General features: G+C 64.4%; 47 protein-coding genes, 1 tRNA gene and 1 pseudogene. 27 read left to right on the top strand and 22 right to left on the bottom strand.

The window, feature by feature from the left end:
- From HMPREF2581_RS10655 to HMPREF2581_RS10635, 5 genes are all read left to right on the top strand, one after another.
- Positions 1-224 (top strand): OprD family outer membrane porin (locus tag HMPREF2581_RS10655; protein ID WP_049262889.1); only part of this gene is annotated, 224 nt, incomplete at its 5' end.
- A gap of 29 nt (positions 225-253) precedes the next feature.
- Positions 254-1,237 carry a tripartite tricarboxylate transporter substrate binding protein gene (locus HMPREF2581_RS10650; RefSeq protein ID WP_083329333.1) on the top strand — a complete coding sequence of 328 codons (984 nt, stop codon included), beginning with the start codon at positions 254-256 and terminating at the stop codon, positions 1,235-1,237.
- Positions 1,238-1,285: 48 nt separating this feature from the next.
- Positions 1,286-1,756, top strand: coding sequence for a tripartite tricarboxylate transporter TctB family protein (locus HMPREF2581_RS10645; protein ID WP_003085516.1), 471 nt, complete (start codon positions 1,286-1,288; stop codon positions 1,754-1,756).
- A gap of 10 nt (positions 1,757-1,766) precedes the next feature.
- A complete protein-coding gene (locus tag HMPREF2581_RS10640; RefSeq protein ID WP_003110251.1) occupies positions 1,767-3,284 on the top strand; it encodes a tripartite tricarboxylate transporter permease in 1,518 nt (505 codons plus the stop codon).
- A complete protein-coding gene (locus HMPREF2581_RS10635) occupies positions 3,277-4,314 on the top strand; it encodes an AbrB family transcriptional regulator (RefSeq protein WP_003140945.1) in 1,038 nt (345 codons plus the stop codon). Before HMPREF2581_RS10640 ends, HMPREF2581_RS10635 begins: the two co-directional genes overlap by 8 nt.
- Before the next feature lie 125 nt (positions 4,315-4,439).
- Here HMPREF2581_RS10635 and ung read toward each other — a convergent pair whose 3' ends face one another.
- The 3 genes from ung to HMPREF2581_RS10620 form a co-directional block, all read right to left on the bottom strand.
- Positions 4,440-5,135, bottom strand: coding sequence for a uracil-DNA glycosylase (gene ung / locus HMPREF2581_RS10630; protein ID WP_003085510.1), 696 nt, complete (start codon positions 5,133-5,135; stop codon positions 4,440-4,442).
- Positions 5,136-5,234: 99 nt separating this feature from the next.
- Entirely contained in the window at positions 5,235-6,056 is an 822-nt protein-coding gene (locus HMPREF2581_RS10625; protein ID WP_003085508.1) for a VanW family protein, read from the bottom strand.
- 56 nt (positions 6,057-6,112) lie between these two features.
- Complete coding sequence (locus HMPREF2581_RS10620) at positions 6,113-6,994, bottom strand: AraC family transcriptional regulator (protein ID WP_010793852.1); 882 nt, start codon at positions 6,992-6,994, stop codon at positions 6,113-6,115.
- 132 nt (positions 6,995-7,126) lie between these two features.
- Between HMPREF2581_RS10620 and HMPREF2581_RS10615 the strand changes: the two genes are divergently transcribed.
- From HMPREF2581_RS10615 to HMPREF2581_RS10585, 7 genes are all read left to right on the top strand, one after another.
- On the top strand, positions 7,127-8,635 hold the full coding sequence (locus HMPREF2581_RS10615; protein ID WP_003085501.1) for a CoA-acylating methylmalonate-semialdehyde dehydrogenase: 1,509 nt from the start codon (positions 7,127-7,129) through the stop codon (positions 8,633-8,635).
- An 11-nt stretch (positions 8,636-8,646) separates the two neighbouring features.
- Positions 8,647-9,810 carry an isobutyryl-CoA dehydrogenase gene (locus tag HMPREF2581_RS10610; protein WP_003140948.1) on the top strand — a complete coding sequence of 388 codons (1,164 nt, stop codon included), beginning with the start codon at positions 8,647-8,649 and terminating at the stop codon, positions 9,808-9,810.
- A gap of 65 nt (positions 9,811-9,875) precedes the next feature.
- A complete protein-coding gene (locus HMPREF2581_RS10605) occupies positions 9,876-10,694 on the top strand; it encodes an enoyl-CoA hydratase (RefSeq protein ID WP_003085498.1) in 819 nt (272 codons plus the stop codon).
- Between the two features lie 58 nt (positions 10,695-10,752).
- Positions 10,753-11,856 (top strand): enoyl-CoA hydratase/isomerase family protein, encoded by a 1,104-nt coding sequence (locus tag HMPREF2581_RS10600; RefSeq protein WP_003140951.1) that lies wholly within the window; start codon positions 10,753-10,755, stop codon positions 11,854-11,856.
- Positions 11,857-11,967: 111 nt separating this feature from the next.
- Positions 11,968-12,864 (top strand): 3-hydroxyisobutyrate dehydrogenase, encoded by an 897-nt coding sequence (gene mmsB / locus HMPREF2581_RS10595; protein ID WP_003140952.1) that lies wholly within the window; start codon positions 11,968-11,970, stop codon positions 12,862-12,864.
- A gap of 56 nt (positions 12,865-12,920) precedes the next feature.
- Positions 12,921-13,565, top strand: a complete 645-nt coding sequence (locus HMPREF2581_RS10590) for a potassium channel family protein (protein WP_003085490.1) — start codon at positions 12,921-12,923, stop codon at positions 13,563-13,565.
- A 115-nt stretch (positions 13,566-13,680) separates the two neighbouring features.
- Positions 13,681-14,322 (top strand): NAD(P)-dependent oxidoreductase, encoded by a 642-nt coding sequence (locus tag HMPREF2581_RS10585; RefSeq protein ID WP_003098346.1) that lies wholly within the window; start codon positions 13,681-13,683, stop codon positions 14,320-14,322.
- Positions 14,323-14,356: 34 nt separating this feature from the next.
- On the opposite strand, the gene HMPREF2581_RS10580 is transcribed toward HMPREF2581_RS10585, so the two are convergent.
- A complete protein-coding gene (locus tag HMPREF2581_RS10580) occupies positions 14,357-16,333 on the bottom strand; it encodes an alkyl/aryl-sulfatase (protein WP_003140954.1) in 1,977 nt (658 codons plus the stop codon).
- 102 nt (positions 16,334-16,435) lie between these two features.
- Here HMPREF2581_RS10580 and HMPREF2581_RS10575 point away from each other — a divergent pair, with 102 nt between their 5' ends.
- On the top strand, positions 16,436-17,350 hold the full coding sequence (locus HMPREF2581_RS10575; protein ID WP_003140956.1) for a LysR family transcriptional regulator: 915 nt from the start codon (positions 16,436-16,438) through the stop codon (positions 17,348-17,350).
- A 3-nt stretch (positions 17,351-17,353) separates the two neighbouring features.
- On the opposite strand, the gene HMPREF2581_RS10570 is transcribed toward HMPREF2581_RS10575, so the two are convergent.
- From HMPREF2581_RS10570 to HMPREF2581_RS10555, 4 genes are all read right to left on the bottom strand, one after another.
- Positions 17,354-17,542, bottom strand: coding sequence for a hypothetical protein (locus HMPREF2581_RS10570; protein WP_009315243.1), 189 nt, complete (start codon positions 17,540-17,542; stop codon positions 17,354-17,356).
- Positions 17,543-17,664: 122 nt separating this feature from the next.
- Positions 17,665-17,910, bottom strand: coding sequence for a DUF1145 domain-containing protein (locus tag HMPREF2581_RS10565; protein WP_003085479.1), 246 nt, complete (start codon positions 17,908-17,910; stop codon positions 17,665-17,667).
- A 116-nt stretch (positions 17,911-18,026) separates the two neighbouring features.
- The gene (locus HMPREF2581_RS10560; RefSeq protein WP_003085474.1) at positions 18,027-18,476 is read right to left on the bottom strand and encodes a hypothetical protein; all 450 of its coding nucleotides are present in this window, start codon (positions 18,474-18,476) and stop codon (positions 18,027-18,029) included.
- A gap of 91 nt (positions 18,477-18,567) precedes the next feature.
- Complete coding sequence (locus HMPREF2581_RS10555; RefSeq protein WP_009878032.1) at positions 18,568-18,741, bottom strand: hypothetical protein; 174 nt, start codon at positions 18,739-18,741, stop codon at positions 18,568-18,570.
- A gap of 232 nt (positions 18,742-18,973) precedes the next feature.
- Here HMPREF2581_RS10555 and HMPREF2581_RS10550 point away from each other — a divergent pair, with 232 nt between their 5' ends.
- The 9 genes and pseudogenes from HMPREF2581_RS10550 to HMPREF2581_RS31885 form a co-directional block, all read left to right on the top strand.
- Positions 18,974-20,050 (top strand): DUF2157 domain-containing protein, encoded by a 1,077-nt coding sequence (locus HMPREF2581_RS10550; protein ID WP_003140959.1) that lies wholly within the window; start codon positions 18,974-18,976, stop codon positions 20,048-20,050.
- Positions 20,047-20,862: a DUF4824 family protein gene (locus tag HMPREF2581_RS10545; protein ID WP_003140961.1), complete on the top strand. Its 816-nt coding sequence runs from the start codon at positions 20,047-20,049 to the stop codon at positions 20,860-20,862. The genes HMPREF2581_RS10550 and HMPREF2581_RS10545 overlap by 4 nt, the downstream gene beginning before the upstream one ends.
- A gap of 80 nt (positions 20,863-20,942) precedes the next feature.
- Positions 20,943-21,155, top strand: a complete 213-nt coding sequence (locus HMPREF2581_RS10540; protein WP_003085460.1) for a cysteine-rich CWC family protein — start codon at positions 20,943-20,945, stop codon at positions 21,153-21,155.
- Entirely contained in the window at positions 21,155-21,847 is a 693-nt protein-coding gene (locus HMPREF2581_RS10535) for a pseudouridine synthase (RefSeq protein WP_003140963.1), read from the top strand. Before HMPREF2581_RS10540 ends, HMPREF2581_RS10535 begins: the two co-directional genes overlap by 1 nt.
- 135 nt (positions 21,848-21,982) lie before the next feature.
- Entirely contained in the window at positions 21,983-23,026 is a 1,044-nt protein-coding gene (locus HMPREF2581_RS10530; protein WP_003134392.1) for a L,D-transpeptidase, read from the top strand.
- Positions 23,027-23,105: 79 nt separating this feature from the next.
- The gene (locus HMPREF2581_RS10525; RefSeq protein WP_003140965.1) at positions 23,106-23,843 is read left to right on the top strand and encodes a murein L,D-transpeptidase catalytic domain family protein; all 738 of its coding nucleotides are present in this window, start codon (positions 23,106-23,108) and stop codon (positions 23,841-23,843) included.
- Positions 23,844-24,294: 451 nt separating this feature from the next.
- Positions 24,295-25,197 (top strand): (R)-3-hydroxydecanoyl-ACP:CoA transacylase, encoded by a 903-nt coding sequence (phaG, locus tag HMPREF2581_RS10520; protein WP_003085447.1) that lies wholly within the window; start codon positions 24,295-24,297, stop codon positions 25,195-25,197.
- 130 nt (positions 25,198-25,327) lie between these two features.
- Positions 25,328-25,401 (top strand) — tRNA-Gly (locus HMPREF2581_RS10515).
- Positions 25,402-25,588: 187 nt separating this feature from the next.
- Positions 25,589-25,941, top strand: a pseudogene (locus HMPREF2581_RS31885) (tyrosine-type recombinase/integrase); the annotation flags it as partial.
- An 80-nt stretch (positions 25,942-26,021) separates the two neighbouring features.
- On the opposite strand, the gene HMPREF2581_RS10505 reads toward HMPREF2581_RS31885, so the two are convergent.
- The 13 genes from HMPREF2581_RS10505 to HMPREF2581_RS10445 all read right to left on the bottom strand — a co-directional run bounded on the left by HMPREF2581_RS10505 (position 26,022) and on the right by HMPREF2581_RS10445 (position 49,934).
- Positions 26,022-26,492: a JAB domain-containing protein gene (locus tag HMPREF2581_RS10505; protein WP_016254106.1), complete on the bottom strand. Its 471-nt coding sequence runs from the start codon at positions 26,490-26,492 to the stop codon at positions 26,022-26,024.
- A gap of 300 nt (positions 26,493-26,792) precedes the next feature.
- Positions 26,793-27,701: a helix-turn-helix domain-containing protein gene (locus HMPREF2581_RS10500; RefSeq protein WP_003141088.1), complete on the bottom strand. Its 909-nt coding sequence runs from the start codon at positions 27,699-27,701 to the stop codon at positions 26,793-26,795.
- Between the two features lie 118 nt (positions 27,702-27,819).
- Positions 27,820-28,578 carry a serine O-acetyltransferase gene (gene cysE, locus HMPREF2581_RS10495; RefSeq protein ID WP_324186530.1) on the bottom strand — a complete coding sequence of 253 codons (759 nt, stop codon included), beginning with the start codon at positions 28,576-28,578 and terminating at the stop codon, positions 27,820-27,822.
- 20 nt (positions 28,579-28,598) lie between these two features.
- The gene (locus HMPREF2581_RS10490) at positions 28,599-30,503 is read right to left on the bottom strand and encodes a saccharopine dehydrogenase family protein (RefSeq protein ID WP_003141090.1); all 1,905 of its coding nucleotides are present in this window, start codon (positions 30,501-30,503) and stop codon (positions 28,599-28,601) included.
- Positions 30,500-31,654 carry a saccharopine dehydrogenase NADP-binding domain-containing protein gene (locus HMPREF2581_RS10485; protein WP_003141091.1) on the bottom strand — a complete coding sequence of 385 codons (1,155 nt, stop codon included), beginning with the start codon at positions 31,652-31,654 and terminating at the stop codon, positions 30,500-30,502. Before HMPREF2581_RS10485 ends, HMPREF2581_RS10490 begins: the two co-directional genes overlap by 4 nt.
- A 222-nt stretch (positions 31,655-31,876) precedes the next feature.
- Positions 31,877-32,704, bottom strand: coding sequence for a thioesterase II family protein (locus tag HMPREF2581_RS10480; RefSeq protein ID WP_016254104.1), 828 nt, complete (start codon positions 32,702-32,704; stop codon positions 31,877-31,879).
- On the bottom strand, positions 32,689-37,284 hold the full coding sequence (locus tag HMPREF2581_RS10475) for a non-ribosomal peptide synthetase (protein WP_016254103.1): 4,596 nt from the start codon (positions 37,282-37,284) through the stop codon (positions 32,689-32,691). The genes HMPREF2581_RS10480 and HMPREF2581_RS10475 overlap by 16 nt, the downstream gene beginning before the upstream one ends.
- Positions 37,281-40,739: a non-ribosomal peptide synthetase gene (locus tag HMPREF2581_RS10470; protein ID WP_016254102.1), complete on the bottom strand. Its 3,459-nt coding sequence runs from the start codon at positions 40,737-40,739 to the stop codon at positions 37,281-37,283. Before HMPREF2581_RS10470 ends, HMPREF2581_RS10475 begins: the two co-directional genes overlap by 4 nt.
- Positions 40,736-43,720, bottom strand: a complete 2,985-nt coding sequence (locus HMPREF2581_RS33735; protein WP_003141095.1) for a salicylate synthase — start codon at positions 43,718-43,720, stop codon at positions 40,736-40,738. The genes HMPREF2581_RS10470 and HMPREF2581_RS33735 overlap by 4 nt, the downstream gene beginning before the upstream one ends.
- A gap of 253 nt (positions 43,721-43,973) precedes the next feature.
- Positions 43,974-45,320, bottom strand: coding sequence for a TonB-dependent receptor (locus HMPREF2581_RS10460; protein WP_003141098.1), 1,347 nt, complete (start codon positions 45,318-45,320; stop codon positions 43,974-43,976).
- The gene (locus HMPREF2581_RS10455; protein WP_016254101.1) at positions 45,275-46,174 is read right to left on the bottom strand and encodes a TonB-dependent receptor; all 900 of its coding nucleotides are present in this window, start codon (positions 46,172-46,174) and stop codon (positions 45,275-45,277) included. Before HMPREF2581_RS10455 ends, HMPREF2581_RS10460 begins: the two co-directional genes overlap by 46 nt.
- A 172-nt stretch (positions 46,175-46,346) precedes the next feature.
- Entirely contained in the window at positions 46,347-48,104 is a 1,758-nt protein-coding gene (locus HMPREF2581_RS10450) for an ABC transporter ATP-binding protein (RefSeq protein ID WP_003141102.1), read from the bottom strand.
- Between the two features lie 3 nt (positions 48,105-48,107).
- A complete protein-coding gene (locus tag HMPREF2581_RS10445) occupies positions 48,108-49,934 on the bottom strand; it encodes an ABC transporter ATP-binding protein (RefSeq protein WP_016254100.1) in 1,827 nt (608 codons plus the stop codon).
- Between the two features lie 170 nt (positions 49,935-50,104).
- On the opposite strand from HMPREF2581_RS10445, the gene HMPREF2581_RS10440 reads away from it, so the two are divergent.
- From HMPREF2581_RS10440 to HMPREF2581_RS10420, 5 genes are read left to right on the top strand one after another with little or no spacing between them, the layout of a single operon-like run.
- Positions 50,105-51,055 (top strand): ABC transporter substrate-binding protein, encoded by a 951-nt coding sequence (locus tag HMPREF2581_RS10440; protein ID WP_003141107.1) that lies wholly within the window; start codon positions 50,105-50,107, stop codon positions 51,053-51,055.
- Positions 51,056-51,061: 6 nt separating this feature from the next.
- Entirely contained in the window at positions 51,062-52,084 is a 1,023-nt protein-coding gene (locus tag HMPREF2581_RS10435; RefSeq protein ID WP_003141108.1) for a FecCD family ABC transporter permease, read from the top strand.
- Positions 52,077-53,141 carry a FecCD family ABC transporter permease gene (locus HMPREF2581_RS10430; RefSeq protein ID WP_003141110.1) on the top strand — a complete coding sequence of 355 codons (1,065 nt, stop codon included), beginning with the start codon at positions 52,077-52,079 and terminating at the stop codon, positions 53,139-53,141. The genes HMPREF2581_RS10435 and HMPREF2581_RS10430 overlap by 8 nt, the downstream gene beginning before the upstream one ends.
- Complete coding sequence (locus tag HMPREF2581_RS10425) at positions 53,138-53,995, top strand: ABC transporter ATP-binding protein (protein WP_003141111.1); 858 nt, start codon at positions 53,138-53,140, stop codon at positions 53,993-53,995. Before HMPREF2581_RS10430 ends, HMPREF2581_RS10425 begins: the two co-directional genes overlap by 4 nt.
- Before the next feature lie 14 nt (positions 53,996-54,009).
- Positions 54,010-56,196 carry a TonB-dependent receptor gene (locus tag HMPREF2581_RS10420; RefSeq protein ID WP_016254099.1) on the top strand — a complete coding sequence of 729 codons (2,187 nt, stop codon included), beginning with the start codon at positions 54,010-54,012 and terminating at the stop codon, positions 56,194-56,196.
- A gap of 249 nt (positions 56,197-56,445) precedes the next feature.
- Here HMPREF2581_RS10420 and HMPREF2581_RS10415 read toward each other — a convergent pair.
- Positions 56,446-57,014: IS3 family transposase (locus HMPREF2581_RS10415; protein WP_049267015.1), on the bottom strand; the 569-nt coding region annotated here is incomplete at its 5' end.

The raw sequence follows: 57,014 nt of genomic DNA, 5'->3' as shown, positions 1-57,014 counted from the left end.
TGACCTTCATGACCCGCTACGTCAAGGGCGACAATGTCGAACTCGCCGGGCAGAGCGGCGAAGGCCGCGAATGGGAACGCAACACCGAACTGCAGTACGTGTTCCAGAGCGGCGCGCTGAAGAACCTCGGAATCCGCTGGCGCAACGCGACCTTCCGTTCCAATTTCACCCGCGACATCGATGAGAACCGCCTGATCGTCAGCTATACCCTGCCGATCTGGTAAGCCAGAACAAGAACTCCACAGGAGCACCGATGATGATGAAACTGTCTTTTCGTCCCCTCGCCTTGGTTGCCGCCGGCCTGCTGCTGGCCGGCGCCGCCGTGGCCGAACCCAAGCGTCCCGAATGCATCGCCCCGGCGTCCCCCGGCGGCGGTTTCGACCTCACCTGCAAGCTGGCGCAGAGCGCCCTGGTCGAGGCCAAGCTGCTGAGCAAGCCGATGCGTGTCACCTACATGCCCGGCGGCGTCGGCGCGGTCGCCTATAACGCGGTGGTCGCCCAACGCCCGGGCGACGCCGGCACCATCACCGCCTTCTCCAGCGGCTCGCTGCTGAACCTGGCCCAGGGCAAGTTCGGCCGCTTCGACGAGAACGCGGTGAAATGGCTGGCCGCCATCGGCACCAGCTACGGCGCCATCGCGGTGCGCACCGATTCGCCCTACAAGAACCTCGACGACCTGGTGAAGGCGCTCAAGGCCGACCCGAGCAAGGTGGTGATCGGCTCCGGCGGCACCGTCGGCAGCCAGGACTGGATGCAGACCGCGCTGATCGCCAAGGCCGCCGGGATCAATCCGCGCGACCTGCGCTACGTGGCCCTGGAAGGCGGCGGCGAGATCGCCACCGCGCTGCTCGGCGGGCACATCCAGGTCGGCAGCACCGACATTTCCGACTCCATGCCGCACATCCTCAGCGGCGACATGCGCCTGCTCGCGGTGTTCTCCGAAGAACGCCTGCCGGAGGCGGCGATGGCCAACATCCCCACCGCCAAGGAACAGGGCTACGACATCGTCTGGCCGGTAGTTCGCGGGTTCTACCTCGGGCCGAAGGTCAGCGACGAAGACTACGCCTGGTGGAAGAACGCCTTCGACCAACTGCTGGCCTCCGAGGACTTCGCCAAGCTGCGCGACCAGCGCGAGCTGTTCCCCTTAGCCATGACCGGCGAGGAACTCGACGGCTACGTGAAGCAGCAGGTCCAGCAGTACAAGCAACTGGCCAAGGACTTCGGCCTGATCCAGTAAGCCAGCCCGCGCGCGGCCGGGCCCCGGCCGCGCCACGAGGATAGTCCCATGACCCGTTCCAACCTGTACCAGCGCCTGTTCGCCGGGCTCTGGCTGCTCGCCTGCGTCGGCCTGGCGGTCGCCGGCTGGCGTTACCAGGCGCCGTTTTCCTACGAACCGGTCGGCCCGCGCGCCTACCCGCTGCTCTGCCTGGCGCTGATGGGCGCCGGCCTGGCCTGGTTGATCGTGCGGCCGACGCCGATTCGCCACGCCGAGGACGAACAGCCGCTGAGCGGCGCCGTGCTGCTCAAGGTGCTCGCCTGCATCGCCCTGCTGCTGGTGTTCGCCGGTCTGTTCGAAGCGCTCGGTTTCATCCTCAGCGCCGCCCTGGTCGGCTCCTGCATGGCCATTCTCTACGGCGCCCGGCCACTGCCCGCGGTGATCACCGCGAGCCTGCTCGGGATCGGCCTCTACTGGCTGTTCGACCGCGCCCTGGACGTCCCGCTGCCGCTGGGCGTTCTCGACTTCCTGCCGCTGTGAGGACTTCGCGATGGAAACCTTGAACTACCTCGGCCAGGGCTTCGGCGTCGCGATGACCCCGACCAACCTGATCACCGCGCTGATCGGCACCCTGATCGGCACTATCGTCGGCCTGCTGCCGGGCCTCGGCCCGATCAACGGCGTCGCGCTGCTGATCCCGGTGGCCTTCGCCCTGGGCCTGCCGCCGGAAACCGCGCTGATCCTGCTCGCCGCCGTGTACCTGGGCTGCGAGTACGGCGGGCGGATCAGCTCGATCCTGCTCAACATCCCCGGCGAAGCCTCGACCGTGATGACCACCCTCGACGGCTACCCGATGGCACGCAAGGGCCTGGCCGGCGTGGCCCTGTCGCTGTCGGCCTGGAGTTCCTTCATCGGCGCCTTCATCGCCACCTGCGGGATGGTCCTGTTCGCCCCGCTGCTGGCCAAGTGGGCGATCGCCTTCGGTCCGGCGGAATACTTCGTACTGATGGTCTTCGCCATCGTCTGCCTCGGCGGCATGGCCGGCGACAAGCCACTGAAGACGCTGCTGGCGGCGTTGCTCGGGCTGTTCCTGTCCTGCGTCGGGATCGACGCCAACAGCGGCGTGTACCGCTTCACCGGGGACAGCATCCACCTCGCCGACGGCATCCAGTTCGTGGTCCTGGTACTGGGTCTGTTCTCGGTCAGCGAGATTCTCCTGTTGCTGGAAAAGACCCACCACGGCCAGGAAGCGGTCAAGGCCACCGGGCGGATGATGTTCAACTTCAAGGAAGCCGCCAGCGTATTCCTGGTCAACCTGCGCTGCGGCGTGCTCGGCTTCGTCATGGGCGTGCTGCCCGGCGCCGGCGCGACCCTGGCCAGCGCCGTGGCCTACATGACCGAGAAGAAGCTGGCCGGCGCCAAGGGCGAGTTCGGCAAGGGCGACATGCGTGGCCTCGCCGCCCCGGAGACCGCCATTGGCGGCGCGGCCTGCGGCGCCATGGTGCCGATGCTGACCCTCGGCGTGCCCGGCTCGGGCACCACCGCGGTGATGATCGGCGCCCTGACCCTGTACAACATCACTCCCGGCCCGCTGCTGTTCCAGCAGCAACCGGACATCGTCTGGGGCCTGATCGCCTCGCTGTTCATCGCCAACGTCATGCTGATCATCCTCAACGTGCCGATGGTCCGTGTGTTCACCCGCATCCTCGCGGTGCCGAACTGGGCCCTGGTGCCGGCCATCGCGATCATCACCGGGATCGGCGTGTACGGCGTGCACGCGACTACCTTCGACCTGTTCCTGATGGTCGGCATCGGCGTGCTCGGCTACATCCTGCGCAAGCTCGACTTCCCGCTCTCGCCGCTGCTGCTGGGCTTCATCCTCGGCGGGCTGATGGAACAGAACCTGCGCCGCGCGCTGTCGATCTCCAACGGCGAACTGGGCATCCTCTGGTCGAGCCCGATCAGCCTGGTGACCTGGGCCCTGGTGGTGGTGATGCTGCTGTTGCCGCTGGTCCGCGCCTGGCGCCGCCGCGCGGCCCGTCGCACGACAGGGCTGGCCGATGCCTGAGCGCGTCACCTGGAGGCTGTACTGGGCGACGCCGTTGGTCGGCGCCCTTGGCGGCTGGCTGGCAAGCCTGGTCGGCTGGCCGCTGCCATGGATGATCGGCTCGCTGCTGGCGGTGATGCTGGTGCGCTGCCTGGCCGACCTGCCGCTGGCCGAAGTGCCGGGGGCACGCAAGTGCGGGCAATGGATCGTCGGCATCGGCATCGGCCTGCACTTCACTCCGGCAGTGATCGAGCAAGTGCTGGCGCACAGCGCGATCATCGTTTTCGGCGCCGTGGTCACCACGCTTTCCAGCGTACTGGCGATCGCCTTCATGCGCCGCAGCGGCGAGGACCGCGCCACCGCGTTCTTCGCCAGCATGCCCGGCGGCGCCAGCGAGATGGTCAACCTCGGGCAGCGCCACGGCGCGGTGCTCAGCCGCGTCGCCGCAGCGCAGAGCCTGCGCCTGTTGCTGGTGGTGCTGCTGGTGCCGGCGGCGTTCCAGTACCTGCTCGGCGGCGGCCAGCCGGGCCCGCACCAGGCCGCGCCGGTGGACTGGCGCTGGCTGGCCCTGCTGTTCCCGGCCGGGGCGCTGGTCGCGCTGGGCTGGCAGAAGTTGCGCCAACCCAATCCCTGGCTGCTCGGCCCGCTGCTGCTGGCGGCCAGCGTCAGCCTCGGCTTCGACCTGCATATCGGCCTGCCGACCGGTTCCAGCGGCGTTGGCCAATGGCTGATCGGCAGCGCCCTGGGTTGCCATTTCAACCGCAGTTTCTTCCGCAGCGCTCCGGCCTTCGTCAGTCGCACCCTGGTCTGCACGCTATGGATGATGTTCGCCGCGGCGCTCGCCGCCGAGTTGCTCGGCTGGCTGACCACCCTCGACCACCAGTCGCTGATGCTCGGCATGATGCCCGGCGGCATCGCCGAGCTGAGCCTGACCGCCGAAGCCTTGCAGCTCTCGGTGCCGCTGGTCACCGCCCTGCAGGTGCTGCGGCTATTGCTGGTGCTGTTCCTCGCCGAGCCGTGCTTCCGCTACTGGAGGAAGCGCGCCGGCTGATCGAGCCACGCCGCCACACTGGATGTGTGGCGTTTTCCAGCCCGCCTCGTGCGGGCTTTTTTATTCCGCGCGCGGCCAGAGGGCACACAGCGGCGCCCGCCATGTGAAGAGCTGGGCGACAGTGGTCAGAGGTCCGGCAGCGACCAGTCGATAGGCGTCTTGCCGTTCTGCTCGAGGAACTTGTTGGTGCGGCTGAAGTGACCGTTGCCGAGGAAACCGCGGTAGGCCGACAACGGCGACGGGTGCGCCGACTTGAGGATCAGGTGGCGCTGCGGGTCGATCAGCTTCTGCTTGCTCTGCGCGTGGCTGCCCCAGAGCAGGAACACCAGGCGCTCGCAACGCTCGTTGACCACCTCGATGACGCGGTCGGTGAACGGCTGCCAGCCGGCATTGGCGTGGGAGCCGGCCTTGGCCTGCTCGACGGTCAGCGAGGTGTTGAGCAACAGCACGCCCTGCTCCGCCCAGCGCTGCAGGTAGCCGTTGTTGGGAATCGGGATGTTCAGGTCGCGGTTGAGTTCCTTGTAGATGTTCTGCAAGGACGGCGGCGTCGGCACGCCGGGCTGCACCGAGAAGCACAGGCCGTGGGCCTGGCCCGGCCCGTGGTAGGGATCCTGGCCGATGATCACCACCTTGACGTTCTCCAGCGGCGTGGTGTTCAGCGCGTTGAAGATCAACGGCCCGGGCGGGAAGATCGCCTTGCCGGCGGCTTTCTCCTGGCGCAGGAACTCGCCCAGTTGCTTCATGTAGGGCTTGTCGAATTCCTCGCGCAGCGCTTCCTTCCAGCTCGCCTCGAGCTTGATGCGGTCGTCGTTATCGGTCATGGAACCCCCTGTCTCGGTACTGAAAAAGTCGTCCGGCCTTTTTCAGAAGGTCGCCGACAGCCTGTGGCCGCGGAACCGTAGAAAAGCGCGCCGCGCTTGTCAATCTCGGGACAGGCGGGCCTCTTCCAGCGGATACTTCACGCGCACCCGGTTGCGGTACAGGCACTCGCTGGCCAGCAGGGTGCCGGCCTGGCCCTTTTCCCGGATGTCGCGCCAGATCTCGTTGAGCCTCAGCACTGCCTCGCCGTCGCGGACAAAACGCTGGGCCCTCTCGTAGACGTGGTAGCGCACAGGGCGCGGCGCGCTGCACAGCAGTTCGCCTTCCAGTTGGTGGGCGGCGATATGGAAGCGCAACTGGAAGGTATCCGCCGTCGGATTGTGCAGCACCAGGTCGATGAAGTTGTAGAAGATCGCCGCGCCCGAGCCGAACGGCAGGATCCGTCCCTCGTCGGGAAACGGGTCGAAGCTGTGGTTGGCCCGCTCCACCACGCGCAGCGGCGAATGCAGGGCCATCCAGTGGATCAGGTTGCTCAGTTGGCAGATGCCGCCGCCGATTCCGCTGCGCGCCTCGCCGAAGGACAACTCCATACCTTCGACGAAGCCACGCCGGGCGCTGGGCCGACCGACCAGCCGGCAGAACGAGAAGTACTCGCCGGGGCCGATGCGCACGCCGTTCATGCAGTCCACCGCCAGGCGCAGGTTGACCACCTTGTTGCGTTGCAGGGCGAGGTCGCTGTCGCCGAGGCGGCGGATCAACTTCGAGGTGTGCTTGATGTAGCGGTACGGCAGGCGCTCGTCGACCGATGGCAGCCGCACGTAGCGACGGCCGCCAAGACGCCAGCGGCAGTGCCGCCAGAGACGTCGTTGCCAGACCCGCAGCCAGTAGAGCCAGGGGTGGTAGAGCGATAGGGGTTTGCGCATCGACGATCCTTGTCGGTCTCGGCCTACGGGCCGGAGGCAGCATTATGCCCGGAGCACTAGCCCTGGTGCAGCGCCCGGTAGTGACTGGGCGCCATGCCCACCACCTTGCGGAACAGCCGCGAGAAGTAATAGGGATCGGCGTAGCCGAGCTGCTCGGCGATCTGCCGTACCTCCAGCGCGCCCTCGTCGAGCAGGCGGCAGGCGTGGGCCATCTTCATCTGGATGAAGTCCTGGATCGGCGCCTGGCCGGTCAGGGCGCGGTAGGTCTTGGCGAAATGGAAGCGCGACAGCTTGAACTGCGCCGCCAGCTCGTCGAGGTTGAGGCTGTCGTGCAGGTGCGCGCGCATCAGCGCCTGCACCGCGTCGATGTCCAGCACCCGCCCGGATTTCAGGCTGGCCCGCGCCGGACGCACCGCCAGCGAGGTGAGCAGGCCCTGCAACAGGTGCGCGGCATGGATGAAGTGCGGCAGGCTGAGGCCCTGGCGGCGCAGCGCCAGCAGCGCGTCGAACTCCGCCAGCAGGCGCGGCTGCATGCCCAGGCGCAGGCGCGGAGCGCTGCCCAGCGGGCGCAGGAAGTCCTCCGCCAGGAGGCCTTCGAAATGTACCCAGTAGATGCTCCAGGGCCGCTGCGGGTCGGCGCCGTAGGCGTGTTCCAGGCCCTTGGGCAGGACCAGCAGGTCGCCGCCGCCGACCTCGACGCGCTCGTCGGCGCACTCCAGCCAGCCGCGTCCGGCACGGCAGTAGATCAACAGATGGTCGTCCGGCGCGCGCCGCTGCATGTGGTGGCCATGCGCCTCCGGGTAGTAACCGAGGGCCAGTGGGTAGCAGGCCTGGCCGAGCGGATGGCGGGCCAGGGCGCGACGCAGGCGGGGCGGCGTGATGAAACGCACCCCCTGGTTGGGCAGGGGCCAGGCGGAGGTCTGTACGGAACGCTTCACGGCGACGCGACTCGGCAGTCTGAATCCCAAGATCGTCCATCCCTTGCGCAAGATCGTCAATCCACAGGCGGCTTGCGGCCGGCTATAACGACTCAAAACAACATCCCGGTCCACCGGGAAGCGGAGGCGACCATGGCCAAGGCAATCCCCCAGCTGATCGACGGCGAATGGCGCGGCAGCCGTTCCCGCGAACTGATCGAAGTCACCGATCCGGCGACCCAGGACGTCCTCGCGCTGGCGCCGAAGGCCACCGCCGACGAGATCGAGCAGGCCATCGCCAGCGCCCAGCGCGCCTTCGAGACCTGGCGCGAAGTCCCGGCTCCCGAGCGAGCGCGGTTGATGCTGCGCTACCAGCACCTGCTCAAGGAACACCACGACGAACTCGGCGAACTGCTGGCCCGGGAGACTGGCAAGAACCTCGCCGATGCCAAGGGCGACGTGTGGCGCGGCATCGAGGTGGTCGAACACGCCGCCAACGTGGCCAGCCTGATGATGGGCGAGACGGTGGAAAACGTCGCCCGCGAGATCGACACCGCCAGTTGGATCCAGCCCCTCGGCGTGTGCGCCGGGATCACCCCGTTCAATTTCCCGGCGATGATCCCGCTGTGGATGTTCCCGCTGGCCATCGCCTGCGGCAACACCTTCGTCCTCAAGCCCTCCGAACAGGATCCGCTGACACCCAATCGCCTCGCCGAGCTGTTCCTCGAGGCCGGCGCGCCGAAGGGCGTGCTGCAGGTGATCCATGGCGGCCGCGAGCAGGTCGATGCCCTCCTCACCCACCCGGACATCCGGGCGATTTCCTTCGTCGGCTCGGTCGCCGTCGGCCAGCACGTGTACCGCACCGGCACCGCGCACCTGAAGCGGGTGCAGGCCTTCGCCGGGGCGAAGAACCACATGGTGATCCTCCCCGACGCGAACAAGGCCCAGGTTCTCGGCAACCTGGTCGGTGCCAGTTGCGGCGCCGCCGGCCAGCGCTGCATGGCGATCAGCGCGGCGGTGTTCGTCGGCGCGGCGCGCGAGTGGATTCCCGAACTGGCCGAGCGGATGGCCGCCCTGCGCCCCGGCCACTGGCAGGACCCGGACGCCGCCTATGGTCCGCTGATCAGTCCGCAGGCGCGCCAGCGCGTGCTGCGCCTGATCGCCGAAGGCAAGGCGGAAGGCGCCGAGTGCCTGCTCGACGGCTCGCAGTGCCAGGTCGAAGGCTATCCCAACGGCAACTGGCTCGGTCCCACCCTGTTCCGCGCAGTGACGCCGAAGATGGGCCTGTACCGCGAGGAGATCTTCGGCCCGGTGCTGGCTTGCCTGGAGGTCGATACCCTGGAAGAGGCGATTGCCCTGGTCAACGCCAATCCCTATGGCAACGGCACCAGCCTGTTCACCCGCTCCGGCGGCGCCGCTCGGCGCTACCAGCACGCGGTGCAGGTCGGCCAGGTGGGGATCAACGTGCCGATCCCGGTACCGCTGCCGTTCTTCTCCTTCACCGGCTGGAAAGGCTCCTTCTACGGCGACCTGCACGCCTACGGCAAGCAGGCGGTGCGCTTCTATACCGAGACCAAGACCGTCACCAGCCGCTGGTTCGACGATGAACCGACGACCGACGAATCGTCGGCCGGCCCGAACATGACCATCCATCTCAAGTGACCCGAGGACCTATGGATTTCGACCTCACCGAAGAACAACGCCTGCTGGTGGAGAGCGCCCGCGCCTTCGCCCGCCACGAACTGGCGCCGAAGGCGGCCGACTGGGACCGCGACCATCACTTCCCGGTGGAAGTCCTCCGCGCCGCCGCCGAACAGGGCTACCTCGGCCTGTACATCGCCGAGGAAGACGGCGGCCTGGGCCTGTCGCGGCTGTCCACTTCGCTGATCTTCGAGCAACTGGCCGCCGGCTGCGTGGCCACTACCGCCTACATCAGCATCCACAACATGGCCGCCTGGATGCTCGCCTCGTTCGGCGACGCGGCGCTGAAGGAGGCCTGGCTGCCCGGCCTGATCGGCGGCGAGTCGCTCGCCTCCTATTGCCTGACCGAGCCCGATGCCGGCTCCGACGCCGCGCGCCTGCGCACCCGCGCCCGCCGCGAGGGCGACGAATACGTGCTGGACGGCAGCAAGTGCTTCATTTCCGGCGCCGGCAGCACCCAGGTGCTGATCGTCATGGCGCGCACCGGCGAGGACGGCGCCAGGGGCATCTCCTGCTTCCTGGTGCCGGCCGACGCGCCCGGCATCCGCTACGGCCGCAACGAGGACAAGATGGGCTGGCGCGCGCAGCCGACCCGCACCATCACCTTCGAAGGCGTGCGCATCCCCGCCGGCAACCGCATCGGCCCGGAGGGCCAGGGCTTCGTCTATGCCATGAAAGGCCTCGACGGCGGCCGCCTGAACATCGCCAGTTGTTCCCTGGGCGCCGCCCAGGCGGCGCTGGAGCAGTCGATGCGCTACGTCGAGGAGCGCGAGCAGTTCGGCAAGCCGCTGGCGACCTTCCAGGCCTTGCAGTTCAAGCTCGCCGACATGCTCACCGAACTCACCGCCAGCCGCCAGATGGTCCGCCTCGGCGCCCATCGGCTGGACCGCGGCGACGCCGAGGCGACCCTGTACTGCGCAATGGCCAAGCGCTTCGCCACCGACCGCTGCTTCGATGTCTGCAACGAGGCCTTGCAACTGCACGGCGGCTACGGCTATCTCAACGATTATCCGCTGGAGCGCTGGGTACGCGACACCCGCGTGCACCAGATCCTCGAAGGCACCAACGAAATCATGCGGGTGATCGTCGCCCGCCGCCTGCTGGAGCAGGGCGGCATGCTCGATCGCCTGCTGTGAACGCCGCGAACCATCGCATCCGATAGTGCCGGGACGTCCCGGCCCATGATCCAGTGAGGGACTTCATGAACACTGCCGTCGAACCCTACAAGGCTTCCTCCTTCGACCTGACCCACAAGCTCACCGTGGAAAAGCACGGGCACACCGCGCTGATCACCATCAACCACCCGCCGGCCAACACCTGGGACCGCGACTCGCTGATCGGCCTGCGCCAACTGATCGAGCACCTCAACCGCGACGACGATATCTACGCCCTGGTAGTGACCGGCCAGGGGCCGAAGTTCTTCTCCGCCGGCGCCGACCTGAACATGTTCGCCGACGGCGACAAGGCCCGCGCTCGCGAGATGGCCCGCCGCTTCGGCGAGGCCTTCGAGGCGCTGCGCGATTTCCGTGGGGTGTCGATCGCGGCGATCAACGGCTACGCCATGGGCGGCGGCCTGGAGTGCGCCCTCGCCTGCGACATCCGCATCGCCGAGCGCCAGGCGCAGATGGCCCTCCCGGAGGCCGCGGTGGGCCTGCTGCCCTGCGCCGGCGGGACCCAGGCGCTGCCCTGGCTGGTGGGCGAAGGCTGGGCCAAGCGGATGATCCTCTGCAACGAGCGGGTGGATGCGGAAACCGCCCTGCGCATCGGCCTGGTCGAACAGGTGGTGGACAGCGGCGAGGCGCGCGGCGCCGCCCTGCTGCTGGCGGCCAAGGTGGCACGCCAGAGCCCGGTGGCGATCCGCACCATCAAGCCGCTGATCCAGGGTGCCCGCGAACGCGCGCCGAACACCTGGCTGCCGGAGGAGCGCGAGCGCTTCGTCGATCTGTTCGACGCCCAGGACACCCGCGAAGGGGTCAACGCCTTCCTCGAGAAGCGCGATCCCAAGTGGCGCAACTGCTGAGCCTTCCCATCGAACCCGGCGGGCTGCGCCACAGCCCGCCCGAGCCGAGAGCCCCGACATGAACGTGCTTTTCGAAGAACGCCCGAGCCTGCATGGCTTCCGCATCGGCATTGCCACCCTGGATGCGGAAAAGAGCCTGAACGCCCTGTCCCTGCCGATGATCGAGGCCCTGGCGGCGAAACTCGACGCCTGGGCCGAGGACGCCGGCATCGCCTGCGTGCTGTTGCGCGGCAACGGCGCCAAGGCCTTTTGCGCCGGCGGCGACGTGCGCAAGCTGGTGGACGCCTGCCGTGAGCAACCCGGCGAGGTACCGGCCCTGGCGCGACGCTTCTTCGCCGATGAATACCGCCTCGACTACCGCATCCACACCTACCCGAAACCCTTCATCTGCTGGGCCCACGGCTATGTAATGGGCGGCGGCATGGGGCTGATGCAGGGTGCCGGGATTCGCATCGTCACCCCGTCCAGCCGCCTGGCGATGCCGGAGATCGGCATCGGCCTGTACCCGGACGTCGGCGCCAGCTGGTTCCTCGCCCGCCTGCCCGGCAGGCTCGGCCTGTTCCTCGGCCTGAGCGCGGCGCAGATGAACGCCCGCGACGCTCTCGACCTCGACCTGGCCGACCGCTTCCTTCTCGACGACCAGCAGGACGCCCTGCTCGCCGGCCTGGTGCAGATGAACTGGAACGAGTCGCCCCAAGTGCAACTTCACAGCCTGCTTCGCGCCCTCGAACACGAGGCCCGCGGCGAACTGCCGGAGGCCCAGTTGCTCCCGCGCCGGCCGCGCCTGGACGCACTGCTCGACCAGCCGGACCTGGCGAGCGCCTGGCAGGCGCTGGTGGCGCTGCGCGACGACGCCGACCCGCTGCTTGCGCGTGGCGCGAAGACCCTGGCCGAGGGCTGCCCGATGACCGCGCATCTGGTCTGGCAGCAGATCGAGCGTGCGCGCTACCTGTCGCTGGCCGAGGTGTTCCGCCTGGAATACGCCATGAGCCTGAACTGCACGCGCCATCCGGACTTCGCCGAGGGGGTACGCGCAAGGCTGATCGATCGCGACAACGCACCGAACTGGCATTGGCCGCAGGTGGAATCGATCCCGCAGACGGTGATCGAGGCGCACTTCGAGCCGACCTGGGAGGGCGAGCATCCGCTGGCGGGGCTCTGATCCGCCGCGCCGCCCTCTGCCGAAGGAGGGCGCGGGCCCGCCACGTCCATAGCGTCTAAGCTGTTTCACAGCATCCCCAAGAGGCCTCGCGGCCGCCACAGGAGGAGCTCCATGAAACAGATCGCCTTCATCGGCCTCGGCCACATGGGCGCGCCGATGGCCACCAACCTGCTCAAGGCCGGCTACCTGCTGAACGTCTTCGACCTGGTGCAGAGCGCCGTCGACGGCCTGGTCGCCGCCGGCGCCGGCGCCGCCCGCAGCGCCCGCGACGCGGTGCAGGGCGCCGACGTGGTCATCAGCATGCTGCCGGCCAGCCAGCACGTCGAAGGCCTGTACCTCGACGACGATGGCCTGCTCGCGCACATCGCCCCCGGCACCCTGGTGCTGGAATGCTCGACCATCGCCCCGACCTCGGCGCGCAAGGTCCACGCCGCCGCCCGCGAGCGCGGCCTGGCGATGCTCGACGCGCCGGTGTCCGGCGGCACTGCCGGCGCGGCAGCCGGCACCCTGACCTTCATGGTCGGCGGCGACGACGAAGCCCTGGAGAAGGCCCGGCCGCTGTTCGAGGCCATGGGTCGCAACATCTTCCATGCCGGCCCCGACGGCGCCGGCCAGGTGGCCAAGGTGTGCAACAACCAGCTCCTCGCGGTGCTGATGATCGGTACCGCAGAAGCCATGGCCCTGGGCGTGGCCAACGGCCTCGACGCGAAGGTGCTGGCCGAGATCATGCGCCGCAGCTCCGGTGGCAACTGGGCGCTGGAAGTCTACAACCCCTGGCCGGGGGTGATGGAGAACGCTCCGGCGTCGCGCGACTACAGCGGCGGCTTCATGGCCCAGTTGATGGCCAAGGACCTCGGGCTGGCCCAGGAAGCCGCCCAGGCCAGCGCCAGCAGCACACCGATGGGCAGCCTGGCGCTGAGCCTGTACCGTCTGCTGCTGAAGCAGGGCTATGCGGAGCGGGACTTTTCCGTGGTGCAGAAATTGTTCGATCCGACCCAAGGCCAATAGACAGACAGGCGGGTCCGCGCCCAGGCTGGTCGATTCGACGATGCGAGGAGCCCGCCTTGAACGCCCTGCTGCTGCGTTACCGTTTCCGCCTGCTGTTCTTTTCCACCGTGCTGTTCACGGCGATCCTCGGCTTGCCGTCGAGCACCAAGCCACGGGTGCTCGGCAGCCTCCTGCTGCTGGTGCTGGCCGGGATGAACACTTTGCGCAGACGCAGTCCGCTGGTCTACCTGACGGCCTTCTTCGGCCTGTTCAGCCTGGCCCTGTACACCACTGCGGACTTCAGCAGTCCCTACTCCAGCCTGCCGCCCGGCCTGCTGCGCGGGCTGAGCCTGATCCTGCTGTATCTGACCCTGTTCGCCGCGCTGTTCCGCCGCGTCACCCAGGAGCGCCCGGTGACCCACGAGCTGCTCTACGGACTCTGCGCGCTCTACCTGCAGATGGCGCTGGCCTTCGCTCTCGCCTACTACATGGTCGAACAGATGCAGCCTGCCAGCTTCATCGCCAGCCATGGCGCACTCGGCCTGGATACCTTCGTCTACTACAGCCTGGTGACCCTGACCACCGTGGGCTACGGCGACATCCAGGCGATCAACCCGCTGGCGCGCCTGCTGGCCGGCAGCGAAGGAGTGATCGGCGTCCTGTTCATCGCCCTCGCCGTGGCCCGCAGCCTGACCCTGATGAGCGACAGCGAGGAGGTCTGATTATTAAGCTGGGCTAACGAGTGCATCCCCCTCGCAGCGGTTTATCCCGGCGAGCGCAGGGCGGATGATGCTGATCGACGCCGCTCTGCGGCATTTCTCGAACGGAAGGTGCAGCATGAAAATCGCCCTGATCGGCGCCACCGGCCACGTCGGCCACTATTTCCTCAACGAAGCCCTGCAACGCGGCCACGCGGTAACCGCCCTGGTCCGCGACCCGAGCAAGCTGGCGGCGCGCGACGGCCTCGGCGTAGTGCAGGCGGACGTCAGCGACCCGGCCCAGGTGGCCAGCGCCGTGGCAGGCCACGAGGTGGTCATCAGCGCTTTCAACGGCGGCTGGGGCAGCGCCGACCTCCGCGCCCGCCACGCCGCCGGCAGCCAGGCCATTCTCGACGGCGTGAAACGCTCCGGCGTGCCGCGCCTGCTGGTTCTCGGCGGCGCCGGGAGCCTGGAGATCGCCCCCGGCCAGCGCCTGGTGGACAGCCCGGAATTCCCCGAGCAGTGGAAACAGGGCGCCCTCGGCGCCGCCGACGCCCTCGACCAACTGCGCGGCGAGCAACGACTGGACTGGGTGTTCCTCAGCCCGGCGATGCTCCTCGAACCCGGCCAGCGCAGCGGCAAGTTCCGCCTCGGCGGCGACCAGGTCCTGTTCGACGCCAAGGGCGAGAGCCGGATTTCCCTGGAAGACCTGGCGGTAGCCATGCTCGACGAGGCCGAGCAGCCCCGTCATCATCGCCAGCGCTTCACCGTGGCCTACTGAAAAGACCAGGCGCCCCTCTCGGGCGCCTTCGTCGTCAGCCTTCGGACTTCGCCGCCGGCGTGACGATATCGAACCAGAAGTCGAAGTCGCCGAGCATGCCGAACAGTTGCCCCAGCAACAGCGGATTGCCGGAACTCTTCAGTTTGCCCTCGAAGACCAGGCGTACCGCCGATACCTCCTTGAGCAGCAGCCGGTTGAGATCGGCGCGGTCGATGCTCACGGTCTGCCCGGCGTCCTCGCTCTGCACGCCGCGCAGGTTGTTCAGGTGCGAGTTCTTCAGTTCCAGCAGGTAGTTCTCGCCGATGTCCGGCAGGCGCAGGTTGATGCTCAGCGCCTTGCCTTCCGCAGCGCCGGCGTCCAGGCGCACGCCGAGATAGTCGAACAGCAGGCCGGTGTCCATCGCCGCCAGGGCATCGGCGCTGCCGGCCTTCATCGTCGGCTGGTCGCGCGGTACGCCGTGGCGCAGTTCGTAGGCGGCGCTGAGGTAGCTGTTGCGCCAGCCGGCGTTCTCCGCCTGGTAGCCGAGCTGCTCCAGGGCATCGGCCTGCAGCTCGCGCGCGGCCCGGTTATCCGGCTCGGCGAAGACCAGCCTGTTGACCACCTCGACCACCCAGCGGTACTCGCCCCTGGCGTACGACGCCCGCGCTTGCTCCAGCAGGCGCTCGGCGCCGCCCATGTATTCCACGTAGCGGCCCGCCGAGTCCTCCGGGCTGAGCGGGTCGAGGCTCGCCGGGTTGCCGTCGTAGTAGCCCAGGTAGCGGTTCAGCACGGCCCGTGCGTTATGGCTGACCGAGCCGTGGTAGCCGCGGTCGTACCATTCCTGGTCGAGGCTGGGCGGCAGGCGCAGGCGGTTGTGCACCTGGCCGATGGTCACGCCCTGGTTGGCCAGGTGCAGGGTCTGGTCGTGCAGGAAGCCGTACAGGTCACGCTGCTTTTCCAGCACCTCGACGATCTCCGCGTTGCCCCAGCGCGGCCAGTTGTGCACTGCGAACATCACCTCGGCCTGCCTGCCGAAACGATGCAGCGCCTGGTTGATGTACTTGCTCCAGCCCAGCGCATCACGTACCTCGGCGCCCCGCAGGGTATACAGGTTGTGCAGGGTACCGACCACGTTCTCGGCCATCAGCAGGGCCTTCTGCCGCGGCAGCCAGATGTTCATCTCCGCCGGCGACTCGGTGCCCGGCGTGTTCTGGAAGGTGAACGGCACGCCGTCCAGCACCAGGTCCTCGCCCTCGCCTTCGATCAGGCGGGTCGGCGCCAGCAGGCTCAGCGGTCCGCGCGCCAATCCCTTGCCGATGGCCATGTCGACCTGCCCCTGCGGCCCCTTGGGCAGTTGCGTGCCGTACTGGTAGGTGGCGCGGCGCATCATGGCGTTGCCGGCCAGGACGTTCTCCTTGATCGCCGCCTCCATGAAGCCGGCCGGAGCGATGATCTGCACCGCGCCGCTGGCGACCTGCTGCGGCTCGACCAGACCGCGCACGCCTCCAAAGTGATCGGCGTGGGCGTGGCTGTAGATCACCGTACGGATCGGCCTCTCGCCCAGCTCGCGGCTGACCAGCTCGTAGGCCGCCCTGGCGGTGGCCGGGGTGGTCAGGGTGTCGACCACGATCCAGCCGCTGTCGCCGCGGATGAAGGTGATGTTGGCCAGGTCGAAGCCGCGCACCTGGTAGATACCCTCGGCAACCTCGAACAGGCCGTACTTGAGATTGAGCAGGGCCTGGCGTTGCAGGCTGGGATTGATGCTGTCGCGGGGCTTGCCGTCGAGGAGGAAGTCGTAGCCGCCGAGCTGCCAGGCGACGCTGCCGTCGGGGTTGCGGATGAGCACCCGCTCCGGGCGCCGGATCAGGCCGCGTTCGGCGCGCTCGAAGTCGGCACGGTCGGCGAACGGCAATTCCGCTTCGACCCGCCGCTGGGCCTCGACGGTGAAGGCGCTGGGCGGCTTGGACGCGGAGGGTTCGGCGGCGCCGGCGAGTAGCGGGGCGAGCGCCAGGAGTGCGAGCAGACGGCTCATCGGATGCTCCGTTTTATTGTTGTGAGGTTCGGCTGGCACTATGCCGAGCGGCACGACAATAATTCCAATGCATTCCAGGTCCACATTCGATGCGGAGTCCGCATGAGCGATCTACGCCAGTTCCGCCACTTCGTCGCCCTCGCCGAGCACGGCCACTATGCCCGCGCCGCCGAAGCGGTGAATCTCAGCCAGCCGGCGCTGTCCCGCAGCATCCAGGCGCTGGAGGGACAGTTGGGTTGCACCCTGGTGGAGCGCGGCAGCCGCGGCGTGGCCCTCACGGCCCACGGCCGGCTGGTGCTGGAACACGCTCGGCGCCTGCTGGCCGGGCATCGCGCACTGCACAACGCGGTAAGCCAACTGGGCAATCTCGACAGCGGCGAGCTACGCCTGGGCGGCGGTCCCTTCCCCGCCGCACGGCTGTTGCCCGAGGCACTGGCCAGTTTCTCCAGCGCCCACCCACGCGTGCGCGTCGCACTGCTCATCGAGGACTGGCAGACCCTGCGCCAGCGCCTGCTGGATGACGCCGTCGAACTCTTCGTCGCCGATATCCGCGAGCTGCAAGGCGATCCGCAGTTGCGCATCCACCCGCTACGCGAGCATCCCGGCGTACTCTTCTGCCGCCCCGGCCATCCGCTGCTGGGTCTGGAGCGGCCGAGCGCCGGGCAATTGGCCGATTACCCGCTGGCCGGCCCGCGTCTGCCCGCGGAAGTCCGCGGCGACCTGGCGCGCCTGCTGCAACGCGACGAACCGCTCGGCATACAGTGCGACGACGTGCTAATGCTCAAGGGCCTGGTCGGCTCCAGCGAGCTGATCAGCCTGGCGCCCTGGGACGTGGTTGCCGCCGACGTCGAGGCCGGCCGCCTGGCGCTGCTGCCCTGGCCCGCCGGCGCCGAGCCCGCCCGCGCCAAGGGCTCCGCCTACGGTCTGGTCAGCCGTGCCGGCCGCAGCCTGTCGCCGGCCGCGGCAGTGTTCGTCGAGCGGGTGCTGGAACAGGACCGGCGCTTCGCCGCCACCTGAGGCTCAGCGCCAGCGAGCGTCGTCGCGGCGCTCCTGCCAGGTACGGTTCCAGTCGCGCCCGCGGTTGTCACGGTCACGGTCGTGATAGCGCTCGTAGCGGTAGTCGGGACGATACCGGTGGTCGTCGCGGTCGTAGACCACGCAGGCCGACAACGGCAGGACGAGGATCAGCAAGGAAAGCAAACGACGCATGGCGCCTCCTGTGCGGTTCCGGCCTCTCCTGCGGATGCGGGAGGATTGCCTGTTCCGGAACCTGCACATCGGACTGCGCGGCGCGCGGGCGGTGCCCGCGGCGAGAGTAAAGCCTGTGTAAATCAGCCGAGGCTACGCAGGTGCAGGACGCCGAACAGCAGCACCTGGAGGCGCTCCAGCCAAGGTGCCGGGCGCGCCTTGAGACGCCCGTTGAGCAGCAGGATCTCGGCGGCATGGACCAGCACCAGCACGCCGGACAACAGCAGGATCGGTCGATGCAACTCGCCCAGCGGGTAGGCCAGGTTGACCAGCGCGACGAGCCAGAACATCGCCAGGGCGCCCTTGGCGAACGACAGAAAATGACTCATGGGAACCTCCTCGTTTCGGTATCGGCAGAGTGTGCCGAGCAAATGCGCCGAGGGGGTCCGCACTTTCGACTGGAAAGCACGACGGCGCCCGCAGGCGCCGTCTTTGCTTGCGCACCTCAGTTGCGCCAGCGAGGCGCCCCGCCCTGCTGGCCCCGGTGCCGCGGACGATCCTGCCCACCGTGTTGCTGCCAGCGTTGCGGAGAATGCCCGCGCCATTGCGGCTGGCCACCGCGCTGCCAGTTGCCCGGATGCCGCTCGCCGCGATGGGCCGGGCGCGATTCGTGGTGGCGCTGCGGGTAGCGATATTGCTCGCGCCGGTAGTCGCGGTGGCCATCGTAGCGGCGTGGCGCCGGGTAGTAGCGTTGGTCGTAGTAGCGCGTCGAGTAGTAGCGCCGTTCGCTACGCCAGCCATCGTCGTAGACGCGATAGCGCGGCACTTCGTAGGCGTAGGGCTGGCCGCGATAGCGGCGCCAGTCGCCGTCATCGTAGTCGTAGTCATACACCGCGCAGCCACCCAGGCTGGCGAGAAGCAGAAGAAGCGGGACTCTCAGGAATGTGCGCCACATGGCAGCCTCCTGCGGCCCCGCCGCCAGCCGGACGACCGGCGACGCTGCGAGGCGCGCATACGACGTGAAGACTCGGGAAAAGGGAGCGGGCTCAGCACCAGCCTTTCTTGGCCTGGCCTGGAGGACAATGGGGCGGGCCGCCGCGATGGTAGCCGTAGTAACCCTGGTCGAAGTCCAGTTCGACGCAGGCGCCCGGCCCCCCGCTGCAACCGCTCCCCAGGAAGGCCGCCGGCAGCAGCCCGATCAATCGCATGACCATCAGCATTCTCCTTCATCGCAGAACGCAGCCGAACCACGCCTGGACAAGATCCCGATGGAGCGGGAAGCCGGTTGCGGCGGTTGCAACCCGGCTGCATTAGAGACCGAAGGGAAAAACGGAAATTCCCTGAATCCGACCAACGACAGGCCCCTCCAGGGCGTGACCGCCGCCGGCGTTTCTCGGTAGAGTGCGCGGATCAAGGACTGTCGGCCCCGCCGGCAAGGCTCAAGGAGCATGCATGCAACCCATCGACCGCGCCCAGGCACAGCAGCGCGCCAACGACATCCTGGTGTTCCAGCGCGAGCTGCAACGCCTCGACCAGGAGCAGGCGTTCCGCCTCGAACCGACCCAGGCCCGGCAACTCGCCGACTATCACCTGGCCCTGCTGGACAGCTACCGCGACCGTTTCGACATCAACCACGACCTGCGCAGCCAGCAACTTTCGCTGGGCATGCGGGTGGCCTCGTTCTTCGGCGCCCTGGCCTTCGCCGCCAGCGTGTTCCTGCTGTTCTATCGCTTCTGGGGCCTGTTCCCTACCGTCGCCCAGGTGGCGATCCTGGTCGGCAGCGCCTTCGTCGCGTTCTTCGCCACACTCTGGGTCCAGGCCAAGGACGCCTCTGGCTACTTCAGCAAGCTGGCGGCGATGGTCGCGTTCGCCTGCTTCGTCCTCGACCTGACCATGCTCGGGCAGATATTCAACGTCACCCCCAGCGACCTGGCCCTGGTGCCCTGGGCGCTCTACGCCCTGCTCCTGGCCTACCTGTGCAACGCCCGCCTGCTGCTGGCGGCGGCGATCCTCTGCGTGATGGGTTTCATCGCCGCGCGCGTCGGCACCTGGGGCGGCGGCTACTGGCTGGGCGTAGGCGAGCGACCGGAGAACTTCTTCCCCGCCGCCGCTCTGATCTTCGCCGTGCCGCTGTGCTTCGAGCAGCGCAACTTCAGCGGCTTCGCCGTGATCTACCGGGTGTTCGCCCTGCTCGGCCTGTTCCTGCCGATGCTGGTGCTGGCCAACTGGGGCTCAGGCAGCTACCTGGCGCTGCCGTCGGCGCTCATCGAGGGGCTCTACCAGGTCGCCGGCTTCGTCGCCGCCGCCCTGGTGATCTGGCTCGGCGCGCGACGCAACTGGGCCGACGTGAGCAATACCGGGATCACCTTCTTCGTCATCTTCCTCTACACCAAGTTCTTCGACTGGTGGTGGGAAGCGATGCCGAAGTACCTGTTCTTCCTGGTGCTCGGCCTCAGCGCCTTGCTGATCCTGCTGGTCCTGCGCCGCCTGCGCACGCCCCTGGGCATCGCCGCGAGGACTGACGCATGAATCGCAACCGTCGCAACGCCCTGATCGCCGGCAGCCTCCTGCTGCTGGCGGCGAACCTGGCCGCCCTCGGTGGCGTCGCCTGGAACCGGTCCGGCGAGGCCGAAAGCAAGTTGGTGCTCAGTCAGCGCGAACTCCAGCGCAACTGGTCCTACGGCTTCTGGAGCGAAGAGAACAGTGGCGTCGAACTGCGCCTGGAGCTTCGCTCGCCGAACGGCGAGCCGCCCAATGACCTCGCGCCCCCGCTGCCGCCCGAGCAGATGCGCGCCCTCGGTTTCAGCATCCCGGACGCGCTCGACGAAGAGAGCGTACGGCGCTACCGCCGCCAACAGGAAAAACAGGTGCTGCTGGTCCTGGAGCTCGACGGCCCGGCCTATCGCCGCGAAGTACGCCTGGCCGAGGAGCGCCTGGCCGAGGCCCACGCCCGCAGCAAGGCCCTGCCCAAGGACGAAATGCTGTCCAGCCAGATGGAAGCCGCTCGCCACCAACTGAAGCATGAGCAGGGAGAGGCCAGCCGACTGTTCATCGTCGACGCCGGCCTCGACCTGGCCGCCCTGCGCCAGCGCTACCCCGAGCGCCAGCGCTATGCCATCGTCAAGGGCCGAGTGCGTCCCTGGTCCGCGGTCGACGAAGGCAGGACGCTGGTCGGCGGCTACGTCAGCCGTACCGACCTCGCCGCGATCAACGTGCCACGACAATGGCACGCGGTATTCGCCAAGGTCGACGGACAAAACTACCGGCTAGCGCCGCTGGAACTGCATCTCAGCTTCGGCCTGCGCCTGGAGCCCTGGATCACCAACGCCGTTCGCCGCTGAAACGCCCCGCCCGGCGCGCGATGCTTGCATCCGCGCGCCGGGCGCTGCACCCTGGACACCCGCCAGCCATCCACCGCGCCATGAACAGCGAAATCGACCCCGGCCGCTGCCCGCTGTGCCAGCAATCCAACCGCTGCACCCTGGCCGATCCCGCTAGCGCCGCCCAGGCTTGCTGGTGCTTCACCACGGAAATCGATGCGGCCGCGCTGGAGCGGATTCCCGCCGAGCTGCGCCGCCGTGCCTGCCTCTGCCCGCGCTGCGCGCAACTATTGCCGCCCGACGCCGACGACTGATGCGCCTGGACCGCTTCCTCGCCAACCTGCCCGAACTCAGCCGCCGCGACGCGCAGATGCTGATCGCCGGTGGACGCCTGCGCGTGGACGGCCAGGTGGTGCGCGACGGCACCCACGAAGTGCGTGTCTTCAGCCGGGTGGAACTGGACGAGCAGCTGCTCCAGGCTGGCAAGCCGGCGCGCTACTACATGCTGCATAAACCGATGGGCTGCGTCAGCGCCACCCGCGACCCGCAACACCCGACCGTCCTCGACCTGCTCCCGGAAGACCAGCGCGACGACCTGCACATTGGCGGTCGTCTCGACTACAACACCACCGGCCTGATGCTGCTGACCAACGACGGCCAGTGGTCGCGCCGCCTGACCCTGCCGGGCAGCCGGCGCGACAAGGTCTACTACGTGGAAACCGAGGCGCCCATCGACCAACGCTACGTGGATGCCTTCGCCGCCGGCCTCCACTTCCGCTTCGAAGACCTGATCACCCTCCCCGCGCAGCTCGAACCGATCGGCCCACGCTGCGCCCGCCTGACCCTGCACGAAGGCCGCTATCACCAGGTCAAGCGCATGTTCGGCCACTTCGACAACAAGGTGCTGCGCCTGCACCGCGAGCGCATGGGCGATATTTGTCTCGACCCGCAGTTGCCGCCGGGTGCCTGGCGCCCCCTGAATGCTGAAGAAATCTGTTCGGTGTGAAACCCCGCCGCCCGCCGCCTGTCCACCGAAAGAGGCCGGACCGCAGGGGTTTGGCCGGCCGTCGCGAGCGACGCTAAGCTGAATGGCGTCTGTCGGAGCGACAGCCTTTCCCGCATGGAGCAAGAGAAAGCGCCGATGAAAAGATCCCTTGCCGTACTGCTGCTGGCCTTCGCCGTCGGCAGCCTCCACGCGGCGCCCGCCAGCCCAGCGAACGCGCCTTTGCCGCCGGCCGACATCAAGGCGCGGCTGAAGAGCATGAAGCCCGGCGAGTACCTCTGGTACCCGGAGGTTTCCCCGCAGGGACCGGTGACCATCGTGGTCAGCCTTACCGAACAGAAGGCCTACATCTACCGCAACGGTATCGCCATCGGGGTCAGCACCCTCAGCTCCGGCAAGAAGGGCCGGGAGACCCCGACCGGAGTGTTCTCGATCCTGCAAAAGAGCGTCGACCACAAGTCCGACCTCTACAACAGCGCGCCCATGCCCTACATGCAGCGCCTTACCTGGGACGGCATCGCCCTGCACGCCGGCAACCTGCCCGGCTATCCCGCCTCCCACGGCTGCATCCGCCTGCCCATGGCGTTCGCCAAGAAGCTCTACGGCATCACCGGATTCAGCTCCACCACGGTAATCATTTCCAACGCCAGCAGCGCGCCGAAGGAAGTCGACCACCCCGGCCTGCTGGCGCCGACGGTAGCGGACGGGCGACCGGTGACGCTGCCGGTTGAGCCCGGAGAGATCGCCTGGAACGACCCCGGCGCGGAGCGCGGTCCATTGTCGGTGCTGATCAGCCGCGCCGACCAGCGCGCCTATGTCTACCGCGGCGGCCAGCGCATAGGCACCGCACCGGTGCAGTTGCCGGCACGCCCGCAAACCGGCATGGCGGTGTTCTCGCTGCTGGAAAAGCCGACCCTGGACGAAATCGGCGAGACCTCGCCGAACCTGCGCTGGTCGGTGGTCCAGGTGAGCAACCCGGGACAGGGCCTGACACCCTCCGAGCAACTGGGCAAGATCCGCATGGACCCGACCTTCGTCCGCGAAATGCTGAGCGCCATGGACGTCGGCAGTACCCTGGTGATCACCGACTGGGCCTCGACCCGGGACACCCACAGCGACTCCGATTTCACGGTGATCGCCACGGAAACACCGAACAATCCGACGAAATCGCTTAAAAAGTAGTCGGCAAGTTGTTCAAAAATCGAGCACAATGCCTCTCATCCGGTAAAAACCACACTGAACCGATGGGAATACTGCTCGTATGCCAATCTTCCTCCGTGCCGCCCTGCGCAGGCTGAGCCTGGCGGGCGCCACCCTTTGCGCACTGGCCAGCGGGCCGGTGTTCGCCATGCCACTTCCCTCCGCCAAGGACCTTCAGAAACTCGCTCCCCAGGCCAGCCTGCCGACCCTCGAACTGGCCCTCACCGCCTATGCCTGCGCGAGTGCGAGCCAGGGTGGCGACAACGGCCTGCTGACGGTGATCGACTACTCGCGGCCGTCGCGCGACAAGCGCCTCTGGGTATTCGACCTGAAGGCCCGCAAGCTGCTCTTCGAAGAGTGGGTGACCCACGGCAAGAACAGCGGCGATGACCTTGCCACCTCCTTCTCCAACCGGCCGAACAGCTACCAGTCGTCGATCGGGCTGTTCCAGACCGGCCAGCTCTATACCGGCAAGCACGGCCAGTCGCTGCGCCTGGTTGGCCTGGAGCCGGGTTTCAACGACAAGAGCGAAGAACGCGCCATCGTCATGCACTCCGCCGCCTACGCCGATCCCAGGGTGGTTCCCGGGCTCGGCCGCCTGGGCCGCAGCCAGGGCTGCCCTGCGGTACGCCCGGCCGTGGCCGCCCGGCTGATCAACACCCTCAAGCGCGGCAGCTACGTGTTCGCCTACTACCCACAGCCGAAGTGGCTGGAAACCTCGCGCTTCCTCGCTCCGCAGAGCTGCGCCGTGGCACGTGCGGCACGCACACCGGAAGTCATCGCCAGCCTGCTCAAGTGAACCGCCGGGGCGGCGGCCGCGCCGCCCCTCTCCTTCCCGGCCCCCCGAAATCGCGGCATCGGCGCTTGCCCGGCGGCATTTCGTCGGATTCCTTCCCTTCTTCCCCCATCCACAAGCGAAACAGGGCTTGCAGCCCGGCACGCCGGCTGCTTAACTGACGCTCACGTTGTGACCGATCGGTCACAAACGACTTCCAAGAAAGCCCGCGTGACTGCCCGCGCTTCGGCGCCGGCCTTTCCTGCCCGGCCAATAGCCGCATCGCCAAGACCCGAAAGGGTTTCGGACGAACTCTATTTGCCTGTAAGTCGTTGAAAATTAAAAGTTTATTAAATCCATCCGAATGACATTCAACTGTCATTGGGAGGCGCTTTCATCTGCCCATGAGCATTTTGTATTCGCCGCGACAAGCAGGTCGCCGCGTTCCCATCGAACGATTCCAGGAGGAAGCGACATGAGGCCGGAAACAGCCATCATCGAGATCCACGGGCAATACAGGATTCACACCGAGTTCTACGGCAACCCCTCGGCGCAGCAGACCATCATCCTGGTCAACGGCTCGCTGTCGACCACAGCGTCCTTCGCCCAGACCGTGAAGTACCTGCAGCCGCATTACAACGTGGTGCTCTACGACCAGCCGTATGCCGGCCAGTCCAAACCCCATAACGAAAACCGCACGCCGATCAGCAAGGAATGCGAGGCCAGGATCCTGCTGGAACTGATCGAACGCTTCCGCGCCGACGTGGTGATGTCGTTCTCGTGGGGCGGCGTCGCCACCCTGCTGGCCCTGGCGCAGCGTCCCGGACGGATCCGCAGGGCGGTGGTCAACTCATTCTCGCCTCAGCTCAACCCGGCCATGCTCGACTACCTGCATCGCGGCCTCGACTACCTCGCCGCCTGCGATCGCACCCAGGTCGGCAACCTGGTCAACGAAACCATCGGCCGCTACCTGCCGCAGTTGTTCAAGCGCTACAACTTCCGCCACGTCAGCAGCCTGGACGAGCACGAATACCACCAGATGCACTTCCATATCCGCGAAGTGCTGCGCCTGAACGCCGATAGCTATACCGAGAGCTTCGCCGGTATCGAGATCCCGGTGCTGTTCATGAACGGCGAGCTGGACATCTACACCACGCCCCACGAAGCCCGCCAGTTCGGCCAACTGATCCGCGGCGCGGAATTTCACACCATCCGCAATGCCGGCCACTTCATCGACGTCGAGCACAAGGCCGCCTGGCAACAGACCCAGGACGCCCTGCTGGCCTTCCTCCGCCCGCAGCGCACGCAGCCGCTCAACCCGATCTACCGCCCCCAGCCCAACGGCGCCAGCGTCCCCCTCGCCGCCCTCGCCAGCTAACCGCCACCGCCACGGGGAGCCCCGCTCCCCTGGCGGAAAAACCCAGCGAAATCAACAAAAACCCCGCCCCGGGCTTCACCTGCCGCCGCGCATCTGGTAAAAAGGCGCCCTGGCCGCAAAAGCCGTCCGAGCGGGCGTCGTATAATGGCATTACCTGAGCTTCCCAAGCTCATGACGAGGGTTCGATTCCCTTCGCCCGCTCCACTCCATCAATCCAAGGATTTCCAAGAACGTCCACTGATCGTTTCAAGCCGTTGAAAAGAAACAATTTTTTCTTCTGACTCGATCCAATGATGTCCACAGAAATCCACTCCAAGCCACGACTTTTTAGTCCATTATTTAGTCCATCTTTAGGACGGCGCGGAGTTCGGATTGTTGCTGGGGGGGTGCGGACCAAGGCTTGTGGATCATTCCGGCAAACATGGTCAAGCAGCTCAAGACCGATATGCGCCGCAAGCACCAACTACCAAAGAACATCCCGCCATACATCTTGCCCCTGTCGGTGCAAGCCATCGAGATCGTTCGATACCTGTTGGAAGAGTTCAAGCCGGCACAACGCTATCTGCTGCACGGTGACGTGGACATCAAGTCCCGCATCAGTGCCCCCTCAACAGTGCGCTGAAACGCATGGGGTATCGGGACCTGCTGACCGGCCACGGTATGCGAGCCACGATGTCCACCGCGCTCAACGAAATCAGCTACCCGAAGATCTGGGTCGATGCGCAACTGTCCCACGTGGGCCCCGCGCACCGGCTGGCGTTTTGTCCTGTTCAGGTGCTCGCCGGCCAGTTTCCCAGCGGTCAGGTTCCGGCATTCCGGCCGGCTCACAGTAGCTGGGCGTCGAAAAAGGAAAAGGGCTCACCGCGTCCGATGACGAAATGATCCAGCAGCTCGATGTCGACAAGGTTCAATGCCGCCTTCAACTGCCGAGTGGCAGCAATATCGGCTTGGCTCGGGGTGGCCAAGCCTGATGGATGGTTGTGCGCGACGACGACGCCGACCGCATTGTGCCGAAGCGCGCGCTTGACCACCACGCGCGCATACATTGGCGCCGCATTGACTGTGCCGCGGAACAGCGCGCGCCATTGGGCGTCGAGAAACACGGCGGCAAACACCTCCTCGCTTTTCCCCACCAGCCTCAGTCGAAGGTATTGGCGCAGGCCGCGCGGGCTCAGTAATTCCTGGCCGCGCCGGAACATACGGCGCTCCAGCACGGCTATTGCACGCTGGACCAACTGGTCTTCATCACGGCGAGTCGCTGCCTTGGTCGAGGCTCGCATCCTGGGTGCCGTCATGGAAATCCTCCTTGAACTCGGAAGGATCACCCATGCAGGCGCGAACGGTGTGGGGCGGCGGGACACTTTTGTCTCGCATCGGATTGGGGATGCTGCAACTCCTCGCGACGTTCGCCGCCGGCCAAACTCCCAAGACATTCCGCCGTCACGCGCCTTCGCGACTATGGCATTAGGTAGGTACCCAGCATATCTGCCGTGACGTCAGGTAGCAGTGCCTCAAACAGTTCATCGGGCTGGGCGTCAAGGGAGCGTTCTAGCACGGTCATCGAACGAGTCGAACGTTGTTCTATCGGTCAGCTGTTAGACGGGATGATAGCCCCGAACAGCTACTGTGACGCTCTGGCGCGCCTTGCTCGGCAAGTTACCAAACTGCTTGGCGAAGGCGGCGCTGAAGTGGCTGACGTTGGAGTAGCCAAGCATCATTGCCGTCTCGGTCACGTTGTAGCTCTGCAGCAGCTGCTGAGCGCTGCTCATCCGCTGCTCTTGAAACAAGGCGTAGATGGTGCTGCCGAAGTGGTCTTTGAAGCACTTCTTTAGCTTGCATTGGTTCATGCCGACGGCTTTCGCGAGTTCGGCAATGGTTGGAGGGGTGCTGAGATCCTGCAGCAGCAGTGCCCGGGCGTTTTCCAGCTGCCGACATTCGCGCACGGAGAGTCGCCTGCAGTCTTCGCAGTTGCGGAACGCGGCGAGATGCCAATGCAGGAAGTCGAGGGTTGCAGCGTGAAGCAGGAGGCGCTGACACGGAGCCGTGGCCAGTAGGCTGGCAACGCTTTTGGCAGAACGAATCGATTTTCGGCAGAGTCCCGCATACCGGACGAAGAATCCAGGATTGCCTTCGGGGCCGAGCATGGGGCGCACTTCTTCCCCCGCCAACTCACATAGCACGTCTGGCGTGACCATCACCGTCAGGTTCTCAAACCGGTCGCAATGCTGGATTTGGAACCGTTCGCCAGCCGAAAAACCAAGCGAGACGTCTCCTTGGGAAAAATCCAAAGGATGGCTGCCGACCCGTCCGGTGAACTTTCCGGCCAGTTGGCAGTTGAGGTGAATGAACTCGCAGTCACCGTCGAACGTCTTGGTGGTGGAGACAGCGCCAAGGCTGGTTGCAACCGTATGGCAGACGATCAAGCCGGGCTGCAGTGTGACCATGCCATGGTCGGCATCGGCGGGAGAGGAATACGCTGTCGATTCGTGTGCTGCACCTTCCATGATTTGAGGCTCGCCATGTTTATTTCGCTTTTTGTTGCGAATAAGAATCAGTATCAAACATGACTGAAGGTTTTAGCAGACTTCGAATAAGTTAACAACTGTATTCCATACAGCGCTATCAAAGTCCATTCGTGCAAAGAATGCGAGCAGGTACGCCAACGACCGTGGAGTAAGGCGGAACCGGCTCAAGCACGACGCTTCCAGCGCCGACGGTGGAGGCAAAGCCGATTTCAATGTTGCCCAGTATCGTCGCGCCTGCTGCAATGAAGGCTCGGTCCCGTATCTTCGGATGGCGGTCCCCATACTCCTTGCCGGTTCCACCCAGAGTAACTTTCTGGAGAATCGAGACGTCGTTACCGATGCTGGCAGTCTCGCCGATGACGATTCCTGTTGCGTGATCTATGAAGACGCGCCGCCCCACCGGAACGGCAGGATGGATATCCACACCGAAGACTTCAGAAACCCGGCTCTGCAACAGACGCGCGAGTGTCCTTCTGCGGGCGTTCCATAGCTGGTGGGCAACCCGGTGGCACTGCAGTGCGTGGAAGCCCTTGTAGCAGAGAAAGGGCACCAACAGGTTCTCCGCTGCCGGATCCCGAAGGAGGGTCGCGGCCAAGTCGTCTTTCGCCGCCTCCTCGGCCTCCGGTCCATGAGCATCGGCAAAGCACTCCAGCCATATGTCCATGGACACCGTTTGGATGGACAGCTTAGCGCTCAGCAGGGAGGACAGCGCCTGCCAGAATGAGCTGCGGCAGAGAATGGATCTATCGATGAGCGGCCCCAATACAGAGTCTTCCTGCGGCGCGCGCCTGGCCTCCGCCTGAAGCTGTTGCCAGACGCACCTGACTGACGCTGTCGGGGTGCAAGCCGCGGCCAGCGCCTCTGCGGGACTGTTCCTCATACAGATACCCTTTGCTGCTGTTCGGCAGGCTGCCGGTCGGACGATAACGGGGTTTTCAGCATGATTCTGGCGGTTCCTGATGGTCCTGCCTGCCAGTCCAGCTCCAATCCGCTGTTGCTCGCCATGTAGGCGAGTGCTTCATGCTCCATCTGCCGCACAAGCGCCGCAAGTTCCGGGCAATCGAGTCGGGCGAACATAGCGGCGTATGCGCAGTGGGTGATTTCGCAAACCAGACGGTTCCCTTCGGTCTGGGTCTCATAGCGAAGCACTCCCAATTCCTGGCAGCCCTCCATGAATGCCAGCCAGTAGTCACGCACACCCTCGGCGGGCCGATCCAGCGCCGCGAAGATGGTCGGATCCGGCCACAGCCATCGCATTTCCATCCGTCCCGTTTCCAGGAACATCTGACCGTACAGCTGCAATGCCAGTGTTTGTCCAAGCATGTCTCGCACCCGGGAGTAGCCGGACGTGAACATGCTGATGTCACGCGTGATATCTGGCCACCATCCGGCGCACGGGCCGACGGCTTCTGACCTGAACGACTTCAACGCCTTAAAGTGCTGCCGCCACCGACGCATGGTGAACAGGACGAATCCGAGAAATGACAGTCCCTTTCGTCTACTCCGCAAAGTCTTCCAGACCTTGGATTGCAGCAGAAAGCGCTTTTGCAGCGGGACCATCTTGGGGTGCTTGGGGCTGGCCGTGTACCAGTTGCAGCGGAAGTGGCGAAGCGCTCGCACGTCGCTGCTGCTGATGCTGGCGACCCAGCCAAAGTCCAGCCCCTGCTCGGTCAGGCCGGGGATGTCCGCAGGCTTGCTGGTGACACCTCGGCGTGCCAGATGCCGGCGCAGGCAAGCTCGCAAGTCTTCACCCAGATGGTCGACGGCATAGACGCCTTGGCATGCCGCAAGATCACCCGCCAGCCAGGCATCGGCGACGGCGCAGGCCATCGCGGCGGTCAAGTCGTAGGACGACAGCACACCATGTACCAGCAGTCCGCGCTGCGGAGCGTCGTCCGGATACACCCACAGCACGGTATCGGGATCTGCATCCTTCTTGCGCTTCATCTTCTGGCCGCTTTTGTAGAATTTCCTGGCGAACCACTCAACGGTCTGCGGCGACAGTTGGATGCGGGCCAGCATCCGTGCGAACCCCTGTTTTAGATATTGGATGTGATAGCGCGCATCCAGATTCGATACGACGCCGGCTAGGGCGCTGCGGGACGAGGCGAGGCTGACGGCCTCCAGCGGCGAAAACGGAATGGTTTCGACGGGGACTTGCTGCCCCGGGAATGAGAAGCGCTCGAGGCCATCCCTCCAAGGGGTGGGAACGCTTTGATGAGCGCCGGCAACGAGGGTGGCGATTTGCGGGCGGAAACTGGAGAGAATGGCGTAGGGACTTGTTTCCCCGCCACCGTACGCAGCCCCCATGCATGCGCGAATCCGGTAGGTCCCGGTATGGGAGGCATGCTGGTCGGCCAGTTCTGCGATCAACATGCTGGACAGCCCCGGGGTAAACCCCATGCCGGTGAAAACCGCCCGCTTGCTCTGCGCCGCGACAGCCTGCAGAGCCAGGACTTGCTCTGCGACAACCAGGCTATCATTGATGTCGATGCAATCGACCCCTGCCTCGATGCATAGCTGATGCGGTGTACTTCCATGCACATGCATAGGTCCCAGGGCGATGATTGCCAGGTCGTAGTGCGACAGCACCTCCAGGGCTTGTACTCGGTCATTGGTATCGATCCGGACAATCGGCGTGGTCCCGTCCGAGGCGGGAGCCGCTCGCCGCGAGCCGATGGTGACCTGCAGGTCTGGATAGCGCAGTGACAGATTGCCGACGATGCGTCTTCCTGTTTCGCCATGGCCGCCCAGCACAATAATTTTCTTCACCGAGTTCATACCGTCGCTCCCTCCAGCCTGTTGCCGGAGTCCTGTGCCCCGTGAAAAATCCGCAAAAGTCCCTGGGCCTCCAGGGAATGCATGAAGCGTTCGGATTGGACGGCCTCGTGCAACATGAATATGCCGGGGCCTGGCCCCTCTTCATCGAGGAGTTGATGCGCAGCGATGCCGATCACTGTTCCGGTCGCCCGATAGGTGTCGTCCAGGGTTAACGTGGCGCTCGCCGTGCGCCCGCCGCGGTAGTGCAGGTCGACATGGATTCCGTAGGCGGGCTCAAGCTTTTGCATGTCGCGGGCAGACGCGCGGGCCAGCCAGCGAGCGCCCCGCGCCACCGCCCGTGGCGTTTGATAAAAGCGCAAAACCTTCGCCAGCATGCACACCAGGGTCGCGCGAGGGCCAATGTTGGCTCCGTAGACGCGCGCAGTATCTATTTCCCATTGGCAGGCCAGCCGGGCGATCTCTTCTGAATAGATGAGCATGGTCGAGGCGCTGCCAATCGGGTCGGGGAAGTTGACCTTGCGCGCGGCCTTACGCATGGGAACCCGAACGACATTCTGTCCGTTCAAATAGCAGAAGCCCCGGTCATGGCCAAAGCCACCGAGGCTGTTGATGATGTCCCAGGCCGAGTTGTAGGTCCATGCGTCGCGCCCGACGTAGTAGACGTCGAGCGCCTCGACAAGTTGAGTGTCGCGCCGGGTGTCCAGAAGCCACTTCGGGAACAGCCCGGACAAGCCAGGAAGCAATCCCACGTTGATGACAAGCGGAACCGACGTCGGCGCTGAGGCCTGAGCCTGTTGCAAGCTGTGCAACAGCGGATCGTACCCGCCCGCCTCCACGAGCGGAACGCCCGCCCGCTTGCAGGCCATGGCCACGCGTTCGCCGATCAATCCCGACGGTCCTGCGCACGAGATGACCAGGTCTGACCGTGCACATGCCGCGACCAACGCTTCGCCATCGAACACATCAAGTTGTTGGTTCGTTAAGCGATCCAGCGAACCGGGCCCGGCCCATACGGGCAGCGGCCGGGCCATTCGACTCGACAGGGCAACCTTCGCATCGGTCGCGTTCAGAAGATAGCGGGCAGCTTCTTGCCCGACGCGTCCATAGCCACCCAAGATCAAGATCCGGGCTCCGCTGCTCTGAGTATCCATCTTTGCATTCCTGTACGTTGTTGCTGCGGCCGACGCGGTCCGAGAAAGCGTGGGTCTATCGGCACCCCACGGGATTGGCGGAACGCCCTACATGGCGCCTGAGGCTTATTGCTCTGCGCGTCGCGGCGTGCGCTAGACATGATTGGCATGGTCCGGCGACGGCACTACCCGAACAGGGAGCGGCATGCCCGATTCGGGAATAAACTCCGCTGTGCGGCTCCTTCAGGGCAGTTCTTGCCACGGTGTCTTTCCCAGGCTGTGCTCGGTCAGGCGTCGGCATAGCTGTTCGGTCAATGCCGGAAACTGCTGACTCAGGTAGAAGTGCCCACCCGGGAAACTGCATAGCTCGAAGCCCTGGCTAGCGATCCGCTGCCAAGCTTGCGCGTCGTCCAGGCTCAGCTCGCTGTCTTCCCGTCCCACCAGTGCCGCCACGGGCACCCGCACCTGGCTGTACGAGGGCTTTCTGCCACCGTAGGTTTCTATCAGCCGGTAGTCGCTGCGCAGCGCCGGAAGGACCAGGCCCGTCAGTTCCGGTGAATGCAGCAGGTGCTCCAATCGATTGTTGAGTCGGACAATTTCGGCCACCAATGCACCGTCGGTGGCACAGTGCAGCGCACTGGGCTTCACCGCTCCGGGCCCCTCGCTCGCCGAGAGCGCAAGCAGGTTGGGCAGCGCAGCATTCCGTTGCTGCAAGGCCAGTACAAGCTCATAGGCGACCGCCGCTCCCATGCTGTGGCCAAACAGTACATAGGGCCGTTGCAGCAACTGCGGAACAGCGGCGAGTGCCTGGGCCAGACTGCTCACCATGGTGTCCATGTCATCGATGCAGGGCTCACCTATGCGCTCTTCGCGCCCTGGGTACTGGATCGCCACCAACTCCACTTCGGGCAGGAGCACTCGACTCCAGGGATAGAAGAAGCTGGCCGATCCGCCAGCGTGGGGCAGGCAGATTAAGCGCCAGGCCGGATCAGCCCTGGAGGCCGGAATTCGGAACCAGGACCGATATGTCGGAAAATCGCCGTGGGCTTCTGCGCTCAACGGGGCGTGCATGACATGTCTCCTTCGTCGTCCTGGCCCACGCCTGCAAGCTGCGATAGCAAAGGTTTGAAGTAGGCACGGTCGACCTGGTTCGGCTGCATGCCGTGTTTTTCCAGCACGGCAACCAGGTTGTCGATACGGTACTGATGATGGCCACCTTGGCCGATGCCGTGCTTGAAGTAGCGGTTGATGAAGCCTCGCCCGAAACTGTCCGAAAGCCGCTCGTCCCAAGTCTCGAAGTCCAGGGGCGAAAAACGGCAGCCCAGCTCGTTGAACCAGGCGTAGATCCTGCCGCCAGGGAGGCTGTGCTGGGACACCAGATGGAAGTTCTGCCCCTGGTCGCGGATTTCACGCTGAGCGATCATCCCGATGTACCGGGCGACGACATTGACCGGAGTGATGCTTATCAGGATCGAGGAGTCCGGATAGCCCTGTACGCTCAGGCAGGTCCGGAAGAACTTGACGAAGGCATCGTCGTTGATAAAAGGCTGGGGCTGTTCGCTGTCCCAGGTGATGGCCCCGGAGCGGAAGATGTTCACCTTCACGCCCAGTTCCCGCGCCCGATGGAATAGCTGTTCGGCCATGTACTTGGTGTGTTCGTAGGTGAGCTCGGGCTTGTGCCAGGGGGCATCCGGCCCTGTAGCCTCGGGAATAGGGGGCTCGTCCTCACCGTACGGAAGCCGGTAGTGGACACCGATGGTGGACATGTAGTGGATGGGTTTTCGCTTGCCGGTGGTTGCCAGTTCGATGACGTTGGCCGAGCCCTGAACGTTGATCGGGTACAGACCGGAAAGGGGCGCGATGAGGCTGATCAGCGCAGCGATATGCAGAACCTTGTCCATGTCCTGTGCCAGCGCAGCATAGGCGGCCTCGTCCAGTCCGAAACGTTCGGCAGACAGATCGCCGGGGATGATGCGCACGCGGTCACGGTCCAAATCGAAGCCCAGCCCCTTTTCCTCGCTCATCTGACGAAGACGCTGGTAGCCGCTGTCTTCGTCGCGGCATCGCAGCAGGCAGTGAATCCGACAATTTGTGGATTGCACGAGGGCACGTAGCACGTAGATGCCCAGGTAACCAGTAGCGCCGGTCAGGAAGATGTTGCGGACTTGCTCCGCTGCCGGCTCGGGCGCGGCCGTGTGCAGGTTACGCATCGCTCGGGTGAGCAGCGCTTCGAGGTCGATGCCCTGGCGGAAATTCTCCTCTTCGTCTTCGGCACGCTTCAGTGCCTCAACCATGTCATGGAACACGGAGTGGTTGAAGATAAGGTCGATATTGACACGCAGTCCTTCGCTGGAAAGCCGATTGAGCAGTCCTACCGCCGTCAGGCTGGTGCCGCCAATCATGAAGAAGTCGTCGTCGCGCGCGATGTCTTCTGCCAGCGTCAGTTCGCGCCAGATCGCGGCCAGCTTCTGCTCCAGCGGGTCCTCTCGGAGCGGTTGCCGGTCGCGGCCGCCCGCCAACGCGCCCTGGAAGCGTTCGGCGAGCGCCTTGCGGTCGACCTTGCCGTTGCGGCTCAAGGGAATCTGAGGCAACACCTCGATGGCCGACGGCAACATGTAGCGAGGCAGACGCGTGGCCAGGTCCTTACGCCATTGCTCGATGAGCGTGGCTGGATCATCGCAGGGTTCGCACACCTGCACTGCGGCCACCAGGTCCAGCGGCTCCCGGCGTACCAGCGCGACAGCGCGGCCGACACCGGGCAGTGAGGCAAAGGCCGCTTCCACATCACCCAATTCGATGCGATGGCCGCGGATCTTCACCTGATTGTCTTCGCGCCCCAGGATCTCGATGATGCCGTCGTCGCGGAAGCGGCAGACATCGCCGGTTCGGTACAGGCGCTCGCCGGTCTGCGGGTGAATGATGAAGCGCTCGCGGGTGCGCTCGGGATCATTGACGAATCCGAGAGCGACCCCGGGGCCGCCCACATACATTTCCCCCGGGGTCCAGTTGGGGCAGTGCTCAAGCTGGTGATTCAGGACATAAAGCCGGTGGTTGCTCAATGGCGAGCCGTAGGGGATCGACACTGCGTCCTGGGGCACATCACCAATGTCGTGATAGATGCAGGTCACCGAAATCTCGGTCGGGCCACCGAGGCTTTTGGGTGCCATGCCGGGCAGGCGCTGACGTACCTGGTCCGGCAGTGCCACCGGGATCCAGTCGCCAGAAAGAAAACCTATCCGCAGGCTGGAGAGCATCCGTCCCTGGGGTAGGTGGGTTAAGAGCATTTGCATGTGCGCGGGTACGGAGTTCCAGACCGTAGCCCGATGCAACTCGATGGCCGATACCCATTGCTCGGGGTCATTGCGCCACTGCCCCTGCGGCAGGACCAACGCCGCTCCGGTGGTGAAGGCGCAGAAAATGTCCAGCACCGAGAGGTCGAAGGTGTAGTTCACCAGACCGAAGAATCTGTCGTTCTCGTCAAGACCGAACTGGCGATTGAAACCTTGGATGGTGTTCAGGACACCCCGATGAGTAAGCATGACGCCCTTCGGCCGCCCCGTGGTGCCCGAGGTATAGAGCACATAGGCCAACTGCGTTGCGGTGTCTCGGTGCGCTGCCGCGGCGATGGCCTCTTGCAGGGCCGAGGCCAGTTCCTCGGGCGGCAAGGCGTCCATGGCGCCAACGAGCATCGGCTGGATGCCGTCGGGCCACTGAGCGTCGATATGTTCGCAATCGGTCAGCAGCAGTTTCGCACCGACGTCCGCCAGCATGGTGTCTCTTCGCTCGACGGGTTGGCCTACGTCTATGGGGACGTAGGCACCCTCCGCCAGCAGGACGCCCAGGACGGCAGCGATCTGCGCGGGCCCTTTGTCGAGAAACAAGGCGACGGGTTGGCCCGGCCCGCAGCCGGCGGCACGCAGGTCACGGGCGATGGCCACGGCCCATGCAGCAAGCTGACCGTAGTTCCATTCGCTTGCGCCGCACAGCAAAGCAGGGCGCTCGGGAAAATCCAGTGCGCGGCGGCAGAAGCCACCATGCAGGTAGCCCAAGGGCAAGGGGGCATTGCGCTCTGTGTTGATGCGTTCGCGCTGCAGTCGCGTGGATTCGGGTAGCGTGACCAGGTGCCCGAGTGTCCAGGCGTCCGGGCCTTGAGAAAGCGAGGTAATGGCCTGGGTGAAGGCAGCGAAAGCCTGTTCGATGAGGCCCGGGGGAAAGATGCCGTTGCGCACGTCCCAGTCGACATGCAATGTACCGTTGCGTTCGGTTACCTGGCAGTCGAGCCAGACCTGGGGCGTCTGGGTGATGCCGTAGAGCAGTTGGGCATCGTGCATGAAGTCATTCCGGGGCAGTGCTTGACCGGCGATGCCCACGGTGCTGGTGAACACCACGGGGATGAGCTGATTGCTGCCATGCAGACGCGACAGTTGTCGAAGCACCTCGATGCCCGTGAAGCCGGAATGCTCCATGTCCTGCCAAAGGCGCGTTTGCAACGCCCGGGCACGCTGCGGGAAGGTCGTGCCACCATCGAGGCGAACCTCGAGGACGTTGACGGCGATGAAGTCGCCGACGATATGCTGGATCTGCTCATGGACCGGCGGGCGATTGAACAGTGTCAGGTTGATGCAGAAGTCGGGCTGGCGAGACCAGAGCCGGAGGACCTCAGTAAAGACGGCTAGCACGGCCGCGGTCGGCGTCAGTTGCTGGGCCGTTGCGATCTCGCTGAACCGTTGCCAGGAGCCCGCGGGAAGATCGAAGCCATGACGCTCGAAGCTAGGGGTGTTCTGGAGGGGACGTGCAGCATGAGGCAGGAGTGGTAGCTCGGGGGCCCCGGGCAAGTCCGGCAGCCGCGCCATCCAGTAATCCCGGTCCTTTTGCTGTCGAGCTTCGGTATCCGGGTGCTGACGACGCCGGCGCTCGGACATCACCACGTCGCGGAAAGTCAGCGTTAGTGGTGCCGGAGCAGTCTCGGGACGATGGTAGAGCTGACCCAACTCAGCCAGCAGCAACTGGATGCTGGCGAAGTCGGCGATCAGCAGGTCCGTTGAGTAGTGCAGAACCGAACTGTCGTCGTGCAGCGTAAGGCGAATCTCATAGAGCGGCCAACGTTCGGAGTCGTATCGACGAAATGCCATCTCGTCTCGGCTGGCGAGCGTGGCACGCTCAAACTCCTCGGCGCTTGCCCCTCGCAGATCATCGCAGCGCAGCGGCGGCAGCACGACACTTCTGAGGACGCGTTGTTGGCCGTCGGTGCCGATTTCCGCTCGCAACATGTCATGCCGCATGATCAGGGCATGCCATGCACGCTCCAGGCGTTGCGGATCCAAGGCAGGCATCTGCAGTTCGAGGTAGTTGTGGCAGCCCACGCCGCCGAGCTCGTAGTTGTCGCGGCGCCCGACGATGTACGCCAGTTGCAGGTCCGTGAGTGGAAACGGCTCAAACCGATTGGCGGGGTCAGCTTGGATGCTGGTATCCGTGGCGATCAGGTGGGCCAGAATCTCTCCCTTTCGCGCCTGGAGCATTTGCCGCCGCTCCGTGCTGAGCGCGCCTGCGGGCGCTTTGAAGCGCAGTTGCCCGTCCTCGACCCAAAGGAGAATGCCGGAGGCAGACAGCTTGGCGACCAGTTCAGGGACAGGGTGGGTGTATTCATTCATAGGATGCCTTCCTCAATGGAGTCTTCGGCTCCGGTCATGCTCAGGGCCTGCCACTGTCCTCGTATGTGATGGGCGAGCGCGGCGATGGTGGGGCTGGAAAACAGGACAAACAGCGGCACGGGTGCTGGTGAGATCCGCCGCGAGTGGAGCAACTGCACGATCTGCGTAGCTCGCAGGCTATCGCCGCCGATCAGGAAGAAGTCGTCCGTTCTGGAAAGGGGGGTGCACTGCAGCACCTCCCTCCAGATATCGGCCACCTCGCACTCCAGACCTGGTTGTGGCGGGTCGTAGGCCGCTCGTGTCGAGGCTTGGGTAGCCAGCAGCGCCACGAGGGCCTGTCGATCGACCTTGCCATTGCCGCTCAGGGGCAAGGTATCGATGGCCTGCAAGTGAGTCGGCACCATGTAGTCGGGCAGCAGTTGCCGCAGGGCGGCCAGCAACTCGTCGGTACGAGGCTGTGTCGTGGGGTCGGTGGGCACGAAAGCGGCGGCCAGAGCCACCGGCTTGCCGATGGTCACCGCCACCGCACGGGCCACGCCGGGCAGGGCGGACAGCGCCGCCTCGATCTCGCCCAGTTCGATGCGGTGGCCTCGCACCTTGACCTGGTGGTCGCGCCGACCGAGGAACTCCAGGTTGCCGTCAGGCCAGTAACGCCCCAGGTCGCCGGTGCGGTACCAGCGCTCGCCGTTGTAGTCGACGAAGCGCTCGGCGGTCTGCGCCGGGTCTCCCCGGTAGCCGAGCGCGACACCCGCACCGCCGATCCACAGCTCGCCGGTCACCCAGTCCGGACAGTCCCGGCCCTGGGCGTCGACCACCCGGTAGCGTTGGTTGGCCAGTGGTCTGCCGTAGGGGATGGACCGCCAGTGGGCCGGCAGCGGCAAGGTCACGTCGAAGGCGTTCGACCAGATGGCCGCCTCGGTGGCGCCGCCCATGGCGACCAGCTTCGTGCTGCCGGAGGTCTTGGCGAACAGCCGCCCGGGCAGGTCCAGACCTATCCAGTCGCCGGACAGGAACACCTGCTCGAACGGCAGCGGACGAGGGTCCTCGGCGGCCATCACCAGCAGCATGTCCAGCAGCACCGGCACGGAGTTCCACAGGGTGACCCGGTGCTGGTGGATGAGCTCCAGCCAAGCGGCGGCGTCACGGCGATGGTCCTCGTCGAGCAGCACCACCGCGCCACCGACGCCGAGCACGCCAAAGAGGTCGTACACCGACAGGTCGAAATCCAGTGAGGACACGGCCAGCACGCGGCTGTCGGGGCCCACGCCATAGCGGGCGTTGAGGACATCGATGGTGTTGGCAGCTGCCGCGTGGGTTACCTCCACGCCCTTGGGCTCGCCAGTCGAGCCGGAGGTAAAGATGATGTAGGCGCTGCTGTCCGCACGGACGGGCTGGTACTCTGACGGAGGATCGATATGCCAAGCGCTGGCCACGTCCAGCCTGGTGGTACCTTCACGAGTTGCCATGACGACACCGCTGGAGTCCGTCAGGACCCAACGGATGCCAGCTGTCTCATGGATCCTGGCCTGCCGGGCCGCAGGCTGGCTCATTCCCACGGGCACGTAGCAGGCACCTGCGGCTAGAACACCGAATACCGCTGTCACTTGGTCCAAGCCCCGTGGCAGGCTGATGGCGACTGGCTCACCAGGTTCGATACCGTGCCGATGCAAGAGCGCGGCCACTTGCAGTGCGCGCCGCGCCAGCTCGCCATAGGAAAGGACGCCACCATCAAGAACGACAGCAACGCGGTCCGGCATAGTGGCGGCCACATTGAACATACGCTGGTGCAGCGAGGCATCGGTCACAATGCCGTTGTCCACGACAGCGGCCGTGCGGATGTCCTGCTCGTGGCTGCGCCGCACCCATGGCATAAGCTGTTGCCAATGAGTCGCATCCTGAGCCAGCCATTCCAACAAGTTGCAGTAGGCGGAGAACATGTCGTCGACCACCCCTTCGGGGAACAGCTCCTCCACTGCGTCCCACGCCAATAAGAGCCCCTCCTCGTCCTCATAGACCTGGTGATCCAGCCAGACCTGCGGTGTCTGGGACACCATGTAGCGAAGGCGGCCAAGCGTGGTCTTGCACTCCGGCGTCAGCAACGGGGTCCCGAGATTGCAGGCAAACACCACCGGAGCCATGACTCCTTCGGCGAAGCCATGCTTAACCATGTCGCGTTGTACGTTGACTGCCGAATAGGAAGAGTGGGCGACGTCACGGTGAAATTGCCGCTGGAGTTCGTGCGTGCGGTCAGAAAACGACGCTGCATGGCGGCAGTCGCAGCGCAGTAGCAGCAGGTTGGTGAAGTCAGCCACGACATGCTCGACTCCTGGGTGGTCAGTCCTGCGGTCGAACAGCGGAAGATTCAACGAAAACTCGGGCTCTTGGCTCCACCTGCCCAAGACCTCCGCATAGGCAGAGAGCAGCATCATCGCTGGCGTAACGCCATTCCTCGCTGCCAGTCTTCTCAAGGTCTGCCAAGTCTCGCTGGGGAGTTGATGCCGCCGGCGCACGAAACGTGGCCGTACAACATTCTCCGGCGTCTTGACCAGGGGCAACTGAGGGCCAGGAGGCAGTTTGGCCAGGCTGTCCTGCCAGTACTTCTGCGCAATATCTACCTGCTCGGCGCCCCGCCGAGCCTCGCTGTTCAGATATTGGGAAAATCTCCAGTCGGGATCAGCGCGAAGCGCTTGCCCCTGATAAGCCGCTGCCAGATCGCGAAGCAGTATGTGCAGGCTCTGGACATCCGCCACGAGCAAATCGATGTCGAAGTGGATGCAGGTGCCGCCACCGGGAAGCAGTGAGAGCTCCAGGCCCGCAACTTCTCCGATTGCCACATCCAAGCGACGATGTGAGAGGCGATCCCGAACAGCCAGCAACCTGGCTTCAGCTTCATTTGCAGCGAGATGCCTGAAATCATGCGTGCGCAACGGAGGTGCGGCCAGATCCTCGCAGACACACTGCGTACCATCCGTGCCAAACCGGGTTCGGAGCATGGCGTGCTGTCGGAAAAGCTGCTGCCATCCACCCTCCAGCCTGGACGGGTCGATACCACGACCTTCGAGCTCCAGATAAGCATGGCATCCCACGCCTCCGAGAGGCTGGCCATCCTGACGGCCCACCCAATACGCATACTGCACGTCAGTCAGCCCAAAGGCTTCTGCACCGTCGATTGGCGTTGATGCCTCCAGGCTATCGGGCTGCCACGCTGCCGTCTCTGTCGGGGCATTGGGCCGGACCGTCTCCAGCAGTTGGAGCCAATGCTTGAGATAGGGCCGCTCGATAAGTTGGGCAAACGTCAGCGCAATGCCCTCCCGCCGCCAGTCGTTGACGAGACGCATGATGTGCAGCGAATCCAGGCCGAGCTCGATGAGGTTGTCCTCCTCGCGGCCGGCGAATGGCTCAGGCAGCAGGGCCTGGATCTTGGCGATGAAGTCAGAGGCATGAAAAGTGTTCATCGGACACCCTCCAGTGGTTCGCCGATGGCGGCCGGTTTGAGCACCACGTACTTGAGGATGCAAGCGAGCTTCTCGTTGGTCTCCTCGAGTTCGCGTGCAGGTCTGGATTGGCCGACGATGCCGGCTCCAGCCTGGAGCCAGCTTTCGCCTTCACGCTGGTAGATGGAGCGCAGCACGAGTGCCGCATCCAAAGCCCCCTGACTGTCCACCACCAGCATGCAGCCGCTGTACCAGCCCCTGGCCGTGCGCTCGAAGCGGCCGATGGCTTCGATGCCAGCCTGTTTCGGGATACCGGATGCGGTGACCGCGGGAAACAGCGCTTCGAAGGCATCCCAGGCGGTACGGCCTTCATGCAGGCGGCCATTCACGCGAGAGGCGAGATGCTGCACGGAGCCCCGCCGCAGCACATGCATGAACTCGCTGACGCTTGCGTCCCGGCATACCTTTGCCACTTCGTCTTGGGCTAGCTTGACCGAAACGGCGTGCTCGGCCACCTCCTTGGCATCGTTGAGGAGATCCATGCGCAGCCGCTCCTCTTCTTCATGGGACTCGCCCAGGGCGCGGGTTCCGGCCAGAGGCTGCGTGCTGACCCAACCATCGGAGGTCACCTCGACTACCGTTTCCGGGCTGAAGCCAGCCATTCGTGATCCGCCGAGTTGGACCAGGAATGACCGGGCAGGAGTATTGCGCGCCCTGCCTGCGCGGTAGGTTTGAAGGATGTCGACCCCGGCCGGGAGGGGAATTCGGCGTGACAGAATCACCTTCTGGTACTTGCGCGCATTGATTTCGTCCACCGCCTGCTGGACGTTAGCTCTATAGATATCTTCTTCATGTTGACGCAAGGCGAGCAGCGTCTCGTCGTCTTCTGGAGCAATGGGAGTGCTTTCGCTCTGCTGTTGCACCCGTTCGATCACAGCTCTCAGCGTGGGCAACATGGCAGGATCTATCGCGCGAAGGCGCGCCTTCCCATCGCGGATGCGGACTTCGAGGGCAGGCACGAACAGTTCCATGAGCGGTGAATCGTGCGCCGGCGCGGTCAGGCCATGGAATATCTGCGAAAGCTCAAAACGTGCAACGCCATAGGCACGCCAGTCCGCAACCGCGATCTCGTCCGTGGCCTCGGCGATGGAGTCGACCAGGCGCAGATTGCGGAAGGTCTTACATTTCTCGCCCTGGGTCAGTTCGGCTTGCTCGGCACCAACGCGCAGCGTGGCAACTCTGCCCAGTCCGATGGACCACTCATCCGGTTGTTCGTACAGGGCGTAATCCCCTGCGATTCCGGAGTCAGCAAGCGCAGTGAGTATGTCTATCGGCGGCCAGTGCACCGGCATTTCACTCTCGACATAGGAAAGTGGAGTTGCGGCAGGACGGATGTCGGGCATGGTCGAGTCGTCCCGGGCGAGCATCATGAGCCGCTGCTTGTCGATTTTTCCGATGGTGGTCAGTGGCCAGCGGTCAACTCTGAGTAGTTGGTCCGGCAGTTTGTACTGTGGCAGGCCCGCAGTGCGCAGGAACACATGGAGATCTGCCAGGGAGGGATTCCCCTCGCCGGCGAGGAGTACTGCGCATGTCCTCTCGCCCAGTCTTTCGTCGGGTACCGCGACTACGGCGCAGCTCTCGACATCGGGATGCAGTTCGACGGCGCCTTCCAATTCAGCAGAGGCGATCTTCTCGCCGGCTCGATTGATCTGCTCCTTGATCCGCCCATGAACCACCAGATTGCCTTCGGGAGTGAGCTGCACCAGATCACCCGATTGGTAGAATCCGTCAGTCGTGAAGCTGCGGGCGTTGTGCTCGGGCACTCGGTAATAGCCTCTAATGGTGTACGGGCCTCGAACTTGAAGCTCGCCGACTTGCCCCGCGGATACAGGCTGGCCATCCGGTCCCACGATCCGCAGTTCGTCATCAGGGCACAGCGGCCGCCCTTGGGTGTTCAGCGCCACCTCCAATGGGTCGTCCAGGCGCGTGTAGCACAGCAGTCCCTCAGCCATGCCAAAGACCTGTTGAAGCTGGCAGCCCAGGCTGGGCGTGATTTGCCGGGCGAGATCCGGATCAAGCCGCGCGCCACCCACCTGAAGGAGCTTCAAACTCGAAAGGTCGCTGGTATCCCATTTGCGCGCTTCCAGCCAGAGCTTGACTAGCGGCGGAACCAGCGCCGTGTGTGTCACTCGTTCCTTCACGATCAATGGGAAGGTCTCATCGGCGCTGGGCGCCTTGGCCATCACCACGCACCCGCCGACGCTGAGCGTGCCGATAAGACCTGGGCAGGCCAGCGGAAAGTTGTGGGCCACTGGCAAGGCGGCGAGGTAGACGGACTCCCGGGAAAAGCCACACAGGCGGGCTGACTCGACGGCGTTGTAGAGATAGTCGGTGTGCCTGCGCGGAATCAGTTTCGGCGTACCGGTGGTACCCCCAGAGAGCAACAGCAGGGCGGTATCCGTGTGCGCAGGAGGCGCGAAGCTGCGGGGAGCATCTTCTACCTGGCTCAGACTCAGCCAGGGGCCCGGATCGCCCTCTACGAGAATGTTCTTGATGGAAGGCACGCTGGCCCGGGCACGCTCGGCTAGCGCAAGATAATCGAATCCTAGGAAAGACCTCGGAATGATGTACGCGCTGGGCTCGGCCAGGCGGCACAACTCCAGTACTTCCTTCTCGCGATGGGCCGGCATGGCCAGGATGGGGAGCGCCCCGAGCCGAAAAAGTGAGAATAGGCAGACCACGAACGCTTCGCCGTTGGGCAGCTGCATCAGCACCCGGTCGCCTCTGGCAATGCCGATGCGGTCAAATCCGGCGGCAAGGCGATCCACTTTGAGATCAAGTTCGCTGTAGGTGAGCCGGGAAGCACCATCAATCAGGGCCGGCGCCTGTGCATACGAATCGGCGGCGATTCTGAGCCATTCAGGCAATGTCTGGCGCTTCCAATAGCCTAGGCTCTCATAGCGCTGTTCCAGTGCAGCAATATCACAACGATTAGTAACCATCATCACTCCTTGGATAGCGATGCGGTTCGCTGCCAAACCTGCCTAGACCAGTGCACCTCGAATAGGGCACTGGTTGGGTGTGCGAACGCGCACGTGGACGATGGAATAAGGTTATGAGCCGATGTTCTATCGCTCTACTCGAAACGGGACGCAATTTGCCCGAAGAGGATTTATCTGGAGCGCCTGGCCGGGCTTTACCGAAGCTGATCGGCCGCTGTCCAGGCGCGCCGGACAGCGGCCGTGCATGCCTGCATCAGAAGCGCAGCACCATCCCCACCCCGAGGGTTGCACCGCGCGCATAGGAAACGCCGTAGACCGGCTGGCCCTGGGGGTCGGTGCCGAAGCGGTCCTTGATCGTCATGTATCTCTTGTCCAGCAGGTTGTCCCCGAACAGGTAGAACTCCCCGTCGCCCCAATCGATACCCAGACGCGCCGAGATCAAGTGAACCGGAGCGAGCCTGCCGAAGTTGGAAGCATCGGTGAAACGGCTGCCGACAAAGTTGTATGTGAGCATTGCGTTCACCCTTTGCTCTGCCAGCCATCCGGAGAACCCAAGTTCACGACCCAGCGCCTCATATCCCAGCGCGGTCCTTGCCGTCCATTCCGGTACGCTTGGAAGCCTGTTGCCACTTCGCAAGCCGTCCTGGAGCGCGGCCGCCTCTGCAGAAACGTGGCGCAGCGAACTGTATGTATAGGCCACGCCTACCTCCATCCACCAATTGCGGCTTGCGAGGTAACGGGCGTCCAACTCGAAGCCGGCCGACCGCGCATCCAGGTTCAGGTTCTTTCCGGTGAAGTTCTCGTAGTCCCAGCTCTGCATCTGCTCCTTGCTCATATCGTTGAAGAACAACGCACCATTGACCACCAACGAATCGTCGAGCCAATTGGAGCGCATACCGAGCTCATAGCTCATGACGGTCGAGGAGTCGTAGGGCTCTCGCGGCACGCCGCTCCACATCAACGAGCTACCCAGGCCGAATCCGCCGCTTTTGTACCCCCTCGACACGCTGGCATAGGTCATCAGATCGTCGGTCCAGCGATAGGACAACGAGGTACGGCCCGTCAGGAAGCGATAGTCCTCTGATCCAGACTCACGGAAGTAAGGCACCGCGCCTTCTGCTCCGTTGCTGTGGTACTCCGAATGAAAATCCTTGTCTTCGCGTGTCGCGCGCGCTCCGACCGTGAGTTGCAGGCGCTCATTCAAGGGAATGGTGGCTTCGCCAAACAATGCCTGACCTGTCGTCTTCAGGTCGTAGTCGGTACTGCCACTGGCAGAAGGCCCGAAGTACCACATCTCGCTGGTCCTGTCCCGGCGCGCTCGGTCCTGATAGAACACCACGCCCGCAAGCCAGCCGATATCGGCCCCCGGTAGCGATCCCAGCCTGAATTCTTGTGTCAGTCGAGAGTCGCGTTTTCGCCAGTCGATGAAGTTGGTCGCTGGATCCAGGAATTGCTCGGGCGGCAGGCCGCTGAAGTCGCTGGCAATCCTCGCATCCGGGAAGTTGTAGTCGTTCTGGTCGTTCAGGCGCGCATAACTAGTCTGTGCAGTGACGGTCATGTCATCGAAGTCGTACTCCAGACGCGAGCTGAATGCGTACATCCGGATGTCGTCGATCGTCTTGTTCTGTGCCGCGGTCTTCGCTCCCCCGGCCGGTATGCAATGTAGGCCGTTGGCGCGCTATCCGTGCTCTCCCCCTGAGCACTCAGGAGCCATCGCACCCGGGAGGAAGGCGTGAACAGCACAGAGCCGCGCGCGGCCCAGGTCCGCTCCTCTCCCAAGTCGCGTCCGGCGACGTTGTTGATGTAGCCGTCGGCGCCTGAGCGCCGGAGAGCCAGGCGCGCGGATAGCGTTTCCGGAACGAGTGAGCCGTTGATGATGGCTTCAGTGCGGAAGATGCCATCGGTCCCCCCTTCGCCCCGAACCGAGGCTTCGAATTCATGGTTTGGCTTCACCGGCACAAGGTTGATCGCGCCGCCCGAGGTGTTGCGACCGAAGAGCGTGCTCTGTGGCCCCTTCATCACCTCCATTCGCTCAAGATCCAGATACGGGGAAAACGATGCGCCAATCGGCATCGGCGCACCATCCACGAAGGTCAGTACTGAGCTGTCGTCGGGACTGAGCGGCGTGAGAATGGGTGCCACGCCGCGCAGGACGACGAAAGCGTTGGAGCGATCGCCGAAAATGCCCACGCTCGCACCTGCCACATCGCGCAATGCCGCCGCTCCATCGAGCATGCGTTTTCGCTCCAGGTCACGGCCAGTCTCCACGTGCACCGACCCGGGAACATCGTTGAGATTCTCCTCGCGCTTACGCGCCGTCACGGTAATTGAGTCCAGAACTACCGACTCTTCATCGTTCAAAGGAGCGGCGGCGCCCGCAGGGAAACTGAGTTGCAGCATGCCCGCCAGGGCACTGGCGGAAAGTGCGCGTGACAAGATCTGACGTTCACACATTGTCCAAAACCTTCTTAAGAGCAGGAGAAGACTCGGCGGAGATTCCACTCGCGCTGAGCGGCTATTCACCCGAGTCTATGGAGGCGCGATAAGCGCCAACTACCCGAAGAAGGCATCAAGAACCCGCAAAGGATTTATCTTTTCGTCCACCAGTCAAGGGAGATGATGGCGACTAGCCGTTGGATGTTTGCGCCCTCCACATCGCGGCGTACAGACCATTTCTCGCAAGCAGGGACTGGTGGGTTCCAGCCTCGACCAAGGCGCCTTGATCCAGAACCAGTATCTGGTCGGCGTGCCTGATGGTGTTGAGCCTGTGGGCGACCATGATGACGCTGCGCCCCGCAGCCAATTGGCCGAGAGAGGTCTGGATGGCGTGCTGGGAGCGTGGGTCTACCGAGGCGGTTACTTCATCCAGCAGGAGCAGCGGCGCATCCTTGAGCAGTGCCCGGGCGATCGACAGCCGCTGCCGCTCTCCTCCCGAAAGGCCGAACCCCGATTCGCCGACCTTTGTCTGGTAGCCATCAGCAAGCCTGGCGATGAACTCATCACAATGAGCCGCCTCGGCGGCCTGAATCACCTCCTCGTCGCTGGCCTGCTCGCGACCTGCACGCACGTTGTCGATAATGCTGCCGTCGAACAGTTGTACCTGCTGGAAGACCATGCTGACGACGCGATACAACTGGTCGGAGCCGATATCACGCAGATCCAAGCCGCCAATGCGTATCGCGCCGCTGTCGGGCATATGAAAGCGCGCAAGCAGATGCAACAGCGTGCTCTTGCCTGCGCCGGAAGGACCAACCACGGCGGTGACGCTACCAGGCGGCACCACGAAGCTGACATCGCGTAGCACGAGCCGATCGCCGTAGGCGAACGACACGCGATCGAACTGCACGGCCAGACCATCCGGCCGCCTAGCCAGGGCGGGTTCGGGCAGGAGCGGGACGCGCCATAGCTCGTCGAGCTTCATCTCGCTCTGGCAAGCATGGCGGAGCATCACCAAGTATTCGGCCAACTCCAGCAGCGGACCAATGAACTTGTAAGACAGCAGAATGAACGCCAGCCAAACCAGCGCGGGGTATTCATGGGAGAACATGCTCCAGCCGCCTGCAATGAACAGGACGACGAGGCCACACTCGACGATCAGTCTGAAGAGCATGACCGGACCGCCGCCCCATTTCTCGATCCCCAGGCTGAGCGCCTTGAGTTCGGTGAACGCCTGGTCTAACTGCTGCGACCAGGCGCGCGAGTGATTGAAGAGGCGTAACGTCGCCAGGCCGCCGATGAACTCCACCAACATCCCGGATGTCGCCTTGAAGCGCGCGTGTTTGCGCTGGACCGCCTGCTCGAACAGTCGCCCACTGGCAATCAGGACGAGCATGGCCAGGGGCGCGAGCCCAGCAAGCGCCAGGGCCAGCCGCCACTCGATAGCTGCCAGCAGCAGGATCGTCGTCAGCGCCAGGCCCGCGGCGGCGACGAAATCCGCCAGGACATGGGCAAATATGGCTTCGACACGATTGATGTCGTCGGTGAGCAGGTCGGCCATGTGCCCCACCTGCCGTCCTCTCAACACGCCGATCGGCATGTTGCGGACTCGCTCGAGCAGCCCCTGTCGATAGCGTTCGATGATCTGGTAACTGTTCAGAAAGCAACATTTCTGGCCGCCGAAGGCGAAAGCCCATTGCATGAGGAACAGGCAAGCTAGGGTCAGAGCCAGCCATTGCGGACTGGCCGCCCAGGTGGCTGTCCAGGCAAAACCTGGCAAAGAAAGTGGCAGGACGGCGCCAAGCCATAGCCAGCACAGCAGATAGGGCAGCACTTCGGAACACCGTTCCAGCACGCGCAGCGCCAATCCCAAGGTGAGGGCGGAGGTAGGCGCGCCACTGCGCTGGATGATGCGTCGAATGCTTGTCCAAGAGGTGACCGCCTCCATGTCTCAATCTCCCCCTGCGGTAGATGTCGCCGGCAATGCTGCCGACTCTTGCGTCCTGTCTTGGGACGGCGCAGCGCCGCGCAAGCTCCAGCGCTCGGCGAACTCCTCATGCATCCACATGGACCGGTAGTAATCGCTCTCGCTCATGAGTTGGTCATGGCGTCCGCACAAGGACAATGCACCTTCCTCAAGCACTAGTATCTGGTCGGCTTGCTCGATTCCATGCAGCCTGTGTGCAACGACAAGCAGTGTTTTCTCTGGGTACTCCTCGAGCAGCGCCTGAAAGAACGCGCGTTGCGTCAGGCTGTCGGCGAACGCCGCGGATTCGTCGAGCACCAGAACCGCCGCGTCGGCAAGCAATGCCCGTGCGACCGCCAGGCGCTGGCGCTCGCCGCCAGATAAGCGGGTGCCCAGTTCATTGAGCGGGGTGTCGTAGCCGGCAGGAAGCCCCTCGATAAGCGCCTGCGCCTGCGCCACACGCACGGCCCGGCAGATCTCCGCCTCGGATGCCTGCGGGCGCGCGAGCACCAGGTTGTCGCGCACCGTTCCGCTGAAGAGAAACACGTCCTGGGCCGCGAGAGCTATGCAGCGGGTACGCTCCTCATCGCTGAGGGTGGCGATGGACTTCCCGTTGATCGTGACCGACCCCGACTCTGGCGCCAGTAAGCCCGCAATCAGTTGCGCGATGGTGGACTTACCGGACCCCGATGGCCCCAGGAGTACATTGAAGGTGCCCGACGCCAGGGACAGGCTCACCCCGGTCAGCACGTGGCGTCCGCCATAGCGAAAGCAGACCTGGTCGAGGTCGACCCGTACGGTGGCAGCCACCGGCAGATCTGCTCGCCCCCGCTTGCGACTGAGCGCCAGTATCGGTGCCATCCTGCGTAGGCCTGCGAGAATCGGCGGTATGTCCATGATGAAGCGACTGACTTTTAGCAAGGGACGAAAAATCCCAGCCCCCAGCAGCACTGCCACCACCACTTGAGCAACACCGATTTCCCCACGCGCATGAAGCCATGCGCCGACCGGAAGCAACAGGAGCAGGTGGGCACCCAGGACGCTGGTGAACAGCGCCCACCCTGGAACGGTGTTGCGAGTGATCTGATCAGTTAGTCGATAGTAGGCATGAAGCTGCCGTCGCAGCAGCCGGAACCCGGAGGCACTGCGACTGAACACCTTGAGCACCGGCATGTTGCGCAGGTACTCAACGGTCACGTTGTTCAGGCTGGCCGTTGCCCGGTTGAACCGATCTTGGTTTTGACCCACTCCGCGCATGGCGAATGTTGAAGCGAGCAGGGCCAAGGGACCGACTGCCAGCGCCGCCATTGCCAGCCGCCAGTCCACCCAGAGCAAGGCTGTCGTGACACACAGTGGCGCCAATACCGCGGCGGCGACCTCCACGGTGTGATGGGCAATGAATGCCTCCATGCGCTCGACATCCTGGATAACGGACTGTTTCAGCGCGCCCGACCCCTGTGCATGTATCCAGTGCAAGGGCGCATCATCGAGCTTGGCCGCCAGGCGGCTGCGCGTACTGGCCATGATTGCGTAGGCAGCGTGATGGCTGATCAGGTAGGCGACGCCATAGGCCATGTACTTCAGCACTATGCCACCCACCAGCCAGGGAGCCAGAGTCAGAAGTTCCTGGGCGAAGGCTTGAGGCGTCCTGAGTAGGGCCTCGACAGCGAAGTACAGGATGGCGAATGGCGCCAGTTCCGCCAGTACAGCCAAAAGGGTCAAAGCCAAGGCTCCTGCCATGGCCAAACGGTGGCCCACCGACAACTCCAGCAGTATCCGCAGCGCGCCCATACGACTTAGGTCATTACCCATCGGAGATTCGTCATGTGAAGGGACGGACCGAGCTTATGAGCGGGTAAGAAGTTTCGGCTACCCAGAAAGGAAGGCGATCGCGAGCGAACTGATTCCCGATTCGGGGAGCGGTTTTCTCAGGCAACGGGAAACACTGAAGGTCGATATGAATCCTGGGAAGGAAGGCCTCCATGCGTACCGCTCGATCACTCCTGACGCTGTTCTTTGCCGTGGGGTCCGCCGCCGCACAGGCGCAGGACTACCCACGGACCATCGTGGATGATCGCAACCAATCCGTGGTGATCGAACGCGCGCCACGAACCGTCGCATCAATTTCGACCTTCGGGGCTGACGTCATGGTTGCGCTCGACCGACAGGTCGCGGGGCTTTCCACGCTCAACAACCAGCGCTCCGCCTTCTTGGGAGATGCCGCTGCCAAGGCCGTTAACCTGGGCGAAGTGCACCAGACCAACCTTGAGGTTCTGGCGAAACTGTCGCCGGATCTGACCATCGGCTTACGCACGTATACGGAACCCTTCGCCAAGAAGATCGAGGAGACTGGGGCGTTCCTGGCATTCGACCTGATCACGTTGAATGATTCTGTGAGTGCAGTGGAGCGAGCCACACGAGCGCTCGGTGCGGACAGCCAGGGCGCGGCTATGAACCAGGCTTTCCTGGACGAGCTGGAGGCGACCGGCAAACGCGCGCCGGGAAAGGTCAGCGCGGTTTTCCTCTGGCATTGGGGCAATGCTCCCTATGCCTACTACAGCAACCACCTGACGACTCAGGTGATGGAGCGCCTGGGAGCAACCAACGTCCAGGGCGAACCGCCCAAGGGCATGGAATCTGCCGATTCGTCCGTGATAACCATGGAGACCCTGCTGCGGCTGAATCCGGATGTGATCATCTCGTTCAAGGGTGATGCCGGACCGTTCACCAAGCACCCGGCTTGGAATCGCCTCAAGGCGGTCCAGTCCGGCCGGGCCTGGCGGGTCTCAGACCAGTACATCATGTCGCATGGCCCCATAGCGCGACGGCAGGTGCTGCACGAAATGGCGCATCTGCTCTACCCGGGGGTGTTCCCCGAGCCCACGGGCATTCCGGCTGCGGCCCGCGCCAAGCCCATGGATTTCGAGCGCTGAGCGGCCATGGACGAGTGCGCAATTGATGCGCGGTCCCGCCTCTCTTCTCGGTTGCGGTCGCTCTGGATCGCTGGCCTCAGCCTGTTGGCCATCGGCGCGATAGTGGTCGGGACCTTGGCACTGGGTGACTTCGGGATTCCGTTTGGCCGGGTGTTGCAGGTTCTCGTCCAAGACGACGGCTCCGACGCAGCCTTCGTGATCCACGAGATTCGCCTCCCCCGGCTGTTGACCGCGACACTGGTTGGGGCCGCCCTGGGACTGGCCGGAGCCATCGTGCAGGCGATCACCCGCAACCCCCTGGGCGAGCCCGGGCTGCTCGGCGTCACCGCCGGAGCTGCGTTTGCCATGGCCCTGTGCATGACCTACCTCAGTCTGCCCACGTCCGCCGAACTCGCTGCGAGCACCGTCGGTGGAATCGCCGCGGCGACACTCACGCTTGCCATCGGTATGGGAGCCCGGCTGGATCCGTTGTACCTGACGCTGACCGGCATGAGCATCAACCTGTTCTTTGCCGCTGCCATCATCGTGATGCTGGTGTCCGCGAACGTAGAGGTCAACGGTATCTATTACTGGCTGACCGGCAGCCTGATCAACCGGACCTGGGAGCATGTCGCGATGCTCTGGCCATGGGTCGTGTCAGGTTTAGTCTTGGGTCTTGCGTGCGCTGGGCGACTGGACACGATGATCCTCGACGAAGATGTGCTCACTGCGCTGGGCATGCGCGTGACAGCTTGGCGCCTTTTGTTCGGCCTCGTGGTGGTGCTGCTCTCAGCTTCGGCCGTGGCTGCCGCGGGTCCAATCACCTTCATTGGCCTGGTCGCACCACACATCGTCCGCTTCGGTCTGGGTTCCAGGGGTATTCGCCACCGGACCTTGCTACCGCTCTCGGCATTGGTGGGCGCCGGCCTGGTGTGCGCTGCTGATTTTGCCGCCAAATGGCAGGAGGTGCCGGCCGGCATCCTATGCGTACTTCTGGGTGGCCCAGTGCTGGTCTATCTGGTCGGCCGGAGGGAGACCTCCGATGCGTAGTCCGACGCACCAGGTGGCGATGCGCTCAGGAGGCCGATATGCGGCAGTGCTGGCACTCTTGTGCACGGCATTGGCATTACTGGTGCTGGCTTCACTGTTCTGGGGCGCCGTACCGCTTGCTGCGGGCGATGTCCTGGACGGGCTTCTCTCGCGGCATGCTCCTTCGCTGGAAAGCGCGCTCGTCTGGCAACTGCGGCTACCGCGGACTGTGCTGGCGGTGCTGGTCGGACTGCAGCTCGCCACCGCCGGCCTCATCCTGCAGACCGTCATCCGCAACCCGCTAGCCGACCCAGGTGTCGTCGGCATATCCAGTGGTGCCGGGCTGGCCGTCGTCGCCTTGTTGCTGGTGACGGACTTAGCCAAGGCCGACTCGCTGATCGGCACCAATCATGCGTCGATGATGGTCTGGCTGCCAGTGGTCGCTCTATTCGGAGGGTTGGTCGCTGCGGGCCTCGTTCTGAGCATGTCCTGGCGTTCAAAACTCTGCCCGCTTCGCCTCACGCTCAATGGCGTCGCCGTGGGCGCCGTGCTCAATGCGCTGGTGATGTGGACCATCGTCGTCTGGGGCGGCGCACGCACCGAGATCGCGCTGATTTGGCTGGCCGGCAGTCTGTATGGTCGCGACTTCCTGCATGTGCACGTTCTCTGGCCATGGTGCCTGGTCGGCATCGTGGCCACCTTGGCGTTGTTGCGGCCATTGTCCCTGCTGCGCCTGGACGACGGGGTCTCGGCGAGCTTGGGCATACGTGGAATTCGCTGGCGCACTGCGGCCATCGTCGTGGCTGTCGTATTGGCCGCCAGCGCGGTGGCGGTGACGGGGCCCGTCGGCTTCGTCGGCTTGGTCACCCCGCACCTGTCCCGCCTGATCGCCGGACCGAATGAGCGCCGCCTCTTCGTCGTCAACATGCTGGTCGGCAGCCTCCTGATGCTCGGTGCTGACTGCCTCGCACGATCCCTGATCAGCCCACTGGAAATTCCCGCCGGTGCGCTGACCACCCTGATTGGCATTCCGGCCTTCCTCTTGCTGCTGCACCGTCAAAGGAGGCATCGCGTATGACGTTGGCGGTAAATCAGTTGAGGCTGAGCTACGGCTCGCGCGAAGTGCTCCGGGTGGCGGAGCTTCAATTCGAGCCCACCAGTATGGTGTGCCTGATCGGGCCCAACGGCTGCGGTAAGTCAACGTTGCTCAGGGCTCTCGCAGGATTGAACAGGTCCACGGCGGGTGCTGTTTCCCTAGACGGAAAGCCGTTGGCTTCCTGGAGTCCGAAAGCACTCGCCCGGCGGCTGGCCTTCCTTCCCCAATCGCCGGCCGTACCGCAGGGCGTCACCATACGCCAATTGGTCGCCTATGGCCGCTACCCGCACCAGGGCCTGCTCGCGCGGCAATCCAACCACGACCGCGAAATTGTCGGGTGGGCCATGGAGTCTACCGGCATCTCGCACTTGCAAGGCCGTGACATCGGCACGCTCTCCGGAGGCGAACGGCAACGGGCATGGATCGCGATGATCCTGGCCCAGGAGTCGAGCATCGTCTTGCTGGACGAACCCACCACCTACCTGGACATGGGACACCAGGCGGAATTGATGGAACTGCTCGCGCACCTGCAGAGGACGCGCCAGTTGACCGTCGTGATGGTTCTGCACGACCTCAACCAGGCTAGCCAATACGCCGACCGGCTGCTGGCTCTGCGAGACGGCCGGATCGTCGCCGACGGGGCACCACTCGACATCGTCGACTCCCGGCTGAGTGAGCGACTGTTCGGCCTCGTCACCCAGCGGATCGACCGCACGAGTGCCGGAAGGCTCGTGCCGTACTGCCTGCCCGTTGGTCCCGCAACCGCGGGGCGCCCCACTCACGAAGAAATGGCTGCAACCCCTACGGCTGAGCAGCCCGAGGTTTTGTCGTACTAAGAGGGAACATCGTAATGACCAAGCTTTTTCCGTCCCGGCGAGGGCGTCTGTCGGTGCTGGTTCTGGTAACCTGCACAGCCGTACCCGGTACCGCCTTGGCGCATCACGTCGGATCGCAGGAGGAGGAGATCGTTGTCTTGCCGGAAATGAACGTCACCGCTCGGCGTACCGAAGAGCACGCCAAGGACTTGCCCTTCAGCGTGAACGTCATCTCCGGCGAAGAAGCAGAGGAGCGGCGTCTGTACAGTCTGGAGGACGCCCTGCGCCAGACGCCGGGAGTCGACGTGATTACCAACATGGGGATAGCCAACACGACGCTGCGAATGCGCGGCGTCGGTGCTCTGCAGAAGATCAGCGGGGACGACACGTCCGTGGTGATCAATGTCGACGGTATGCCGATGTCCGCCTCCAATGCCACGTTGGATATCCTGGACGTGGAGCGGGTGGAAGTGCTGAAAGGCCCCCAGGGCACCCTGTTCGGACGCAATGCCGAGGCCGGAGCGGTCAACGTGGTGACGCGCAAACCTACACGATTCTTTGAGGGCAGCCTGCGCGGCGAACTCGGCCAGGACAACCAGCGGCTGCTGGAAGGCATGCTCAGTGGACCTCTGTCCGACACTGTTTCGGCACGGTTGGCGATCCGCGGGTCGGGACTCGACAACTACATCGAAAGCAGCCAAACCGGCAAGCCGTTGAACAAGCCTAGAGATTTCAGTGGAAGAGCGAGCCTGCGTTGGGACATCGGCCCGGACTCCGCGCTCAATCTCAGCGCGGGACGTGAAGTGCTGAAACATCGCGACTGGGTCTATCTCCTGTATCCCTATGGTGATCCGCCCAAGAGCGATATTCCGTCGAACAGCGAGCGCAACCGCCGCGAGGTCGACCGCTATAGCGCCGAGTTCACCCATCAGTTCGACAACTCTCTCTTCACGGCCCTGACCGGTTTTGCTCGGACCCACCATCGCAGCACCACGCCCATCTACGAGGGACGTACCTATACGCAGCTGATCGGGTTCCGCCCCGACGCCACCTGGAACAGCCTAGTGCGCGAACGCATCTTCAACCATGAACTGCGCCTGAGCTCACTACCGGAAGCAGAGACGTTCTGGGTGGCCGGCGCCAATCTCTATCGGTCGGATCGGGACATGGACCGATTCGACTCCTACGACACCTTCTTCCTGGAAAACCCCGCCGCCTCCAGCGCCAACCGGGACTTCAGCTCCAGAGCGCATGCGCTGTTCGCAGAGGCCACCTTCCCGGTGGCCCCGGCGACAAAGCTCACCCTCGGCGGGCGTTACACCTGGGAAAAGAAGCGCTACGACGCCCACTGGTGGGCAAATCCGGAAAATCCCAGCCCTATTCGTGAGGCCAGGGACGCCCAATCGCTTTCCGACAGCTATGCAACGGGCCGGGTGGCGCTGAGCCATGCTTTGACCCCGCAGCTGAACCTCTACGGTGTTTACGCCCGAGGGTACAAGTCCGGAGGTTTCGACGAGGAAGGCATCGGCTTCACCTCTGGCGGGCAGGATGCGCCCTACAAGCCAGGCTCGGTGAACAGCTACGAAACGGGTCTCAAATTTGAAAGCGAGGATCGGCGGCTGACCTTCAACTTGGCGATGTTCCTCAACCAGGTCAAGAACGACCACCTGCTGATGTTCGATCCGCAAACCATGGCGACCCGCAAGAGCAACCGGAATGTGACCAGCCAAGGGCTGGAGGCTGACTGGAGTTGGATGATCAACAGCCACTGGAGCGTCAGCGGCGGTCTTGCCTATACCCGCGCCAAGATCAGAGGCGGCGGTGATGCTTCGGGTGCTGACGGTGTTGCGTCAGGAAACGACGTGCCCGAAGTGCCTCGCTGGGAAGGGGTCCTTTCCATCGCTTATCAGAAGCCCCTAGGTTCGATGTTCGGGCTCTCCTCGCCGCACTTGCATGCGCGACTGACCAACCGCTACGTGGGTAGCCGCGCCGCGACGCCCCAGAACAACTTTGACCTGGCGTCATACAACAAGCTGGATTTCAGGGTTGGCATACGCAATGGCGGTACCGAACTCTATGTCTGGGCAGATAATCTGCTCGACAAGCAGTATGACCTGTACGGCTACCATATCCCGGCGTACATGCCGGGTGGGGCGGACGCCAGGATTGGTGCGCCCGGCCGTGAGCGGACGCTGGGCGTTGGCATGACCATCCAGTTCTGAGAATCAGGGTCATGGACCGCGACGAGGTCCGTACCTGGAGCATGGAGACGCATGAGGTACCTGAGTGGGCACTGCGGGAGTTCTCTCAGGTACTGGCTCCATGGGAGCGCTGTCGCGCAGACCAGTACCTCAGCCCCCTGGACCGCAGAGACTACCTCTGCGCACATGTACTACGCAGGGTGCTGTTGTCCCACTGTTTTCATCGACCCGTGCGCGACTGTGACCTGCCCCCAGTCTTAGTACCGCTTCCTAGTTAGTACGTCCTGGGGTTGATATCAATTTTTCATGTCGTGGTTGCTGCTGACTCGCCCGCCATTTCGCAGCAAACTTCGCTGGGGTGAGATTGCCGATAGCGCTATGCGGTCGGTGCTCGTTGTAATCCCTCCGCCAGGCTGCGATGCGAATTCTGGCCTCGGCCAGTGAGCAGAACCAGTACTCATTCAGGCATTCGTCTCGAAACTTGCCGTTGAAGGACTCGATGAACGCATTCTGTGTGGGTTTGCCAGGCTGGGTCAGCTTCAGCTTGATATCGCGCTGATAGGCCCATTGATCGAGTGCCTTGCCAGTGAATTCGGGGCCCTGGTCGGTGCGGATTGCTGTCGGGTAACCGCGGAACCGAGCCATTTCATCCAGTGCGCGAGTAACGCGAAAGCCGCTGATGCCGTGATCCACAAGGATACCCACCGCCTCCCTGGTAAAGTCATCGACCACCGTCAGGCATTTAATCCTCCGCCCCGTACTGAGCGCATCGAAGACGAAGTCCATCGACCACACCTGATTCGGCGCGCTCGGCAAACTCAGACGTTCGCGCTCCACCG

Source organism: Pseudomonas sp. HMSC057H01 (assembly GCF_001836405.1).
GTDB lineage: Bacteria > Pseudomonadota > Gammaproteobacteria > Pseudomonadales > Pseudomonadaceae > Pseudomonas > Pseudomonas aeruginosa.
Note: the sequence above shows the minus strand (reverse complement) of the source record. Positions and strands in the feature narration are given on the sequence as shown.

What these genes read in the sequence shown, in the direction of transcription:
- HMPREF2581_RS10550 (WP_003140959.1), top strand. Translation starts at nt 18,974, where the DNA reads ATGCAACCCATCGACCGCGCCCAGGCACAGCAGCGCGCCAACGACATC.
- HMPREF2581_RS10570 (WP_009315243.1), bottom strand. Translation starts at nt 17,542, where the DNA reads ATGCGTCGTTTGCTTTCCTTGCTGATCCTCGTCCTGCCGTTGTCGGCC.
- HMPREF2581_RS10440 (WP_003141107.1), top strand. Translation starts at nt 50,105, where the DNA reads ATGCGTACCGCTCGATCACTCCTGACGCTGTTCTTTGCCGTGGGGTCC.
- HMPREF2581_RS10565 (WP_003085479.1), bottom strand. Translation starts at nt 17,910, where the DNA reads ATGAGTCATTTTCTGTCGTTCGCCAAGGGCGCCCTGGCGATGTTCTGG.
- HMPREF2581_RS10625 (WP_003085508.1), bottom strand. Translation starts at nt 6,056, where the DNA reads ATGCGCAAACCCCTATCGCTCTACCACCCCTGGCTCTACTGGCTGCGG.
- phaG (WP_003085447.1), top strand. Translation starts at nt 24,295, where the DNA reads ATGAGGCCGGAAACAGCCATCATCGAGATCCACGGGCAATACAGGATT.
- HMPREF2581_RS10650 (WP_083329333.1), top strand. Translation starts at nt 254, where the DNA reads ATGATGATGAAACTGTCTTTTCGTCCCCTCGCCTTGGTTGCCGCCGGC.
- HMPREF2581_RS10610 (WP_003140948.1), top strand. Translation starts at nt 8,647, where the DNA reads ATGGATTTCGACCTCACCGAAGAACAACGCCTGCTGGTGGAGAGCGCC.
- HMPREF2581_RS10525 (WP_003140965.1), top strand. Translation starts at nt 23,106, where the DNA reads ATGCCAATCTTCCTCCGTGCCGCCCTGCGCAGGCTGAGCCTGGCGGGC.
- HMPREF2581_RS10585 (WP_003098346.1), top strand. Translation starts at nt 13,681, where the DNA reads ATGAAAATCGCCCTGATCGGCGCCACCGGCCACGTCGGCCACTATTTC.
- HMPREF2581_RS10530 (WP_003134392.1), top strand. Translation starts at nt 21,983, where the DNA reads ATGAAAAGATCCCTTGCCGTACTGCTGCTGGCCTTCGCCGTCGGCAGC.
- HMPREF2581_RS10500 (WP_003141088.1), bottom strand. Translation starts at nt 27,701, where the DNA reads ATGGAAGGTGCAGCACACGAATCGACAGCGTATTCCTCTCCCGCCGAT.
- HMPREF2581_RS10560 (WP_003085474.1), bottom strand. Translation starts at nt 18,476, where the DNA reads ATGTGGCGCACATTCCTGAGAGTCCCGCTTCTTCTGCTTCTCGCCAGC.
- HMPREF2581_RS10635 (WP_003140945.1), top strand. Translation starts at nt 3,277, where the DNA reads ATGCCTGAGCGCGTCACCTGGAGGCTGTACTGGGCGACGCCGTTGGTC.
- HMPREF2581_RS10485 (WP_003141091.1), bottom strand. Translation starts at nt 31,654, where the DNA reads ATGGATACTCAGAGCAGCGGAGCCCGGATCTTGATCTTGGGTGGCTAT.
- HMPREF2581_RS33735 (WP_003141095.1), bottom strand. Translation starts at nt 43,720, where the DNA reads ATGGTTACTAATCGTTGTGATATTGCTGCACTGGAACAGCGCTATGAG.
- mmsB (WP_003140952.1), top strand. Translation starts at nt 11,968, where the DNA reads ATGAAACAGATCGCCTTCATCGGCCTCGGCCACATGGGCGCGCCGATG.
- HMPREF2581_RS10505 (WP_016254106.1), bottom strand. Translation starts at nt 26,492, where the DNA reads ATGACGGCACCCAGGATGCGAGCCTCGACCAAGGCAGCGACTCGCCGT.
- HMPREF2581_RS10575 (WP_003140956.1), top strand. Translation starts at nt 16,436, where the DNA reads ATGAGCGATCTACGCCAGTTCCGCCACTTCGTCGCCCTCGCCGAGCAC.
- HMPREF2581_RS10470 (WP_016254102.1), bottom strand. Translation starts at nt 40,739, where the DNA reads ATGAACACTTTTCATGCCTCTGACTTCATCGCCAAGATCCAGGCCCTG.
- ung (WP_003085510.1), bottom strand. Translation starts at nt 5,135, where the DNA reads ATGACCGATAACGACGACCGCATCAAGCTCGAGGCGAGCTGGAAGGAA.
- HMPREF2581_RS10445 (WP_016254100.1), bottom strand. Translation starts at nt 49,934, where the DNA reads ATGGGTAATGACCTAAGTCGTATGGGCGCGCTGCGGATACTGCTGGAG.
- HMPREF2581_RS10420 (WP_016254099.1), top strand. Translation starts at nt 54,010, where the DNA reads ATGACCAAGCTTTTTCCGTCCCGGCGAGGGCGTCTGTCGGTGCTGGTT.
- HMPREF2581_RS10580 (WP_003140954.1), bottom strand. Translation starts at nt 16,333, where the DNA reads ATGAGCCGTCTGCTCGCACTCCTGGCGCTCGCCCCGCTACTCGCCGGC.
- HMPREF2581_RS10425 (WP_003141111.1), top strand. Translation starts at nt 53,138, where the DNA reads ATGACGTTGGCGGTAAATCAGTTGAGGCTGAGCTACGGCTCGCGCGAA.
- HMPREF2581_RS10475 (WP_016254103.1), bottom strand. Translation starts at nt 37,284, where the DNA reads ATGAATGAATACACCCACCCTGTCCCTGAACTGGTCGCCAAGCTGTCT.
- HMPREF2581_RS10545 (WP_003140961.1), top strand. Translation starts at nt 20,047, where the DNA reads ATGAATCGCAACCGTCGCAACGCCCTGATCGCCGGCAGCCTCCTGCTG.
- HMPREF2581_RS10435 (WP_003141108.1), top strand. Translation starts at nt 51,062, where the DNA reads ATGGACGAGTGCGCAATTGATGCGCGGTCCCGCCTCTCTTCTCGGTTG.
- HMPREF2581_RS10535 (WP_003140963.1), top strand. Translation starts at nt 21,155, where the DNA reads ATGCGCCTGGACCGCTTCCTCGCCAACCTGCCCGAACTCAGCCGCCGC.
- HMPREF2581_RS10460 (WP_003141098.1), bottom strand. Translation starts at nt 45,320, where the DNA reads ATGTACGCATTCAGCTCGCGTCTGGAGTACGACTTCGATGACATGACC.
- HMPREF2581_RS10450 (WP_003141102.1), bottom strand. Translation starts at nt 48,104, where the DNA reads ATGGAGGCGGTCACCTCTTGGACAAGCATTCGACGCATCATCCAGCGC.
- HMPREF2581_RS10605 (WP_003085498.1), top strand. Translation starts at nt 9,876, where the DNA reads ATGAACACTGCCGTCGAACCCTACAAGGCTTCCTCCTTCGACCTGACC.
- HMPREF2581_RS10615 (WP_003085501.1), top strand. Translation starts at nt 7,127, where the DNA reads ATGGCCAAGGCAATCCCCCAGCTGATCGACGGCGAATGGCGCGGCAGC.
- HMPREF2581_RS10555 (WP_009878032.1), bottom strand. Translation starts at nt 18,741, where the DNA reads ATGCTGATGGTCATGCGATTGATCGGGCTGCTGCCGGCGGCCTTCCTG.
- HMPREF2581_RS10640 (WP_003110251.1), top strand. Translation starts at nt 1,767, where the DNA reads ATGGAAACCTTGAACTACCTCGGCCAGGGCTTCGGCGTCGCGATGACC.
- HMPREF2581_RS10455 (WP_016254101.1), bottom strand. Translation starts at nt 46,174, where the DNA reads ATGTGTGAACGTCAGATCTTGTCACGCGCACTTTCCGCCAGTGCCCTG.
- HMPREF2581_RS10430 (WP_003141110.1), top strand. Translation starts at nt 52,077, where the DNA reads ATGCGTAGTCCGACGCACCAGGTGGCGATGCGCTCAGGAGGCCGATAT.
- HMPREF2581_RS10540 (WP_003085460.1), top strand. Translation starts at nt 20,943, where the DNA reads ATGAACAGCGAAATCGACCCCGGCCGCTGCCCGCTGTGCCAGCAATCC.
- HMPREF2581_RS10490 (WP_003141090.1), bottom strand. Translation starts at nt 30,503, where the DNA reads ATGAACTCGGTGAAGAAAATTATTGTGCTGGGCGGCCATGGCGAAACA.
- HMPREF2581_RS10645 (WP_003085516.1), top strand. Translation starts at nt 1,286, where the DNA reads ATGACCCGTTCCAACCTGTACCAGCGCCTGTTCGCCGGGCTCTGGCTG.
- HMPREF2581_RS10480 (WP_016254104.1), bottom strand. Translation starts at nt 32,704, where the DNA reads ATGCACGCCCCGTTGAGCGCAGAAGCCCACGGCGATTTTCCGACATAT.
- HMPREF2581_RS10600 (WP_003140951.1), top strand. Translation starts at nt 10,753, where the DNA reads ATGAACGTGCTTTTCGAAGAACGCCCGAGCCTGCATGGCTTCCGCATC.